This is a genomic window from Anaerococcus tetradius (assembly GCF_947087635.1).
GTDB lineage: Bacteria > Bacillota > Clostridia > Tissierellales > Peptoniphilaceae > Anaerococcus > Anaerococcus tetradius.
The window spans coordinates 1-43,498 of the sequence record NZ_CAMUDP010000016.1 but is presented as its reverse complement, the minus strand read 5'-3'; the positions used below and the strand labels follow the sequence as shown (position 1 = coordinate 43,498).

Annotated in this window: 41 protein-coding genes and 2 other annotated features; of the genes, 34 read left to right on the top strand and 7 right to left on the bottom strand. The window is 33.4% G+C overall.

The window, feature by feature from the left end; genetic code table 11:
* Positions 1–53 precede the first annotated feature (53 nt).
* From P6936_RS06380 to P6936_RS06360, 5 genes are all read right to left on the bottom strand, one after another.
* Positions 54–1,673 (bottom strand): DEAD/DEAH box helicase, encoded by a 1,620-nt coding sequence (locus P6936_RS06380; protein ID WP_276881152.1) that lies wholly within the window; start codon positions 1,671–1,673, stop codon positions 54–56.
* Between the two features lie 90 nt (positions 1,674–1,763).
* Positions 1,764–2,150 carry a dihydroxyacetone kinase phosphoryl donor subunit DhaM gene (gene dhaM, locus P6936_RS06375; protein WP_004835823.1) on the bottom strand — a complete coding sequence of 129 codons (387 nt, stop codon included), beginning with the start codon at positions 2,148–2,150 and terminating at the stop codon, positions 1,764–1,766.
* Positions 2,143–2,742, bottom strand: coding sequence for a dihydroxyacetone kinase subunit DhaL (gene dhaL, locus P6936_RS06370; RefSeq protein WP_060929465.1), 600 nt, complete (start codon positions 2,740–2,742; stop codon positions 2,143–2,145). Before dhaL ends, dhaM begins: the two co-directional genes overlap by 8 nt.
* Positions 2,742–3,719 (bottom strand): dihydroxyacetone kinase subunit DhaK, encoded by a 978-nt coding sequence (dhaK, locus tag P6936_RS06365; RefSeq protein WP_004835825.1) that lies wholly within the window; start codon positions 3,717–3,719, stop codon positions 2,742–2,744. Before dhaK ends, dhaL begins: the two co-directional genes overlap by 1 nt.
* A 100-nt stretch (positions 3,720–3,819) precedes the next feature.
* Entirely contained in the window at positions 3,820–5,358 is a 1,539-nt protein-coding gene (locus P6936_RS06360) for an NAD(P)/FAD-dependent oxidoreductase (protein WP_276881151.1), read from the bottom strand.
* Between the two features lie 101 nt (positions 5,359–5,459).
* On the opposite strand from P6936_RS06360, the gene P6936_RS06355 reads away from it, so the two are divergent.
* From P6936_RS06355 to P6936_RS06205, 31 genes are all read left to right on the top strand, one after another.
* On the top strand, positions 5,460–5,879 hold the full coding sequence (locus P6936_RS06355) for a hypothetical protein (protein ID WP_276881150.1): 420 nt from the start codon (positions 5,460–5,462) through the stop codon (positions 5,877–5,879).
* The gene (locus P6936_RS06350; RefSeq protein ID WP_276862025.1) at positions 5,879–6,292 is read left to right on the top strand and encodes an EamA family transporter; all 414 of its coding nucleotides are present in this window, start codon (positions 5,879–5,881) and stop codon (positions 6,290–6,292) included. The genes P6936_RS06355 and P6936_RS06350 overlap by 1 nt, the downstream gene beginning before the upstream one ends.
* A gap of 71 nt (positions 6,293–6,363) precedes the next feature.
* A complete protein-coding gene (locus P6936_RS06345) occupies positions 6,364–7,707 on the top strand; it encodes a GTPase family protein (RefSeq protein ID WP_276881149.1) in 1,344 nt (447 codons plus the stop codon).
* A 177-nt stretch (positions 7,708–7,884) separates the two neighbouring features.
* Positions 7,885–8,553, top strand: a complete 669-nt coding sequence (locus tag P6936_RS06340; RefSeq protein ID WP_276881148.1) for a TIGR02206 family membrane protein — start codon at positions 7,885–7,887, stop codon at positions 8,551–8,553.
* A gap of 70 nt (positions 8,554–8,623) precedes the next feature.
* On the top strand, positions 8,624–9,178 hold the full coding sequence (locus P6936_RS06335; RefSeq protein WP_276881147.1) for a TetR/AcrR family transcriptional regulator: 555 nt from the start codon (positions 8,624–8,626) through the stop codon (positions 9,176–9,178).
* Positions 9,179–9,237: 59 nt separating this feature from the next.
* A complete protein-coding gene (locus tag P6936_RS06330) occupies positions 9,238–9,918 on the top strand; it encodes a hypothetical protein (RefSeq protein ID WP_276862020.1) in 681 nt (226 codons plus the stop codon).
* On the top strand, positions 9,899–10,315 hold the full coding sequence (locus P6936_RS06325) for a DUF2871 domain-containing protein (RefSeq protein ID WP_040349179.1): 417 nt from the start codon (positions 9,899–9,901) through the stop codon (positions 10,313–10,315). Before P6936_RS06330 ends, P6936_RS06325 begins: the two co-directional genes overlap by 20 nt.
* Positions 10,316–10,486: 171 nt before the next feature.
* On the top strand, positions 10,487–11,266 hold the full coding sequence (locus P6936_RS06320; protein ID WP_276881146.1) for a gamma-glutamyl-gamma-aminobutyrate hydrolase family protein: 780 nt from the start codon (positions 10,487–10,489) through the stop codon (positions 11,264–11,266).
* A 2-nt stretch (positions 11,267–11,268) separates the two neighbouring features.
* Entirely contained in the window at positions 11,269–11,907 is a 639-nt protein-coding gene (locus P6936_RS06315; RefSeq protein ID WP_276881145.1) for a Maf family protein, read from the top strand.
* Positions 11,904–12,590, top strand: coding sequence for a YjjG family noncanonical pyrimidine nucleotidase (locus P6936_RS06310; protein ID WP_276881144.1), 687 nt, complete (start codon positions 11,904–11,906; stop codon positions 12,588–12,590). Before P6936_RS06315 ends, P6936_RS06310 begins: the two co-directional genes overlap by 4 nt.
* A complete protein-coding gene (pepT, locus tag P6936_RS06305; RefSeq protein ID WP_276881143.1) occupies positions 12,587–13,837 on the top strand; it encodes a peptidase T in 1,251 nt (416 codons plus the stop codon). Before P6936_RS06310 ends, pepT begins: the two co-directional genes overlap by 4 nt.
* A 168-nt stretch (positions 13,838–14,005) precedes the next feature.
* The gene (gene mgtE / locus P6936_RS06300) at positions 14,006–15,331 is read left to right on the top strand and encodes a magnesium transporter (RefSeq protein ID WP_004835838.1); all 1,326 of its coding nucleotides are present in this window, start codon (positions 14,006–14,008) and stop codon (positions 15,329–15,331) included.
* Between the two features lie 170 nt (positions 15,332–15,501).
* Positions 15,502–15,723 (top strand) — a binding site (T-box leader).
* 54 nt (positions 15,724–15,777) lie between these two features.
* Positions 15,778–16,944 carry an ABC transporter substrate-binding protein gene (locus P6936_RS06295; protein ID WP_276881142.1) on the top strand — a complete coding sequence of 389 codons (1,167 nt, stop codon included), beginning with the start codon at positions 15,778–15,780 and terminating at the stop codon, positions 16,942–16,944.
* 142 nt (positions 16,945–17,086) lie between these two features.
* Positions 17,087–17,331, top strand: a binding site (T-box leader).
* A gap of 54 nt (positions 17,332–17,385) precedes the next feature.
* Entirely contained in the window at positions 17,386–18,540 is a 1,155-nt protein-coding gene (locus P6936_RS06290; RefSeq protein ID WP_276862013.1) for an ABC transporter substrate-binding protein, read from the top strand.
* Positions 18,541–18,553: 13 nt separating this feature from the next.
* Entirely contained in the window at positions 18,554–19,441 is an 888-nt protein-coding gene (locus tag P6936_RS06285) for a branched-chain amino acid ABC transporter permease (RefSeq protein WP_004835842.1), read from the top strand.
* A 1-nt stretch (position 19,442) separates the two neighbouring features.
* The gene (locus P6936_RS06280; protein WP_004835844.1) at positions 19,443–20,420 is read left to right on the top strand and encodes a branched-chain amino acid ABC transporter permease; all 978 of its coding nucleotides are present in this window, start codon (positions 19,443–19,445) and stop codon (positions 20,418–20,420) included.
* Positions 20,410–21,195 (top strand): ABC transporter ATP-binding protein, encoded by a 786-nt coding sequence (locus tag P6936_RS06275; protein WP_004835845.1) that lies wholly within the window; start codon positions 20,410–20,412, stop codon positions 21,193–21,195. Before P6936_RS06280 ends, P6936_RS06275 begins: the two co-directional genes overlap by 11 nt.
* Complete coding sequence (locus P6936_RS06270) at positions 21,192–21,905, top strand: ABC transporter ATP-binding protein (protein ID WP_004835846.1); 714 nt, start codon at positions 21,192–21,194, stop codon at positions 21,903–21,905. The genes P6936_RS06275 and P6936_RS06270 overlap by 4 nt, the downstream gene beginning before the upstream one ends.
* 80 nt (positions 21,906–21,985) lie before the next feature.
* On the top strand, positions 21,986–22,693 hold the full coding sequence (locus P6936_RS06265) for an alpha/beta fold hydrolase (RefSeq protein WP_276881141.1): 708 nt from the start codon (positions 21,986–21,988) through the stop codon (positions 22,691–22,693).
* A complete protein-coding gene (locus P6936_RS06260) occupies positions 22,690–24,465 on the top strand; it encodes a phosphatidylglycerol lysyltransferase domain-containing protein (RefSeq protein WP_276881140.1) in 1,776 nt (591 codons plus the stop codon). The genes P6936_RS06265 and P6936_RS06260 overlap by 4 nt, the downstream gene beginning before the upstream one ends.
* A 75-nt stretch (positions 24,466–24,540) precedes the next feature.
* A complete protein-coding gene (locus P6936_RS06255; protein WP_004835850.1) occupies positions 24,541–25,479 on the top strand; it encodes an L-lactate dehydrogenase in 939 nt (312 codons plus the stop codon).
* 306 nt (positions 25,480–25,785) lie between these two features.
* The gene (locus P6936_RS06250) at positions 25,786–26,988 is read left to right on the top strand and encodes a dicarboxylate/amino acid:cation symporter (RefSeq protein WP_060929476.1); all 1,203 of its coding nucleotides are present in this window, start codon (positions 25,786–25,788) and stop codon (positions 26,986–26,988) included.
* Positions 26,989–27,089: 101 nt separating this feature from the next.
* Positions 27,090–30,626 carry a pyruvate:ferredoxin (flavodoxin) oxidoreductase gene (gene nifJ, locus P6936_RS06245; RefSeq protein ID WP_276881139.1) on the top strand — a complete coding sequence of 1,179 codons (3,537 nt, stop codon included), beginning with the start codon at positions 27,090–27,092 and terminating at the stop codon, positions 30,624–30,626.
* 11 nt (positions 30,627–30,637) lie between these two features.
* Entirely contained in the window at positions 30,638–31,846 is a 1,209-nt protein-coding gene (gene ilvA / locus P6936_RS06240; protein WP_004835853.1) for a threonine ammonia-lyase, read from the top strand.
* Positions 31,847–32,021: 175 nt separating this feature from the next.
* Positions 32,022–32,906 (top strand): DegV family protein, encoded by an 885-nt coding sequence (locus tag P6936_RS06235; RefSeq protein WP_276881138.1) that lies wholly within the window; start codon positions 32,022–32,024, stop codon positions 32,904–32,906.
* An 87-nt stretch (positions 32,907–32,993) separates the two neighbouring features.
* Positions 32,994–34,148 carry an iron-containing alcohol dehydrogenase gene (locus tag P6936_RS06230; protein WP_276862002.1) on the top strand — a complete coding sequence of 385 codons (1,155 nt, stop codon included), beginning with the start codon at positions 32,994–32,996 and terminating at the stop codon, positions 34,146–34,148.
* A gap of 62 nt (positions 34,149–34,210) precedes the next feature.
* The gene (locus P6936_RS06225) at positions 34,211–35,386 is read left to right on the top strand and encodes a M20 metallopeptidase family protein (RefSeq protein WP_276881137.1); all 1,176 of its coding nucleotides are present in this window, start codon (positions 34,211–34,213) and stop codon (positions 35,384–35,386) included.
* Complete coding sequence (locus P6936_RS06220) at positions 35,383–35,733, top strand: arsenate reductase family protein (RefSeq protein ID WP_004835857.1); 351 nt, start codon at positions 35,383–35,385, stop codon at positions 35,731–35,733. Before P6936_RS06225 ends, P6936_RS06220 begins: the two co-directional genes overlap by 4 nt.
* Position 35,734: 1 nt before the next feature.
* Positions 35,735–36,226, top strand: coding sequence for a GAF domain-containing protein (locus tag P6936_RS06215; protein ID WP_060929481.1), 492 nt, complete (start codon positions 35,735–35,737; stop codon positions 36,224–36,226).
* A 263-nt stretch (positions 36,227–36,489) separates the two neighbouring features.
* Positions 36,490–37,119: a tRNA (guanosine(46)-N7)-methyltransferase TrmB gene (gene trmB / locus P6936_RS06210; protein ID WP_276861827.1), complete on the top strand. Its 630-nt coding sequence runs from the start codon at positions 36,490–36,492 to the stop codon at positions 37,117–37,119.
* Positions 37,120–37,128: 9 nt separating this feature from the next.
* Positions 37,129–37,728, top strand: a complete 600-nt coding sequence (locus P6936_RS06205; RefSeq protein WP_276861828.1) for a DUF4230 domain-containing protein — start codon at positions 37,129–37,131, stop codon at positions 37,726–37,728.
* A gap of 67 nt (positions 37,729–37,795) precedes the next feature.
* Here P6936_RS06205 and P6936_RS06200 read toward each other — a convergent pair whose 3' ends face one another.
* Positions 37,796–38,506, bottom strand: coding sequence for a heparan-alpha-glucosaminide N-acetyltransferase domain-containing protein (locus tag P6936_RS06200; protein WP_276881136.1), 711 nt, complete (start codon positions 38,504–38,506; stop codon positions 37,796–37,798).
* Positions 38,507–38,607: 101 nt separating this feature from the next.
* Here P6936_RS06200 and P6936_RS06195 point away from each other — a divergent pair, with 101 nt between their 5' ends.
* Entirely contained in the window at positions 38,608–39,882 is a 1,275-nt protein-coding gene (locus P6936_RS06195) for a bifunctional folylpolyglutamate synthase/dihydrofolate synthase (protein WP_060929485.1), read from the top strand.
* 30 nt (positions 39,883–39,912) lie between these two features.
* Here P6936_RS06195 and P6936_RS06190 read toward each other — a convergent pair whose 3' ends face one another.
* Positions 39,913–41,706: an ATP-dependent helicase gene (locus tag P6936_RS06190; RefSeq protein ID WP_276881135.1), complete on the bottom strand. Its 1,794-nt coding sequence runs from the start codon at positions 41,704–41,706 to the stop codon at positions 39,913–39,915.
* 75 nt (positions 41,707–41,781) lie between these two features.
* Between P6936_RS06190 and P6936_RS06185 the strand changes: the two genes are divergently transcribed.
* Positions 41,782–42,579: a nitroreductase family protein gene (locus P6936_RS06185; protein ID WP_276881134.1), complete on the top strand. Its 798-nt coding sequence runs from the start codon at positions 41,782–41,784 to the stop codon at positions 42,577–42,579.
* Positions 42,580–42,624: 45 nt separating this feature from the next.
* The gene (map, locus tag P6936_RS06180; protein ID WP_276881133.1) at positions 42,625–43,443 is read left to right on the top strand and encodes a type I methionyl aminopeptidase; all 819 of its coding nucleotides are present in this window, start codon (positions 42,625–42,627) and stop codon (positions 43,441–43,443) included.
* The last annotated feature ends 55 nt before the right edge of the window (positions 43,444–43,498 follow it).

Below are 43,498 nucleotides of genomic sequence, written 5' to 3'. Positions count from 1 at the left end.
AGGATTTCACTTTCCTCGCCTTTTTTCTGTGTCAGGACTTTTGCAACAGCCCCTTAATTTTTTGATTCTTCTACTTTTACTTTTTTACCAGAAATTTTCTTATTATTTAAGGCCCTTATACATTCATAAACTACGCTTTTGTCTACATCTATAAAGCTATAGGATTTTTGGATTCTGATTTGGCCGATTTTATTGTTAGGGACTTTGGCAAGTCTGTTTAGGGCCTTAATTATCTTATTTTTGTCAAAGTTATCAATCTTTCCTCTATTTAGAAATAGGGTTGCCATTTTTTCATCTGATTTGTTCTTTGCTTTTTTATTATTCTTATTATCAGCTTTTGCTTTTTCCTTTTTTGTATCAACTCCAGCAATTTTTTCATGATGATTTGAATTTGAATCAGAAAACTTTTCACTCAAAAGCACTTGGGCTATCAAGAAAGGGTCGTAGCCTTTTTCCATAAGTCTAATTAGGATAGCCTTCTCTCTGTCAAGTTTTGGACTTGCTTCTAATTTCTCGCTTAAATTTTCTATCAGATTGTTTTCACTTCTCCTATCCATTTGAATGAGGCTTGGGATAGGAATTTCCTTGATATCTGCCTTAGTATATTTTTCTATGGCCCTTAGTCTATCCCTATCACGACCTGCTATTAGGGAATAGCTTACGCCACTTTTTCCAGCCCTGGCAGTCCTTCCTATCCTATGGACATAGTATTCATCCAATTGGGGAAGGTCATAGTTAATAACAAGATCTACATCATCTATATCTAGGCCACGAGCAGCTACATCCGTTGCTATTAGGATTTGGATGGTTTTATTCCTAAACTTCTTCATTACTTGGTCTCTCGCACCTTGCTTTAGGTCACCATGAAGACCATCTACAAGATAGGATTTTTTAGTTAGTTCTTCGACTAATTTATCGACTTTTCTTTTGGTGTTGCAAAAAACTATGGCAAGTTTAGGATTGTTTATTTCAAGTAGGCGAGTAAGGGTTTCTTCCTTCATTGCTTCTTTAAGCTTAATATAATACTGATCGATTTTTTCAACAGTAACTTCATCGGACTTAATTACAATTTTTTGGGGATTATTTTGATAAAGGCTAGAAAACTCAGCAATTTCCTTGCCCATAGTTGCAGAAAAAAAGCAGGTTTGCCTTTGTGGGTTTGTAGCATCTAGGATAACTTTCATATCATCCCTAAAGCCCATATCGAACATCTCATCAGCCTCATCAAGAACGACATTCTTTAGCATATCTAACTTTAGAACTCTTCTTTTCATAAGATCAATCACCCTACCTGGTGTACCTACAACAATTTCTACACCTTTTTTTAAGGCCTTTATTTGCTTTACAATTTGAGTGCCACCATAGAGGGCTAGGACCTTGATATCTTTTTTATATTTAGTAAGTTTCTCAACTTCTCTTGCAACTTGCATACAAAGCTCCCTAGTAGGGCAGAGGATTAGGGATTGAGTAATGTCGTTTGCTTCTACATTTTCGACTAGAGGAATTGCGAAAGCAGCAGTTTTTCCAGTTCCTGTTTGGGCTTGACCTATTACATCTCTTCCGTCGAGGAGGTATTGAATAGTTTCTTCTTGGATGGGGGAGGGATTTGTATAACCCATATCATCTATTGCTTGTAGGATGTCTTCTCCTATATTAAATTCATTAAATTTCATTATTTTTCCTTTTCTTATAACATTAAAAAAGGCAGCCGTCACAGGACAACTGCCAAATACTTTGTTAATATACTTCTTTAACTAAAATAATCAATCTAATTTGTTAAACTTATAAGAAGAAATCATATCCTCAATATCTTTTAGGCTAGTATTTTCATCAATAGCTATGGATATTTCCAAGCTAGACTCAACTAGGGGACTACCAGCTATTATGATATTTTTCTGTAAGTCTTCATCAAGCATAGAATAAGCTGTTTCTACATTCATCATAGATGAGCCCATATCAAAGAAGATTACAAGACCATCTTTTGCGAGTCTATTCATCTTCTCAAAAATCTCTTCAAAGTTTGAGCCAAGTTCACCATCTTCTGTTCCAGCACTATATTCTATACATATGTCAGATCTCATTTGCTTAATAATATCAGTAAGACCCTTGGCTAGGTCCTTACTATGACTTGTTATTAATACATTAATCATTAATTCCACCAAAAGCTTTCTTTATCATTAAATATGAACTACATGAACCTGGATCTATGTGGCCGATTGATCTCTCACCGACATAAGAAGCTCTACCCTTTAGGGCTTTGATATCTTTTGTATAGAGCATTCTTTCTTCTGCAAGTTTAATTACATCTTCTAATTTAGCCCCATCATTTAGGCTAGCACTAACTGGTTCTAAAACATCGACCATGGTCTTATCATTTACTTCTGCCTTGCCTCTTTTCTTTACAGCTTCAAGTCCCTTTTCAAAAGCGAGATTTAGGCTTTCTCTGTCCAAGTCAACCTTGCCAGCAAGGCTCATTGCAAAGCTCATAAAGAAGGAACCATAGAGGGGACCACTTGCTCCTCCGACCTTGGATAAGAGATCCATGGCGATTTTATTGAAGAGCTCTTTTAAGTCCTTATAATCTTTGTCCATATCTTCTTTTATAGCCTTAAAACCCTTAGCCATATTGTAGCCATGGTCAGCATCTCCAATACTTCTATCTAGGTCTGTTAGATATTCTTCGTTGGCTATAATTTCATCAGCTATTTCTTTAAATAAATCTTTAATTTGATCAACATTCATTATCTTCTACCTACACAAACTTTTCTATCAAGGTAACTTAAAATTTCATCGTCAATATTAAATAAGGTTAAAGAGAAACCTGCCATATCCATACTTGTCATGTAGTTACCCACAAAGTATTTTTTAACATTTATTCCCTTTTCTTTTAGATAATCTGAAACGAAGTTATTAATAAGGTATAATTCCATTTCTGTTGTTTGGCCCATGCCATTAACCATGAGAGCAAAATCTGTACTTGTATCGGTAATTTCTGCTAGGAGTCTGTCGACCATTTCCTTAGCCATAGCATTTGCACTTTGAAGTTTTTCTTTCTTGATACCTTCTTCGCCATGGATACCAATACCCATTTCGATTTCATCCTCGCCTAGGCTAAAGCTTTCCTTACCATCGTTAGGGTTAACACAAGGTTTGGTTGCAAGACCAATTGTTTTGATATTTTTAACAATTTCTTCTGCCTTTGCCTTAATTTCTTCTAGGCTCTTTCCATCTTCTGCCATTGCGCCGAGAACCTTGTGAACAAAAATGGTTCCGGCAACCCCACGTCTATCTTCATAATTTTCTATGGCTATATCATCTCTAACTATGATTGAGTCAACCTTTATTCCTTGCATCTCAGCCATCTCTTGGGCGATTTCGAAATTCATAACATCACCTTGGTAGTTTTTAATTACCATAAATACGCCCTTACCACTGTCGGCTTTTTCTATAGCCTTTAGGATTTGATCAGGAGTAGGAGATGTAAATATGCTACCGCAAATTGCACAGTCAAGCATACCTTCTCCAACATAGCCAGCATGAGCTGGTTCATGACCGCTACCACCGCCAGAAATTAGTCCGACTTTTGCTTTTTTAGCTTCACCTTTTCTAGCTACTACTGTACTATCTTCTAGTCTTTCTAGGATATCGTCATTTGCCTTAACTAAGCCGTCGATCATTTCATCAATAATCTTATCTACGTCATTGATAATTTTTTTCATATTTTTCTCCTATATCTGTATTAAACCTAAATGAATAGTAGGTTCTTTCCTAAAATATATACCCATATATGGATGAAATTATAAAATAAAAATTAAAAAATTAATGCTCCAAAATTTCGATAGCACATTTGAGTCCGTCAAGGGCAGAAGAGATTATTCCTCCCGAAAATCCAGCACCTTCACCTATAGGTCTAAGATTTTTGTACTTAGTTGAGTAATTTTCTCTTTCAATCCTAATTGGACTTGAAGTTCTAGTTTCAACACCAGTAAGTATGGTATCAGGGTCAGAGAAGCCAGTTAGTTTTTTGTCAAAAACTAAGAGGGCTTCCTTGATTGCGGAATTAATTTTTTCTGGATATATTTCATTAAGATTAGCGAACTTATAGCCACTTTGAATACTTGCTTTCACTTTACCAAAATTGTTGCTTATCTTATTGTCAAAAAAATCACCTAGCCTTTGGACAGGTGCCTTATTATCTGATCCACCTAGTATAAAGGCCTTTTTTTCAATTTCTCTTTGAAAATATATGCCAGAAAGATTAGAAGGACCACAAATATCACTCGATACAGTACAAACAATAGCTGAGTTTGCATTGATATTTGACCTATCATGATAGCTCATTCCATTAACACAAAGTTCTTTTTCCTCACTTGAGGCATTAACAACGAAGCCACCTGGGCACATACAGAAACTATAGACAGAAAAGCCTTTTTCTTTGTTGCTATAATTTAGTTGATAGCTTGCCTGAGGAAGCCTTTTATCTCTAATTTTATATTGGCTAAAATTGATATGGTCTTGGAGATGTTCTATCCTAAAGCCGACTGCAAAAGCTTTTTGGCTTATATCTACATATTTATCAAGCATTATAAAAGTATCTCTTGCCGAATTACCTAGGGCTAGAATATATTCATCTGCCTTATAAGAGTCCTTATCTGTAATAAGCTTATCGACTTTCCCATTCTTTATTTCTAAATCAATAAACTTTTCTTCAAAATGAAAGAGTCCACCCATAGCTTCGATACTTTTCCTAATATTTATTACGACTTTTCTTAGAAGGTCTGTACCTATGTGAGGCAAGTGTTCATACAAGATATCTTCAGGGGCACCATTTTCTACTAGAATCCTAAAGATTTCTCTAGATCTCTTATCCTTTGATCTAGATGTTAATTTCCCATCAGAAAAAGTACCTGCACCGCCTTCACCAAACTGGATGTTTGATCTTTCATTAAGCCTTCCTCCCTTTATAAAGTCTTCGATAGTCTTTATTCTTTTCTCAACCTTCTCTCCTTGCTCTATTATAGTAACTTTAACGCCAGCCTTAGCTAGGGCATAGGCAGAAAAAAGTCCTGCTGGGCCTGCTCCAACGACAAGGGCAGATTTGATTTTATTTTTATTTTCAAGGATAAGGTCTTCTTCCTTGTAGTCACTAATATTATTTTTCAGCCTTTTTATAGTTTTGGCAGAAAGGTCGGTATCAATAAGTACCTGATAGACATAATTTATACCCTGTCTCGCATCTATAGATTTTTTATATATTTGATAGCCATCAATTTTTTTGTTGATAGTCTTTTCTATTTCTTTTTTTAATTGATCCTTACAAGCATCATAAGGAATTTTTATATTTCTTAATAGTAGCATAAGCCCTCCATTCTCAAATATTGTACCAGAAAAAAATTAATAGAGGAAAATAATTAAACAAGTAGAATATAGCTAAGAAACTTTTAGGAGAGGTAGTTTATATGAAAGTCAAAAGAGAAAGTCTGTTTTTGATAGGGGGCATCGTATGGATGCTTGCAGGTTTTAATGTGGCACGTCTAGGTTTTATTTCTTATAAGTTAGTTGGCTTAAAGCTTGTTTCTATTTTATTAAGTCTTGTGATTTTTATTATATTTATGAATATTTTCTACAAACTAAATAAGAAACATGAGATAAGGATTCTAAGTTTTAAAGAAAATCGACCTTTTTGGAATTTTTTCGATAAGAAATCTTACATAATAATGATTACTATGATGGCTTTTGGAATAGGAATTAGAGTTCTTAATCTTGTAACTTTGCACTTTGTAGCTTTTTTTTATACAGGACTTGGCTGTGCTTTGTTTGTGGCGGGGCTAGTATTTATCAAATTTTTTATAGATAATATTTTAGAAAGTAGCTTATAATGTGGTTAATATTATCAATTCTTTCTGCAGTTTTTGCCGCTTTAACATCAATCTTGGCCAAAATAGGTATAGAAAATGTAAATTCTAATTTAGCAACAGCCATAAGAACCTTAGTTGTAGTTGGGATGAGTTGGTTTATAGTTTTTCTTACTAATGCTCAAACAGGTATATCTAGTATCTCCAACAAATCTTGGCTGTTTTTGATTCTTTCAGGTTTGGCTACTGGCTTATCTTGGCTTTGTTACTATGCTGCCATCAAAAGCGGACAAGTAGCCAAGGTTGTCGCTATAGATAAGTTAAGTGTCCTTATGAGCTTTATTATGGCCTTTATCTTCTTGGGAGAAGAATTTACTAAAAAATCTATTATAGGAGCAATCCTTATAGGTATGGGCAGTTTATTGATGGTTATTTAGGAATTGGAAGCTCCTTTTTAAGCGAAAGTGTATAGTAATTGGAAAGCTTTATAATATTTTTAGGAGTTATAATGACTAATAGGGATTATGATAGAAGAAACACAATCAATAGAATAGAAAAAATTTATAGAAATCTAGAAAAAATTCTTGATTCTCTACCTAGGGCCCTTCCAAGTGCTATGAAAGATCAAATTAAAGATTTGGTCTTAGGAGATGAAGAGCTAAAGAAAATTATTGAGGACTTAGAAGGCTATAGGCCACCAAAGTTTTTTCTTATAGGTAGGACAGGAGTTGGGAAAAGCTCTTTGGTTAATGCTATCAATGGTAGATATTTAGCACCAGTAAATGATGTCTATGCTCAAACTAGGGGGGTAGATATCTATGATTATAAACAAGAAGATCAAATCCTATTGCAGATACTAGATACTAGAGGTTTATCTGAATCTCTTGCTCTTGATGATAATATATCAGCAGAGGAGATGATAAAAAAAGAGCTTCGAGCTTTCTTGCCTGACCTATGCTTGTTTATGCTAAATGCTAGTCATAGAGATGATATAGGAAGGGATGTGAGATTTATCAAAAGTCTCTGTGAAGATTATAAAAAAAATAGTGGAGTGGAACTACCTGTAATTTGTATAATCAATAAGGTTGACGAATTAGCTCCTTCAAGATTTAAAGATCCGAGTCAATATCCCCTTAGCAAAACAAAAAATATAAATGAAGTAGTTAGCTATTATGGCGATATTATCAAAAAAGAAGATTTAAAGCTTGAAAGTATCATAGCAGTATCTTCTCTAATGGATTGGAAGTTGGATGATGAATTTATAGATGCGGATAGGATAAATGACTTAGCTATTGAGGATTTAGAAAGATTAGAGCTTGCCTTTGACGGTAGATATAAAATCGACGAATTAATTGATGCCCTTGAGGATGCTATAGTAGATTATAAGGCGGTAATGGGACTTAGGATTGCTTGTAGAATGGATAAGATAATGGGAGATTTAGCAGATAAGCTTACCCAGATTTTCTCAGCTTTTTCTGCAACTATTGCTCTAACTCCTATACCAGTTGCTGACCTCTATCCTCTTTTTGCCTTGCAAGTTGTCCTGGTTACTTTAATAGCTGGACTTTCTGCTAGAGATATTTCGCTTAAAAGTTCCAAAGAATTTATAATGTCTATTGGGGGAGTAGGAATTGCTGCTAATATCTTTAGATTTTCAGCCCAACAATTATCTAAATTTCTTAATATTTTTTCAATAACAGCCGGTAGTGCGGTAAGTGCATCTGTTGCAGCTTTTGGAACTAAAGCCATAGGGGAAGCTGCCAAAAACTATTATATAGAAGGCATAGATATAAAGAAAGTTAAAAAAGAACTAAGGAATAAAATTAAGAAGGAAAAGACTAAGAAGAATTGAGGATAAATTTTTTAGAGTTGAAGTTATATAGAAAAAGAACATTTTCTAGGAAATTATAAGAAAGACAAGTATAATTGTTTTTATTGATAATTGATCTTAGCATAGAATTTATATCTAGCTAGGATAAATATCTGCAATTATAAGCTTGTTTAAGCAAATTTGAGGTAAGAATAAGTTATGGAATATTTTTTTAGACACAATCCAGACCCACATTCAAATATAAATATGTTTGGAGTTTGGATTCTTCTGCTGGTATATTTATTTGTTATTTATTGGTTTAGATCAAAGAAAAAACTACTCAAGACTCAGTTATTTTTAGTAGTTTTAGTTGAGCTTGCATTAATATTTTGGTATTCTATGGATAAGTCTTTATTTTTGCTTGAAGGCCTACCACTTTATCATTGTAGAATAGCAGCCTTTATGCTACCAATATCTTATTTTACTAAGAAATATAAACTAGCAAGCTATTTTGCTTATCTTGGCGTAATAGGCCCATTAGTCGCCTACTCTATACCAGACCCATCTAAGTATATGTGGCCACACATAACAAATCTGACATATGTATGTGCCCATTCAATGTTAATAGGATCAAGTCTAATGTTTCTTTTAAGCGAGAGAGAAGAGCTTAGTGTAAATACAATAATCAAAATAACTATGATTATGAATGTGATAGTAAGCATTTTAAATACAATTATCGGCTCAAATTACGGTTATTTATCAAAGCTACCTGATAATCTAGGCTTACACATAATAAGCCCAGTGCTTCTTATTAGCATTAGTGCACTGATGATTATAACTATAAATTCCTTACAAAATTTATTTAGAAAACTTAGCCCTAATAAGTAAATTTATATTGACAAGGCGAAAATAGCACATATAATGATACCGAACAAAGTTCGATAGGGAAGGATTTATAATGCCCAAAAAATATGAATCTAAATCTATGATTTTGGAAGTTTGTAGACAACTAATAGCGAGTGAAGGCATAGGAGCTATCAATATGAGAAAGGTAGCAAGCCTTAGCAATCTTGCTATCGGATCCTTGTATTATTATTTTCCATCAAAAGATGATCTTTTGATTGCAAGCATAGAAAGCGTATGGGAAGATATATTTAAGATTGATCAGATTGATTTACAAACTACAAATATGAGCGATTATATTCGCTCAATACATTTAAATATCAAGCAAGGAATGGAAAAATATCCTAACTTTCTAAGCATACATTCTATTAGTTTTTCATCTAAGAAAGATGAGAAGGCAAGGCTTGTTATGAGACAATTCCTTGATAATCTCAAAAAAGACCTAGTAAAAATTCTTATCAACGACAAGAATATTAAGGCTTCGGTATTTGATGATAACTTCACAAAAGAGGAGTTTGCCGAATTTATACTAGCAAATATAATCACAATTTTGCTAACTCATAGGCCTGTTGAGTTTCTAATAAAAACTATAGAGAAGATATTATATTAACCGACTGGATAGTCGGTTTTTAATTAAGGCTAACCGAACATTGTTCGAAAGGAGATTTTATGCAAAAGATATTTGAAACTATATTTGATATATGTTATTTGTCCTTAGCAACATTTGTTGGTCTTAGGATGCTTTATAAAGAAAATAGGAATAGTCAGTATTTCCTTTTTGGGATAATGGCTATTACTCTTGCAGGTGGAGATAGCTTTCATTTGATTCCTAGGATGATTGCTCTAAATACGACAGGGCTTGGTAACTATAAATTTGCTTTAGGTTTTGGAAAGTTACTTACATCTATAACAATGACAGCTTTTTATGTGCTCTTGTATGAAGTATGGGCTAAAAGGTACGAGTTCAAAAGTAAGAATTTAACTTTGTTAGTTTATCTTTTAGCACTTCTAAGGATTGGTTTGTGTATATTTCCCCAAAATGATTGGTTCAATGGAAGTGGTCCTTTGTCATGGAGAATTTACAGAAATATTCCCTTCCTTATCCTAGGTCTTATAATAATATATTTATTTTATAAGATGGCAAGGCAAAGAGGGGATCATAATTTTAGATTTATGTATTTAACTATAATACTAAGTTTTGCCTTTTATATACCAGTGGTTTTGCTTGAAGATATTTATCCTCTCATTGGATTTTTGATGGTTCCAAAAACCTTGGCCTATGTATGGACGATTTTGATTGGATATTTTTCTATGAATAAGGAGAATGAAGATGCAAAAGTACTTAGATAAATCGATATATTACGCTCTTTTTGCTATGGCAAGTGGAGTATTCTATAGGGAATTTACAAAAGTAATGAAGTTTGAAGGAAGGACTTATTTATCAAAAGTCCACCCCCATGTATTTGTGTTAGGAATGTTATTCTATCTAATTATATACCTCTTGTCATTTAATCTTGATTTTGAGAAAAATCCTAAAATAGATAAGGACCTAATTTATTATAATTTTGGCTTAATATTAAGCATAATAATGATGATGACAAGGGGAATAATTCAAATTTTATATGTAAACTTAACAAATTTTCAAAATGCAACGATTTCTGGCCTTGCTGGCTTGGGTCATACGATTCTAGCTCTTTCTATAATATTAAGCTTGTTTGAATTAAGGAAAATGAAAAAAATTGATTAATAATTTCAAAAATCTCAGCTCTTAAATTGGCTGGGATTTTTGCTTATTTGATTTAAATGTTAAAATCAAACTTGAATAAATTAAAGAACAAATTTAATAAAGTTGAAAGAAAAGCCTATTTTATTTTTCTTCATGATATGTTAAAATAAAAAAAGGATTAAGGAGGAGAGGATGATTAGCAAATTTTTTAAATTTATTAAAATATCTCTATTTTTAATATTAGTAGTCCTCGCTTTTATTATGATTAGAGATAATTTCTTTCCACATAAAATTATAGGCATTGTCCACAATAATCAAAATATTAGTGACATCAAGATAGCCATTGAAGATAATAGGGCAATTGTAAATGACATTGATACAAGTAGGATGGACCTTGATATGTGTAAAAGAAAAATCGATTCTTGCGATGGGGTTATTTTTGCTGGTGGTAATGATTTTGATCCTGATTTATATGGAGGAGATAGGTCCCTTGTTGAAACATATAGTAGGGAAGATGATGATAAGAGTCTTTCTATTTTGGATTATTGTATAGGTCTACAAAAACCTATTCTTGGAATATGTAGGGGGATGCAGTTAATAAATATTTATTATGGCGGTAGCCTTTATGATGACATTGCTAAACAATTTTCTGATAAGATATGTCATAGAAATAAGGACAATACCTTAGCCTACCATGATATAAGCATAAGTCCCGATACTAGATTAATGAAAATTGCAAGAAGCGATAGGCTGGAAGTTAATTCCTACCATCATGAGGGTATAAAAGATTTAGGAGATGGCTTAACAGTTAGTGCTAGAAGTGACGATGGTTTGATAGAAGCTATTGAAAATCCTTATTATCCATATATGATAGGGGTTCAATGGCATCCAGAGATTAATTACGAAGAAAATGATTTGTCGAAAAGATTGTTAAAGGACTTTATTAAAAATTCAGATGCAGGAAAAAATTAACGATGAAATATATCTATGATTATGAAAAAGTAGGGAAGATAGAAAAATTTGATAAGGTTATTCTAATGAGCAAGTCTCCGAGAAGAAGGGACTTGCTTAATTTTCTAAAGCCAGATGTTTGCTCTATAGAAATTAATGAAAGAGAAATACAACAGAAATTTATGGACTTATACGCTGATGATTCTTTTTTGCTTAGGGCAGGCAAGACCTGCTGTGAAATAGCCAAGGCTAAATCTCATGTATTTCTAAAAGAGAAAAACTTATATATTTCATCAGACACTATGGTTCTTATGGGAGATAAGATTTATGGAAAACCAGCTAACCTTAAAGAAGCTAGATTAATGTTTATGTCTTATTTTGGCAAAAGTCATTATGTAATAAGTGCGGTATGCCTAAGGGAAAAATCTTATCTCGATGTATTTTTCAGTCTAGCTGAAGTGAGATTTTGTGATTATTATAAGGAACTTGACCCTTTAATCGAAGATTATCTAATTGAGGAAAATGTAGGCGATAAGGCAGGTAGCTATGGGATACAGGACTTAGATCCAAGATTTATTTCTTATATCAATGGCGATATCAATACTATAATTGGTCTACCTGTAAGTGAGTTAAGTAGAAGAATTTCTGGAGGATATAAGTGATAAAGTATGTTTTGTGGGATATAGATGGAACTCTTCTAAATTTCCATCTAGCAGAAGAAAATGCAATTAAGGCCTGTTTTTTAGAATATGGACTTGGTAATATTACTTCCGAGATGCTAAAAGACTATAGGGCAATTAACAACAAATATTGGAAGGCACTCGAAAGGGGAGAAGTAAGTAGGATAGACGTTCTGGAAGGAAGATTTAAAGATTTTTTTAATAAGTATAATATTGACACAAAACTTGCTAAAGACTTTAATATCTCCTACCAAAAAAATCTAGGTAAAACTTATGTTTTTAATGATAATGCCTATGAAACAGTTATTAGCCTTAATTGTAAATATGACCAATATGCTGCTAGTAATGGTTCTCTTATAGCTCAAAGGGGAAAACTTGAAGGAGCGGGACTAGATAAGATTTTCAAGGGTGTATTTATATCTGAGCAAATAGGATTCGAGAAACCAAGTACAGAGTTTTTTGATTATGTCTTTGAAAAGATAGGGTCTAATAATAAGAGCGAGTATGTGATTATAGGAGATTCCTTGACATCTGATATCCTAGGTGGTAATCTTTCTGGAATAAAAACCATCTGGTTTAATCCTGACTGTTTAGAAGCTAACAAAGACATCCACTTTGATTATGAGATAAAAAACCTTAAGGAGGTCTTAGAAATATTGCCATGAATATTGATGAAAAAATTATAAAGGAAAAATTATTAGAAAACTTCCTAAATTATCTTAGCATAAGTAGTCAATCTAATGAAGATAAGCTTGAAATTCCTTCAAGTCCAGGGCAAGTCCTTTTGGCTAAGAAACTTGCTAAGGAGCTTGGGGATTTGGGTCTTAAAGATATAAATATTAATGAGTTTTCTGTTCTACAAGCAAGGCTTGAGCCTAGGGGTATTGATGGGGATAAGGCAAAAAAAATAGCTTGGGTATGTCATCTAGATACTGTCGATGTCGGTTTAAGTGATAAAATAAATCCACGTCTTATAAGAAATTATGAGGGTGGAGATATTATTTTAAATAGCACAGAAGATATTAGAATAAAAGTAGAAGATGAAAAAGATTTGGTTAATTATATCAATGATGATATTATCGTAACTGACGGAAATTCTGTTCTTGGAGCTGATAACAAGGCTGCAATTGCTAATGTCATGACAGCCCTATGGTATCTTAAAGAAAATCCTAGTATCAGTCATGGAGAAATTTTTATTGCCTTTGTTCCTGATGAAGAGATAGGACTTAGGGGAGTTAGAAAAATTGACTTTGATAAATTCGATGTTGACTTTGCTTATACTATCGATTGCTGTAAATTAGGAGAGCTTGTCTATGAAACTTTTAATGCAGCAAGCGGAAGGCTCAAAATTAAAGGCGTAAGTGCCCATCCTATGGCTAGTAAGGGAAATTTAGTAAATCCAATCATGATTGCCCATGATTTTATTTCAATGCTTGATAGGGCTAAGACGCCAGAACATACAGAAAAAAGAGAAGGCTATATTTGGATTACAGATATAAACTCTGATGTTGTTAATTGTGAAATAAAGTTGAATATAAGAAACCACGATAAGGAAAAATTCGAAGCAAGCAAGGATTATTTAAGACATATATGTGAAATCCTTAAAACACGCTATAAAAAAGCTAAAATTGAATTAGAAATTGAAGATGTCTATAGAAATATAATAGATTCAGTAAATGATAAGAACCATGTAGCTATAGATAAGCTTAAAGAAACTTTCGAAAAATTAAAAATTAAGGCAGAAATTATTCCTATGAGGGGAGGAACAGATGGGTCATATCTTTCAACTAGAAATATACTAACCCCTAATTACTTTACTGGAGCTCATAATTTTCATTCAAACAAAGAATTTTTGCCGATGAATTCTTTTTATAAGTCATTTCTTGTAACCCTTAATTTAATGAGAATATGAAAAACATAGAAATTTATTTGCAAAAAGGGTATATTAAGAAAGTAACTCAAAATGTTTTTAGGAGGAAATATGGATAAAAGTGGGCCCAAACTGAGGCTTAAAATCAAAATAGCTAATTGGGGATACTTTGTCTGTAGCCTCGATTAGCAAAAGCTAATGGAGGTATAAATGAGCGAAAAAAATTATAACGTAGAAAGACTCGCGAAGATTAAAGAGACAATCAACAAGATGGATCCTGTTGATATTGCAGATAAACTTGAAATTCTTCCAGAAAAAGATGTGGCGATTTGGATAAAGCTACTAAATAAAGACTTATTAGCAGATACTTTTACAGAATTAAGGCCTGAAAATAAGGCTAGAATAGTAAATATTCTTTCTGAATCTAGCATTAAGGATTTGGTAAGAGACTTAGACGAAGACGAATTAGTAGATACCTTACAAGAGCTACCTGCTAATATCACAAAAAAATTAATGGACTTTCACATTGATAAGGACAGAAGGAAAGTTGTAAATGAACTTTTGGGCTACCCTAAAGAATCTGTCGGTTCGATAATGACTGTAAACTTCCTATCAGTGAAAGAAAATTTAACCCCTAAACAAGCCCTTGATAAAATCATGGCATCACAGCTCGATGCAGAAAAGCTTGAACAAATATGGATAACCAACCAATCCTTAGTCCTTTTGGGCTTTGTTTATATAGCCGATATAATAAGATACCAAGACAAAAGTCTAAATGAGCTATTGACAAGTATAAGTGCAACAGTAAGTCCCTATGAGGACCAAGAGGTCGTTGCAAAACTATCTTACAAATATGACCTAGGAGAAGTCCCAGTCGTTGATTCAGAAAATAGGCTAATAGGAATAGTACCAGCAGAAGATGTAATTGATGTAGCTCATGATGAGTTCCAAGAAGATATTTCTAACATAACAGGTATTTCAGATCAATCAGAATCATACTTAAACGAATCTAGCTTCAAAATTGCTAAGGCTAGGACAACTTGGTTGATAATATGTCTACTAACAGCAACTATGACAGGCTTCATAATTCATAGATATGAAAATCTTTTGGCAAGTGCCGTTGTCCTAACAGCATACATACCTATGCTGATGGATTCAGGTGGTAATGCAGGAAGTCAAGCTTCTACAACAGTAATCACTTCACTTTACAGTGGAGAGATTGGCATCAAAGATTTCTTTAAAGTTATAATCAAGGAGGCAAGCATAGGAATCATAACTGGATTAATCTTAGTTATTGTAAATTTCCTAAGGCTGATGATAATGGATAGGGCAGCCATAGCTGTAAATCTTACCGTATCTCTTACCCTTCTATTGACAATAATATTTTCTAAAGTTATGGGAGGAATCCTACCAATTATAGCTGAAAAATGTAAAATAGACCCAACCGTAATGGCTGGACCACTTATAACAACAATTGTAGATACTCTTGTATTGTTAATCTATTTTGAAGTAGCTTCATTGATGTTAGGTTTGTAATTATAGACCACGAATTTCGTGGTCTTTTCTTATAATTATAAATATAAAAACTTTTATAAATTATAAAAGCTCATAAAATCAATGCTTAAATAAAAGTAGATAAATAATTATAAAAATAAATGAAAAATAATTTGACATCAAAAAAATAGGTGCTATAATACAACTAACAAGAAAAAGCAATGAAGTGGAAGAGTAATTTAGACTTTTTTTTAAGAGAGGTATCGCTTGCTGTAAGATACTAGAAAGTCGTAATGAAAATCACCATTAAGCTGACATTCGATATGTAGATTGATCCGGTAGCTCCCGTTATAGGGCTATTCATTTATTTGATATGAGAGCATCGAACGATGAAGAAGAGTGGTACCGCGAAGTTGTTTTCCTTCGTCTCTTTGGCTATTTGCTAGAGCAGGCGAAGGTTTTTTCTTAATAAAATAGGAGGAATTAATATGTTAAAGAAAAAATTTGGATTAATGGCACTTATAGCCTTGTTTGCATTTTCATCTTGCGGAAATAAAGATAAGGCTTCTGATGGTAAAGCAAGTGAAGATAGTAAGGTTATTAAATTAGGAAATTCTGGACCTCTTACTGGACCTTTATCAGTCTATGGTAAGACTTGCCAAAATGGTATCCAACTTGCTATAGATGAAATAAATAAAAATGGAGGAATAGACGGCAAACAAGTTGAATGGACAGGTCTTGATGATAAGGGCGAGATTACAGAAGCTGTTACAAATTATAACAAACTAATGGAAGATAAAGTAAATGCTATTTTAGGCGGAATTCCATCTAAACCAACTCTTGCTATGGCAGAATCTGCAGCCAAAGATGAGATTGTTTACATAACACCAACTGGAACTCAGGCTAATATTACTGAAGGAAAAGATAATGTCTTTAGAGTTTGTTTTACAGATCCTTTCCAGGGTGAAGTGCTTGCTAATTTTGCAGCTGATAAATTAAAGGCTAAAAAGCTAGCTATTCTAAGAAATCAATCGTCAGATTATTCTATGGGTGTAGCTGATGTCTTCAAAGAAACAGCTAAAAAGGCAGGCATGGAAGTTGTTGCAGATGAATCTTATGGCGACAATGACACAGACTTCAAGGCTCAACTTACAAAGATAAAATCTGAAAATGTAGATGTATTATTAATCCCTGACTACTATGAAAAAGTAGCCCTAATATCTTCTCAAGTAAGAGATTCAGGTATCAAGGCAACCCTATTGGGAGCTGACGGTTGGGATGGTGTTTTATCAGTAATGGATCAATCATCATTTAAGGATGTAGAAGGTTCTTATTTCTCAAACCAATTCAGTCTTGATGATCCATCAGAAAAATGTCAAAAATTCATAAAAGACTACAAGGAAAAATATAAAGAAGATCCAACTACCTTCGCAGCTGAAGGCTATGACACAGTTTATTTATATAAACAAGCTGTAGAAGAAGCAAAGACTACTAAGTGGGATGAAGTCGTAAAGGCATTAAAGAATATCAAATTTGATGGTATAACAGGTTCTTTCAAATTTGATGAAAATAATAACCCAAGAAAAACTGCTAAAATCATCAAAATAGATGGTGGAAAGTATAAATTTGATTCAGAAGTTGAAGCTAAAGAATAAAAAAAGATTGAATAAGTAGTTCGATAAATATTGGAAAATGAAGATTACGAAGTAATTTAAAAAGAAAAATAAAAATTATACAAATTTTGGTATTATTATATGAAAATCCTATTGACAAATCGAAATTAGGGGACTATAATCATAAAAAGCAATGAAGTGGAGCAGTATAATAAACTTATTTTACAGAGAGGTATCGTTAGCTGGAAGATACTAAATGATTTATTAGAAACTAGCCACCAAGCCGAATGCTGAAATAATAGTAGGCATATCCGGGAACTCCCGTTATAGAGTTATTCATTAATTTGAGCAGAGTGCATCGAACGATGAAGAAGAGTGGTACCGCGGAGATGGTTTTAAATACATATAATAATACCCTTCGTCTCTTCTACCTATGGTAGAAAGAGACGGGGGTTTTTTTCTACCGAAATTTGGAGGAAAAAAATGAAAAACAAAATCAAAAATGTAGGAATTGTTGCAATGATGGTAGCTGTATTTACAGCTTGTGGAGCTAAGGCTAATGAGGGTGGCCAAAAGGATTCAGAAATTAAGCTTGGTTCAACTTTCCCACTTACTGGTCAATATTCTAACTATGGTATCTCAACTGTTAATGGTATAAAGATGGCTATAGATGAGATTAATGAAAATGGTGGAATAAAAGGAAAGAAGATAGTTCTAGATTCTATGGATGATAAGGGAGAGCTTACTGATTCGGTAACAAGCTATAATAAGTTGGTTGAATCCGGTGTAAGTGCTGTAATTGGAACTAATACTTCAGCCCCATCTAACGCAATTGCAGAAGCTAGTCAAAAGGACGGTATTCCTGTTATTACACCAACTGGTACAGAAGAAAGCATTACTGCTTCTAAAGATAATGTCTTTAGAACATGCTTTACCAATCCTTACCAAGGAAATCTATTGGCGATTTTTGCTAAGGATAAGCTAAAAGCTAAGACTGCTGCCATTATGACTAACTCATCTTCTGATTATTCTACAGGAATTGCAGATGCCTTCGAAAAAAAGGCCAAGGAACTTGGTATAGAGATAGTCGCTAAGGAGTCATATGGAGAAAACGACACTGACTTTAAAGCACAACTTACAAGTATTTCAAAAAAACAGCCAGATGTATTATTGCTTCCAGAATATTATGAAAAATTAGCTTTGATTACACCACAGGCAAGAGATGCTGGAATTAAGGCAAGCTTTATTGGTGGCGATGGTTGGGATGGAATTATAAAAACCATGGATAAGTCAAGTATGGGAGTAATCGAAAATTCTTACTTTACCAATCACTTTTCTATAGAAGATACTAGTCCTAAGGTCAGTGACTTTGTAAAGAAATACAAAGAAAAATACAAAGAAGATCCAACTGCTTTCTCAGCACTTGGTTTTGATACAGTTTATATGATAAAAGAAGCTTTTGAAAAAGCTAAATCTGATAGCAATGAGGATAGGATTAAGGCTATAAAAGATCTTGATTTTGATGGAATCACAGGAAAGTTTAAGTTTGATGAAAACAACAATCCTCAAAAAGCTGCTTCTATTATGAAAATAGAAAAAGGAGAATATAGATTCGATTCTATAATTAATCCAAGATAGATTAGGAGTTAATATGAATTTTATAACACAGATATTTAATGGTCTCCAACTAGGAAGTATCTACGCTCTAGTAGCTTTAGGCTATACCATGGTTTATGGTATAGCCAAGCTAGTAAATTTTGCCCATGGTGATGTAATAATGGTTGGCGCTTATACTATAGCCCTTGCTATTCAAACGGCAGCCTTTAATGCAGGTCTACCTCTATGGTTAACTTTTATACCAGCAGTAGTAGTTTGTACGGTATTAGGAATAACTGTAGAGCGAGTTGCTTATAGACCACTAAGAAACTCTTCACCAGTTTCACTATTAATAACAACTATTGGAGTAAGTTTATTTTTACAGAACTTATTTGTAAAATTATTTACATCATCAGCTAAACCAATACCAGCAATTTTTCCACAATTTTCAATCCAATTTGCTGGTATTCACTTATCACTTGCTACAATAGTTACCATAGTTTCTACTATAATATTAACTTATATTTTGCACTTGTTTATTAATAAGACTAAAAATGGTAAATCAATGCTTGCAGTTAGCGAAGATTATGGTGCAAGTGAATTAGTAGGAATTAATGTTAATCAAGTAATGACAATGACTTTTGCAATAGGCTCAGCCCTAGCAGGTATTGCTTCTGTCCTATATGTATCTAGCTATCCACAGATTCAACCATTTATGGGTTCTATTTTAGGTATTAAGGCTTTTACAGCAGCAGTCCTAGGAGGTATAGGATCTATACCAGGAGCTGTTATAGGCGGAATGATTTTAGGTATGATTGAGGTTTTGACAAGAGCCTACCTATCAAGTGCTTACGCCGATGCAATAGTGTTTATGGTTTTAATTTTGGTATTATTAGTTCATCCAACAGGTTTGTTTGGTAAATTAGAAAAGGAGAAAGTGTGATATGTCAAAGGAAAAAAAACTTTCATATATTATAACAACCCTCTTAGTTCTAGCTTTGTTTATTATCCTAGAAGTATTGATGAATTCGGGCTTAATCTCTAGGTATTGGGAAAGCATCCTAATACTTATTTGTATAAATATTATTATGGCTACCAGCCTAAATCTAACAGTAGGAGTTTTAGGGCAAGTTAACCTAGGTCATGCAGGTTTTATGGCAATTGGTGCTTATACTGCAGGAATATTTCTTAAAACTGGTCTTGCAAGTGGGCCTTTAGGATTTGTAATTAGCCTTGTGCTTGCAGCCCTTGTTTCAGGTTTCTTCGGAATCCTTATAGGTCTTCCTATTTTAAGACTAAGGGGAGATTATTTAGCTATAGTAACCTTAGCTTTTGGAGAGATTATTAGGGTAATTATAGAAAATATGAATATAACAGGCGGGGCTCAAGGTATGGCAGGTATTCCTACTATAAAAAGCTTCGCTATATTCTTCTTTGTGGCAGTATTGATTATCGCCTTGATATTTACCTACGCTGATTCAAGACATGGAAGAGCTGTATTGTCCATCAGAGATAATGAGCTTGCAGCAGAAGCTTGTGGTATAAATATTACAAAATATAAGACCTTTGCCTTTACCTTATCAGCTGTTTTTGCTGGAATTGCTGGAGCCTTATACGCTCAAAGTTTTGGAGTAATTGCAGCAAATATTTTTAATTACAACAAGAGCTTTGACTATCTTGTTATGGTAGTTCTTGGGGGAATTGGTTCAATTACTGGTGCGATAATTTCATCAGTTGGCTTGACCATCCTACCAGAAATATTACGTCCACTAGCTGAGTGGAGAATGGTAATCTATGCAGTAATTTTGATTCTAGTTATGATTTTTAGACCACAAGGTTTACTAGGAAGAAAAGAATTTTCTATTAGGAAATTCCTAAAGATGGATAAATATAAGAAAGGAGATGTAGAAGATGACAAATAATAATGATTTACTTACTATTAATAACTTAGGCATTTCCTTTGGGGGACTTAAGGCAGTAAATAATGTTAATTTCACTATGAAGCATGGGGAATTGCTAGGACTTATAGGTCCCAATGGAGCTGGAAAGACTACCCTTTTTAATATGCTTTCTGGGGTTTATACTCCATCAGAAGGAGAAATCTTACTTGAAGATAAAAAAATAAATGGTCTTAGACCTGATAAGCTATCAAAGGAAGGTATAGCAAGAACTTTCCAAAATATTAGACTTTTTGATAATCTTACAGTATTGGATAATGTTAAGCTTGCTATGAATCAATATATGACCTATTCTGTATTAACTGGTATGTTTAGGTTTCCAAATTACTGGCGAGAAGAAAAAGAAGCGAGTAAAGAAGCTAGGGAGATTTTAAAAATCTTCGATTTGGATAAATACTTCAGAGCCTTTGCAGGATCGCTTCCATATGGAGCTCAAAGAAAACTAGAGATAGCAAGAGCTATGGCTACAAAGCCAAAATTATTACTCCTAGATGAGCCTGCTGCTGGTATGAATGATACTGAAACGCAAGATTTGATGGAATCAATAAAAATGATAAGAGATAAAACAAATATTGGAGTTTTGCTAATAGAGCATGATATGAATTTGGTCTTGGGTATATGCGAAAAACTCGTAGTTCTAAATCATGGCGAAATTCTAGCAAAGGGTAAACCAACAGAGGTTATAAACAACGAAGAAGTAATCGAAGCATACTTAGGAAGTGGAAGGAGTACTCAATGAGTTTTTTGAAAGTAGATAATTTGAATGTATATTACGGAAATATCCACGCCCTCAAAGGTATATCCCTAGAAGTTGGTCAAGGTGAGCTAGTATCATTGATAGGAGCAAATGGAGCTGGAAAGACTACAACCCTTCAAGCAATTTCAGGCTTATTGCCTGTTAAGGATGGAGATATTTCTTTTAAGAATAATTCCATCTTAAAATTAAAGGCCTACAAGAGGACTAGGATGGGAATAGCACAAGTTCCTGAAGGTAGAAGGGTTTTTGCAGGAATAAGTGTAGAAGATAATCTAATGCTTGGTGGAGTATCAGTTAATGCAACAACTGAAGATGATAAGAAAGAGCTTGATATAATCTATGATTTATTCCCTGTATTAAAAGAAAGAAGGAAACAAAAAGCCGGAACCCTCTCTGGAGGCGAACAACAAATGCTTGCCATGGGCAGGGCCTTGATGACAAGACCAAAAGTATTGCTTTTGGATGAACCTTCTATGGGTCTTTCACCCTTGTTTGTAGAAAAAATATTTGAAACAATAAAGATATTAAAAGAAGAAGGTAGGACCATCCTTCTTGTAGAACAAAATGCAAAACTTGCCCTAGACATAGCTGATAGAGGATATGTAATTGAGACTGGCAAGATAGTAAAAGAGGGAAATGCAAAAGAGCTCAAAAACGACCCAGACGTAAAAGCTGCCTACCTTGGAATATGATATCCTTACTAATAAGTGCCCTTGTGGCACTTTTTAAATTAAATAATTTTATTAAGGTATAATTATATAAAGAGGTTATTATGGAAAAAGGAATAATAGAACTCGAAGATAAGACTAATATATTTTATGAGCAAATGGGTCAGGGTGAAAATCTCTTCCTTCTTCACGGAAACGGAGGAGATAGTTCTTTTTTTGAATATAATGTAGGAGAATTGTCCAAACATTTCCACCTCTATTTAATTGACTTTAGGGATCATGGTAGGAGTGATAATGCTAAGGATAAGCTAAGTTTTGAACTTATGGCAAGAGACCTTAGAGAAATATTTGCTAAGTTAAATATAAAAAAGGCTAGTATATTAGGATTTTCAGATGGGGCAAATCTTGCCTTAGTCTTTAGCCTAAATTATCCACAACTCGTTGACAAACTTATTTTAAATGCTCCAAATACTAGATTTGATGGAACTACTCTAATAAGTAAAATTATAAGCATTAGCGAGAATATTTTCTGGAATATTTTACCTTTTTTTAAGAGAAATAAGAGAGTGGCAGCTCTACTGTTAAAAGATCTTAAAGTTACGAAAAATGACCTACATACAATAGATAAGAAGCTACTAATAATTGTAGGCTCAAGGGATTTGATTAGAGTTGATCATGTAAAAAATATTGCAAAAAATATAGATCATTCTAAACTTATAGTAGTAAAAAAATCTGGACACAAACTCTGTAGAGAAAATCCAGCCTTGTTTAATAAGCTTATAATAGATTTTATGGAGGAAGATAAGAAATGAAATTGCTAAATAGAAAAAAACTTAGAATTCTCCTATCCTTGATATTTTTAGGACTTCTTCTTTTTATTATAGGAGAAGCGACAAGAGATAGGCATGCAAATATTTTTGTGTTGATCATGGGACTTTTATTATCAGCTGGAATTTTTTACCTATCTAGGGACTTTTTGTTAGATATAAAAGATAAGTATGGTGAGTATGCACTAAAAACAAGCAAAGAATTTATCCAAAAGATTAATAGCTTACTCATGCTCATATATGGTTTATATATAATAGCATCTGTTTTTGCCTTCGATTATTTTGAAGACTGTTTTACTTACAAAAAGACGGTGCTTGCAGTAACCATGCTTTTGTTAGCTTGTTATTTGCTAATTGGATATAGCTTTATAATTTTATCAAAACTATCTTTAGATAAACAAGAAAAATCTTTAAAATTACAGCTTGTAATAACCATATTTTCTTTTATATACCTAGTTTTTATAGGAGAAAATTTAATGTCGGTTCTTCCTATACTTTTGTTTATTTGTGTTAGTTACTATACTAAAGACCTCCTATTTAAGAAGAGATTTATATATAGTTGGGAAGAAAAAAGCTTAGATATATTTGTATCATCACTAGTTTATTTCTTCTATGCTATCAATATAAATAAGAGAAGAAGCTTTCCGGCTTATACTATTGGACTTAGACTAATTTTTCTAATATCTGCAGTAGTTTTATTGATATTGGCATCAAAATTGATATTTTCATATATGAAAAATGCTGAGGGTTTAGAGAGTTTTTCTAATCTTTCTGACTTAGATGATTTATTAGTAAAATATGGATCTAAACAGTCTAATGCAGCAGCCCTGGCTTATCTTAGAGATAAGTACATTTACTATTATAAGAATAAAGATGGGGAAAAAACAGTGGCTTTCCAATATGGACTAATTAATAACAAGGCTATAGTAATGGGTGAGCCCTTTGGGAAGGAAGAGGACATCGCAGATGCCCTATATAGTTTTAATAATAATTGCTTAAAATCAGGTCTTAGGCCAATATTCTATGAAGTAGGGGAGAAATTTACACTAAATCTCCATGACTATGGCTATGACTTTATGAAATTCGGAGAAAATGCTTTAGTTGACTTAGAGAAGTTTTCTTTAGCTGGACGCAAAAAATCCACAGAAAGGAACATACTAAATAGGTTTAAAAAAGACGGCTATGAATTTAAAATAGTAAGACCTCCCTACCTAGATGATTTTTTGGATAAATTAGAAGAAATTTCTAACTCTTGGCTAGATGGAAGGGAAGAGAAGGGGTTTTCTTTGGGATTTTTTGATAGGGATTATCTAAAAAAATCTGAAATCGCAATAGTTGTCGATAGCAAGGGAGAGATTACTGCCTTTACCAATATTATGCCTGACAAAAATAGCGAGGTATTAAGCATTGATTTGATGCGTTATGATATGGATAAAAATGTTAATTCTATGATGGATTTCTTATTCTTGAATTTATTTATTCATGGTCAAGAAAATGCCTACAAATATTTTAATCTTGGTATGGCTCCTCTATCAAATGTTGGTATAATAAAATCTGCATACCTAACTGAAAGAATGGCTTATTTAGTATATAAACATGGCAATAAATTTTATTCATTTAAGGGTTTAAGGAATTACAAGCAAAAATATGCTTCTGATTGGATTCCTAAATACATGGCCTACGCTAAGGGGAATTGGCTCCTATATTCTCTAATTGCCCTAAGTTTAATTGATAGAAAAAATTCAAAAAATAGGTAATCCTCTTTCAAACAAGGTATAGAATAGGTATAGTAAATATATCCTATTAAAACAATCGGATATAAAGGAGTTTTTATGAAAGATAGCAAAATTATTTTAGTTGGAGATGGAGCTGTAGGTTCCTCCTTTGCTTATGCAAGCACAATACTTGGCATAGGTAGAGAGATCGGAATAATTGATATAAATGAAGATAAGGCTTATGGAGATGCCATGGACTTATCAGATGTATTAAGTTTTACTAAGCCAAAAACTATTTATAAGGCTGATTATAGTGATTGCCGTGATGCTGAAGTAGTGGTTATTACAGCAGGCATACCACAAAAAGACGGGGAAAGTAGACTCGACTTGGTAGATAAAAATCTAAAGATTTTCAAAGACATGATTAAAAAAATTGTCGATTCAGGCTTCGATGGAATTTTCCTAGTAGCAAGCAATCCTGTAGATATATTGACCTATGCTACATGGAAATATTCATCATTTCCTGCTAACAAGGTTATAGGAACTGGAACAACCCTTGACTCTTCAAGATTTAAAAAGGAAATAGCTTCCCTTATAGGAATTGATCCTAGAAGTGTTGATGCCTATATTTTAGGTGAACATGGTGATAGCGAGTTTGCTGTTTGGTCTCACACAAATATTGGTGGACTTCCTATCTATGAATGGGTTAAGTCTCATAGCAAGGTTGATGAACTAGCCTTACTAGAAACATTTGAAAAGACAAAAAATGCAGCCTATGAAATAATTAAAAGAAAGGGAGCTACCTTCTATGGTATAGGTATGGCCCTTGCAAGAATAGTAGAATCAATTATAAATGATGAAAATAGAGTATTTTCAACATCTTCTTACCTTGATGGCGAATATGGCTTAAAGGATATCTTTATTGGTGTACCAACTGTCATAGGTAAGGATGGTGTTAAGTGGGTAATTGAAATTCCACTAACTGATACAGAAAAGGAAAGAATGGATTCCTCTTACAAGACTCTAAAAGAAATCATAGATAGATCCTTCAAATAAATATTAACTGGGACTATTGCACAATAAGCATATTTTATTTATAGAAAGCTAATTTTCACTAAATAGATTAGCTAGTTTTATTGATAAAATATGCTTTAGGGCAGTAGTCCTTTTTTTGGATATCTCATTAAAGGTAAAACGTTATCACGAATAAGGCTAACAAGCTTAGATTAGCTATGATAACGAGTATCAAAACAGTTGCAATAGAAGTTCATGCATTAATATATAAAAAATTTAGTTGACATGAAAACGTATATTTGATATTATTAAATTGATCATAGAATCAAATTTATTTAGGAGGATAAAATGAAAAAAATAGGTTTATTGCCAAGGCTAATTATAGCCATCGTTTTAGGTATTATTCTTGGTCTTTTTGGACCAGCTGTTATTGTTAGAATTCTTATAACCTTTAACGGTTTATTTGGTAACTTCCTAAACTTCGTTATTCCATTAATAATCATGGGCTTTGTAATCCCAGGAATAGCTGATTTGGGAAGTGAAGCAGGAAAGACACTAGCTATTACAGCAGGTATTGCTTATTTGTCAACAATAACTTTTGGTACTGCTACATATTTCACAGGAAGTTTTGTACTACCAAACTTTATTAAACAAGGTGCAATCAACTTCAACCCTGAACAAAACACAGGTAAAGTTCTAGAACCATTCTTTACATCTCCAATGGATCCTATATTTAGTGTAACAACAGCACTTATTATGTCATTCATCCTAGGTGTAGGTATAGCTGCAGTTAAGGGAGATGTCCTTAAAAAAGCAGTTCATGAGTTCTCAGACATTATTACCAAGCTTATTTCAAACATAGTAATTCCTTTGTTGCCAATTCACATAGCTGGTATTTTTGCTAATATGGCTTATCAAGGAACAGTTGCTGAAGTATTAAAAGTATTCTCAAAAGTATTCTTAATGGTTATAATACTTCATTGGTTGACAATATTAATTCAATATTCTATTGCAAGCTCTGCTGGTGGCGGAAGTCCATTTAAGAAAATTAAAACAATTTTCCCAGCTTATATGACAGCTATAGGTACTCAATCATCTGCAGCTACCATCCCTGTAACTCTAAGACAAACCTACAAGATGGGTGTAAACAAGGGTATAGCAGACTTCGTTATTCCACTTTGCGCTACAATCCACCTATCTGGATCAACTATTACACTAACTTCTTGCTCTATGGCTATACTAATGCTTCAAGGAGCAGATGTTACCCTACATCATATGTTCCCATTCATCTTAATGCTTGGTGTAACAATGGTAGCAGCTCCTGGCGTTCCAGGTGGTGCAGTTATGGCAGCTTTAGGTATCTTGCAATCAATGCTTGGCTTTACTGAGCCTATGACAGCTTTAATTATTGCCCTATATGTTGCTCAAGATTCTTTCGGAACAGCTTGCAATATCTCTGGTGATGCTGCAATAGCTTGTTTAGTAAACAAGATTAATGGATTTAAATTAGATCCAGCTGCCAACGAAGAATATATAAAAGATTTAGCATAATAACAAGTTAAAATAGAACTCTTTTTGAGTTCTATTTTTCCGCTCATATTATATTTTTTCACACATATTTAAAATAATTATTACATATATAAGGAGAGTTTATGACTATTAAAAGAAAAAAGAAGACAATGGATGGTAATACAGCAGCTGCTCATGTATCTTATGCATTTTCTGATGTTGCAGCTATTTATCCTATTACACCTTCTTCACCTATGCCAGAATTTATTGACAAATGGGCTGCTCAAGGCAGGAAAAACTTGTTTGGCAATGAAGTTTCAGTAACTGAAATGCAACATGAAGCTGGAGCAGCTGGTGCAGTCCATGGTTCTCTAGCAGCAGGCGCACTTACATCCACATATACAGCTAGCCAAGGCTTCTTGTTGATGATTCCTGATATGTTCAAAATAGCTGGAGAACGTTTACCAGCGGTATTTCACGTTGCTGCTCGTTCTATTTCTACTTGTTCTATCAATATGTATGGAGATCACCAAGACGTAATGGCTGGAAGACAAACAGGTTTTGCAATGCTTGCTTCTGGTTCAGTTCAAGAAATCATGGATATTTCTCCAGTAGCTCATCTTGCAGCAATCAAAGCTAGAATTCCTTTCGTTAACTTCTTTGATGGTTTTAGAACTAGCCATGAAATTCAAAAAATCGAGGTTTGGGATTATGATCAATTCGAAAATTTAGTAGATTATGAAGCTATAGATGCCTTCAAAAACGATTCTTTATCACCACATAGACCTACAATGAGGGGTGTTTTTGAAAAGGGAGGATATTTCCAAAGAACAGAAGCTCAAAATAAAGCCTATAATAGTTTACCAGGAATCGTTGAAGAATACATGAATAAAATTAATGAGAAACTTGGCACAAATTATTCTCTATTTAACTATGTTGGAGACCCAGAGGCAACAGATATAATCATTGCCATGGGATCAGGCACAGATACTATTAATCAAACTGTGGATAAATTAAACCAAGAGGGAAGAAAGCTAGGACTCGTTAAGGTTCATCTTTATAGACCATTCTCTGCTGAACACCTACTAAAGACAATTCCAGAAAGTGTAGAAAGAATAGCAGTTCTCGATAGAACAAAGGAAAAAGGAGCAGTCGGAGAACCTTTATATCTTGATGTTGTAGAAGTTTTTGCTAATTCAAATAGAAATCCAAAAATCATAGGTGGACGTTATGGTCTAGGACAAAAGGATACAAACCCTGCTCACTTCAAGGCTGTATTTGACAATCTAGCAAGCAAAAATCCTAAAAACCATTTTACAGTTGGAATTGATGACGATGTAACTCATACTTCCCTAGAAGTTGACAAATCTTTTGTAATCAACGATGGCAAAACTAACAGATGCATCTTCTGGGGTAATGGTGGAGATGGTACTGTTGGAGCAAACAAGAATGCTATTAAGATTATAGGTGATAATACTGATATGTTTGCTCAAGGATATTTCGACTATGACGCCAAAAAAAGTAATGGTCTAACCCTATCTCACTTGCGTTTCTCACCAAACCCAATACATGCGGCATACCTAATAGATGAGGCAGATTTTGTGTCATGTTCACCACAAGCATATGTTAAGCAATACGACTTGACAAAAAATCTTAAAGACGGTGGAATTTTCTTATTGAATACTATTTGGAATATGGACGAATTAGAAGAGCATATGCCAAACAAAATGAAAAGGGATATAGCTAGTAGAAATATTCAATTCTATACAGTAAATGCTTCAAAAATTGCCATAGAAGTTGGTCTGGGTCATAGAACTAACATGGTTATCCAAACTGCATTTTTCATACTTTCTAAGGTATTACCAATTGATGATGCTATTAAATATCTAAAAGATTCTATTCAAGCCTCTTATGGTATGAAGGGTCAAGATATAGTAGATATGAACAACAAGGCAGTTGATAGAACTAGAGAAGAGTTGGCTAAGGTAGAAATACCTGCTAGCTGGAAGAATCTAGAAGATGAAGTGCTAGAAGATAATTCAGATGAACCTCTATTCATAAGAAATATGGTTAGGCCAATAATCAATCTTCACGAAGATGACCTTCCAGTATCTAGTTACCTAGCCTATGATGATGGTCAATATATGGCGGCAACTAGCCAATACGAAAAGAGAGGCATAGCTTTATTCGTTCCAGAATGGAAAATCGACAATTGTATTCAATGTAATCAATGTTCATTCGTTTGTCCACATGCTACAATAAGACCATTCCTCTTAGATGAAAAAGCTAAGGCTAATGCACCTACTGGCTTTGAAACGAAAAAAGCTATAGGCAGGGGTCTGGAGGGATATGAATTTAGAATCCAAGTATCTCCTTATGATTGTATGGGATGTGGCAACTGCGTTGATGTATGTCCTGCTCCTAAAAAAGCCCTTGAGATGAAAGCGATTGACGAGCAAATAGAAAAACAAGCTGATAATTGGCTCTATGCCCATGAAAAAGTTGGCTATAAGGATGATGAATTTGCTGCAAATAATGTTAAGAATTCACAATTCATGCAACCACTATTAGAATTCTCAGGTGCATGTGCTGGTTGTGGTGAAACACCTTATGCAAAACTAATCACTCAACTATTTGGAGATCATCAAATGATTTCTAATGCAACAGGTTGTTCATCTATTTGGGGTTCATCAGTTCCATCAATGCCATATTGTACCAACAAGAAGGGAGAAGGTCCTGCATGGGCATCATCTCTATTTGAAGATGCAGCTGAGTATGGATATGGAATGCTTTTAGCTAATAAGGCTAATAGAGTTAGTCTAGAAAATCTAATGAAAAAATTCTTAGGTCTTCATCTAACAAGTCCATTAAATGATGCCTTTAATGAATGGTTAGAAAATAACCATGAATTTGAAGCTAGCAAAAAAGCTGCTATAAAAATAGAAGCTTTATTGGCAAATGAAATTGACAATGAAGAAGCTAAGAAAATTTTAGAGAGAATTAAGGCTCTCAAAGATTATCTAGTTAAGAAGAGTCAATGGATATTTGGTGGTGACGGTTGGGCCTATGATATCGGCTTCTCAGGAGTAGATCATGTATTAGCTAGCGGAGAAGATATCAATGTAATAGTATTTGATACAGAAGTATATTCTAATACTGGCGGTCAAAGTTCAAAGGCTACACCACTTGCAGCAGTAGCAAAATTTGCGGCATCTGGTAAGAAGGTTCGTAAGAAAGATTTAGGTCTAATGATGACAACATATGGTTATGTATATGTTGCCCAAGTTGCAATGGGAGCTAATCAAGCACAAACCCTAAAGGCAATAAAAGAAGCTGAAGCTTATCCAGGCCCATCAATTATAATAGCTTATGCTCCATGTATTAACCATGGTATAAAGGCAGGAATGGGTAAGACTCAAAGAAGAGAAAAAGAAGCGGTAGCATCTGGTTATTGGCATCTATGGAGATTCAATCCACTTCTAGCAAGAGATGGCAAGAATCCATTTGTTCTAGATTCAAAAGATCCTGAAGAATCATTCCAAGAATTCCTCCAAGGAGAGGTACGTTACGCATCATTGAAGAAGGCTTTCCCAGAAAGTGCGGATCAACTTTATGCGGAAGCAGAACAAGCAGCAAAAGAAAGATTAGATTCTTATAAAAGAATGGCAAAAATTAAGTAAAAGAGGTAGTTATGACAGCAAATTTAGAAATGGTAAAAGAAGCAAGAAAAATTCTTGAAGGTAATATTGAAAAAACTCCAATTTATACAGCATCTAGAATGGGTGAAAACCTATATATAAAGATGGAAAATCTACAAAAGACAGGTTCTTTTAAACTTAGAGGGGCCTTCAATAAAATAGCACATCTAACTGATGAACAAAAGAAAAAGGGTGTAATATCTTGCTCAGCAGGTAACCATGCTCAAGGTGTAGCCCTATCTGCAACAAGACAAGGTATCAAATCTTATATCTGCATTCCATCCATAGCTCCATTGTCAAAAATAGAAGCTACAAGAGGCTACGGTGGAGAAGTTATAATAGTCGATGGAACATTTGATGATGCACAAGCCAAGGCATATGAGTTACAAAAAGAAATGGATTTAACCTATGTAGCTCCTTTTGATGATGAATATGTCCTATGTGGTCAAGGAACAATCGGTCTTGAAATTCTTGAACAACTACCAGATGTTAAATATATAGTAGTTCCAATCGGTGGCGGTGGACTTATTTCAGGTATAGCCTTAGCTGTAAAATCTCTAAAACCAGATGTAAAAATTATAGGAGTTGAGCCTGAAAATGCTGCATCAATGCTTGCTTCTAGAAAAGCAGGTAAAATAGTTACCCTTGACTCAGCGAATACTATGGCTGATGGTATAGCTGTTAAAAAACCAGGCGTTTTGACCTTTGATTTATGCGAAAAATATGTTGATGAAATAGTAACTGTATCAGAAGATGAAATTACAAATGCCATCCTAAGACTACTTGAAGAAAGTAAAGTAAGTGCCGAAGGTGCAGGAGCTTCTTCTGTAGCTGCAGTCTTATCTAAAAAATTTGATTTCTCAGATGGTAAAGTATGTGCTGTTCTTAGCGGTGGTAACATCAATGTCAACACAATCTCTCAAATCATTAACCAAGGTCTATTTAAGACAGGAAGACTTGCAGAAATTACAACAACTATTTCTGATAAACCAGGCGAGCTAATTAGATTACTAACAATAATCAAAGACAAGGGAGCTAATATCAAAAACATCGACCAATTTAAGTCTGCAGAAACAGTTGGCTTTGACCATGCAGTTGTAAGAATTATAGCTGAAACTTATAACAAAGACCACAGACGTGAATTATATCAAGCACTTGCTGACGCGGGCTATGAAGAAAGCCATGTTAGCAGAAATAAATAAAGCTAAAGTTTAATGCTAAAAATATAAAAAAATAAAAGAGTTATATATCAGGGTTATCTTATCGAACCCTGATATATTTTTGTCTTCTTTAATCTATAGTCACGAACATATATTTTAAGTCTTTTGATTTATATGGTAGAATATAATTAATTATTAGATTTCAGAAGGAGGATTTATGTCGGATTTTATTATAAGTTCTGAATCTATAATGGATTTAACAAACGAGTATGTAAAAGAACTTGGAGTTAGCTTTATTAAATCAAATTATGAACTTAATGGTAAAATATATTTGGATGATTTTGGTAAAAGCTTAGATATGGATAGCTTTTATAAGGATATGGAAAATGGCTCAAGTCCAAGCACTTCAGCTATCAATACTCAAGAATATATTAACTATTTTAAGCAAATGCTAGAAGAAGGAAAAGACATCTTACACGTTTGCCTTTCTTCGGGTTTATCAATTCAGTATTCATGTTTATTACAAGCAATAGACATTCTAAAAGAAGATTATCCTGAAAGAAAAATATATCCTATAGATTCAAAAATGGCATCTAGTGGTGTTGGTTTGTTAATTAAAAAACTTGTTGCCTACAAAAACGAGGGTCTAAGTATAGAAGAGCTTTATCAATGGGCTAAGGACAATTGTCTGCATGTAATTTGTTACACAAGCAATGAGAATCTTGAATACTTAGCTAGGGGTGGTAGGCTATCAAAAACAGCTGCTGGCATAGGAAAACATCTTCATATATGTCCTTTAATTCAGTTTGATGACACAGGTCATATGTTCGTTGGCCAGAAAATTAGGACTAAGAAAAAATTGATAAATACTATGATAAAAAAGATGCAAGATAATGCCTATGATGGCCTTGACTATGCTGATGATGTATTCGTAAACCACGCTAAAAATGAGGATTTAGCAATAGAAGTTAAAGATATTCTTTTGGATAATTTTAAAAATCTAAAAGAGGTCAAAATTTTTAATATAGGTCCAACTATAGGTAGCCATATTGGACCAGGAGCTATAAGTATTTTCTTTTGGGGTAAGTCCAGGAAAGAATAAATTTAAGCTAGGCAAAGCTTGTCATATATAAAAGTTCTTGTATAATCATAATACATTGATAAATAATAAATTAACAAGGGGTAAATTATGACTTACACAAGATTTTCAGTTCCTAACACAATTATTCATGGCGATGATGCCCTAGAGTATCTTTCAACTATTAAGGGAAAAAGAGCAGTTCTAGTTACTGGCGGATCATCAATGAAAAAATTTGGATTTTTGGATGAAGCCAAAGCCCAACTAGAAAAAGCTGGTATCAAAGTGGAAATAATTGATGGAGTTGAACCAGATCCTTCTGTTAAAACTTGCCTAGCAGGTGGAAAGAAAATGGAAGAGTTTAATCCTGACTGGATAATAGCTATAGGTGGTGGATCTGCTATGGATGCGGCTAAGGCTATGTGGGTATTTTATGAATATCCAGGCTATGATTTTACAAAGCTTGCTCAATTCGACAACCCACCATTAAAGAATAAGGCAAGATTAATCTGTATTCCATCAACATCTGGTACAGCATCTGAGATAACTGCATTTTCTGTTATTACAGATACTGAAAACGAAATTAAGTACCCACTAGTTCATCCTGATTTTGTTCCAGAAGTAGCTATTTTGGATACAAGAATACCAGCAAAGATGCCAAGTCGTATTACAGCAGCAACAGGTATGGATGTAATGACCCACGCTGTTGAAGCTTTTGTATCTACTAGTGCTGATGATTTCACAGATCCATATGCTATAAGAGCAATTGAACTAGTATTTGCTTATCTAAAAAGAGCCTATGATAAGGCTGACGATATGCTAGCACGTGAAAAAATGCACACAGCCTCAACTATAGCTGGTATGGCCTTTACCAATGCTTCACTTGGTATAGTTCACTCAATGGCCCACAAAATTGGCGGTATCTTCCATCTTACTCATGGAGAAGCAAATGCAATAATGCTTCCTTACATTATCGATTATAATAGAAAAGAAACTGATAAGTACGACAAAATTGAGGAGATTTTAGGAATTGATGACCTTGCAGAAGAGATTAGAAAACTCAACAAAGAAGTTGGAATTTCAGCTAATATTAAGGATGGTAAGAATACAATAATTAGTGAGGATGCCTTCCTAGCCCACTTAGACTTAATGAGCGAGAACGCCTTTAAGGATGCTTGTACCTTAACCAATCCTAGAAAAACTTCAGCTGATGACATTAAAAAACTTTATAAGGCAAGCTACTACGGAGAAAAAGTAGATTTCTAGAATTACATGACCCTGGCGAGGCCGGGGTTTTTTATTTGAAAATATTGTATAAGGAGGATTTCATGAATTTTTTTGAGAAGTCTAAAGAGATAAAGGATTACATGATTGATATTAGAAGGAGAATCCACGAGTATCCAGAGCTAGGATTTGATTTAGAAAATACTACAAGTATTGTTAAAGAAGAATTGGATAAGCTTGGTGTATCCTTCACTTCACCAATTGAAAATTCTGTCCTCGCAAGCCTTGGTAAGGGTGATAAGACAATATTGCTTAGGGCAGATATGGATGCTCTTGCAATAGTGGAGGAAAATAATTTAGCTTTTAAATCTAAAAACACTTGTGGTCATATGTGTGGTCATGATTTTCACACTGCCATGCTTTTAGGCACTATTAAGTTATTAAAAGATATGGAAGAAAACCTGGGTGGGGTTGTTAAATTTATCTTCCAGCCTGCCGAGGAAATTCTAAAAGGGTCAGAAAAGATGATTGATGCTGGAATCTTAGAAAATCCAAAAGTAGATAAGGCAATGATGGTTCATATGGATACAACAAGAAAAGTGGGTATCTATATTAAGGAAGGAGCCATGGCTACTTCTAATAATAATTTTAGAATAGAGGTTAAGGGTTATTCTTGCCATGGGGCTATGCCTGAAAAAGGAATTGATGAAAGTTTTATTGCTTGCCAAATCGTCAATGCCTTACAAGTTCTTGTATCAAGGGAGCTTTCTTTTACTAAGGGAGCAGTTCTTACAACTGGTCATATACAAGGAGGTAATGCTCCTAATATAATTCCTGATAAGGCCATCATTGAGGGAACTACAAGGACTTACTATGAGGAAAGCAAAAAGCATATCCAAGAAAGAATTCCAGAAATAGCTAAATATATAGCAAAAGCCTACAGGGCAGATGCGGATTTTGAGATTTTATCTGATGTCCCTGCTATCATTAATGACAAGGATTTCTATGATGAAGCTATAAAAGTTTTAAGAAGAATGGAAATAGATAATAAAGATTTTTCTTTGTTTGATAAGTGCGAAGCTGTTACTGCCAGTGATGATTTTGCAAATATAGCAAAGAAAGTCCCTTCCTTAATGCTTATGGTAGGATGTATGCCTGATAAGGGTGAGGCTTACCCACTCCATAATGGCAAGGCTATTTTTAACGAGGATGCAATTGTTTATGGGCCAAGTGCAATGGCAAGTATCGCCTATGATTATTTGAAAGGAGAAAAGAAATGAAATTAATTTGTTATAAAAGATGTTCCACCTGCAAGGGTGTTGAGAAAATTCTAGATGAGAAAAATATTTCTTATGAACTAAGGGATATCAAAGATGAAAATCCAACAAGAGAAGAGCTCAAGGCATGGCATGAAAAGTCAGGATACGATATCAAGAGGTTCTTCAATACTTCAGGAAAAATCTACAGGGAAGAAAATCTTAAAGATAAGCTAAAGGATATGAGCCTTGAAGAAAAATATGACTTGTTGGCTACAGACGGAATGATTGTTAAAAGACCAATCCTATTTACTGATGATGACAAGATTCTAGTCGGTCCAGATGTAAAGAAATACCTTGAGAGTCTCTAAGATGTCTTTTGAACTAAGGGGTATTGACAAGCTTAATGATAAAGAAAGAATGGATGAGCTAATCAATTATGTAAAGATTCAAGTCGATGATGAAGAAAATCCCATAGCCCTTATGGCTAATGTTTCTGCCTTTATTATGGCTATAATCAAGGACTTAAATTGGGCAGGCTTTTATATTGTTGGAGATGGAAATCTTATCCTAGGTCCATTTCAAGGTCTTCCTGCTTGCACAAGACTTTCTTTTGATAAGGGGGTATGTGCTAAGGCTTATAGGGAAGGAAAAATTATTAAGGTTGATGATGTAAGCCAGTTTATAGATCATGTAGTTTGTGATAACAATTCTAATTCCGAATTGGTTGTTCCGATTTTTAATGAAGGCGATTTAAAATGCTTATTGGACTTAGATTCGCCAAAACTTGCTAGATTTAGCCAAGTAGAAGTGGAAGGATTTAAAGAAATAGGTAAAATTTTGGAAAATAGAATATATTTATAGGCTAATAAGGAATTCTTGATAAACTAAATTCTTAACTAAGCATAATTGAGTTCTTAGTTGGGGATAATCAAGAATTCTTTTTATATAAAAGGAAATCTAGCACATAAACTCTCAATCTTTATTTAATTAATCTTAAATGTATTTTATATTTTATAAATTACTAGAATTTATTTTGTAAATATTATATTTATTGTTATAATACTAAAAGTAGTATAGTTAATAATTGCAAATTTAAGACTATAGTTTAAATCAAAGGAGTTTAGATGAGACTTAGACATAAACCTAATGCAATTCCAGAAATGCAGGAAAATAAGTATATATATTTTAATCCGACCTCAAATATGGGAAGATGGAAGGAAATTTTTGGAAATAACAATCCCATACATTTAGAAATCGGAGCTGGCATGGGAGATTTTATTATCAAAAAAGCCCTAGCCAATAAGGATATTAATTACCTAGCCCTTGAGATGAACACCAATGCTTTTGTTGTTGCTAGTAGAAAAATAATTGATGAAGGCATAGAAAATGTTAGAGGCATTATAGGGAATGCAGAGAACCTAGAAGATATGTTTGACAAAGGAGAAATTGATAAGATTTACCTAAATTTCTCAACCCCTTGGCCAAAGAAACGTCATCACAAGAGAAGGCTATCCCATAAGAGATTTCTCGATAGATACCTAAATATCGTAAGTGAAGGGGCTGAAATTGAACTAAAAACAGATAATACAGACTTCTTTGATTCTAGTTTAGAATATCTTGATGAATTTGGCATAGACATTATTGAAGTAGACAGAAATCTCGACCTCGAAAAATCCGTAGTCACAGAGTATGAAAATAAATTTAGAATGAAAGATATGCCTATATACTTTGTTAGGGCAAAGTTTAATAATTAAGGAGAAAAGATGAGAAAAGTAAAAAAAATACTTATTGCTCTTTTTGTTATAGTAATCCTCTCATTTTCTTCCTACTTTTTTGGTATGAAAGCTGGGGGACTTAATAATAAAGATAAGATATCGAGTGATATAGTTAAGGATCAATTGTTAAGTGTTAAGGAATTGACAACTCTAAAGTATAGATACACGAATGTTGGTTCTTTTGAAAATCAGAGCGAGTTTTATGGTATGAAGATACCTTTTACTACAAAGAAGTTTATAATTTCTTATGATGGGGTAGTCAGTGCTGGAGTAGATTTAGACGAGACTAAGGTAGATATTGATGATAAAAATAAAATCATCAACATAAGATTAGCTAAGGCTAAAATCATATCTCACGAGATTGATGAGGATTCCCTAACCATATTCGATGAAAAAAATTCGATTTTTAATCAATTAAAGCTTGAGGATTTCTCTGATTTTAGGAAAAATGAAATGAAAAAAGTAGAAGAAAATCTTACTAAAAAGGGATTTTTGGAGGAAGCCAACAAAAAAAGCAAAGATGCTATAGTTGAAATTCTTAACATAAATCCGATTATTAAAGCTGACTATACTATAAAGCTTAACTGATAAAAAATATTTTATAACAGATAAAGACCCAATCATTAATGTAATTAAAGATTGGGTTTTTATGTGTTTAGAAGTATTCAAAAAACAAAGTTACTAGGGGATATAGAATGATTTGATGGCTTAGATAAATGGGCATAGCTAATCTTCCGATTCTAGCTAGGAAATTATCTTTACCATATGCCTTATAAAAGTTTTTCTCTTTAAGGAAATTACCAGCTGTAAATCCAGCTAAATACATAAATAGCCAAGGAATCATAGGGAAATAATCGCTTGATGAGAATTCATTAGAGGGAAAACCCAAGAGAAATATATTTTTCATGTATAAATTGTTAAAAAAACTAATTTCAGCTAGAGACCTGCTAGGGACAGAATAAGTTAAAGCAAAAAAAATTACAAATATTATGCAAAAATAGGAAGAAATCTTTATCCTTTCTTGTAAAAGACCTGTAATAATCATTGAAAGACCCAAGGCATTCAAGACTCCCCATACAATTAGCTGCTCTCTTGCAAACAAATAAGTAATAAGGCTTATAAGAAAGCCGAGAGCAGAAGTTTTAAGACCTCTATTAATGTTTTTCTTTGGTGAAATTAGAGATGAAGTAATTCCCGATATAAGAAAAAATGAAATAGCAATAGAAAGTTGCCAAATTTTATTTAGAATACTTCCGTCATACCGACTTATACTTTTGTAATAGTTAATATTATAGCATAGGTGGAAGATTATCATGGAAATAATCGTAAGACCCCTATAAGTGTCAAGATAATAATTTCTTTTCATATTTTCTCCTTCTCTTAACTATACCTCAAAGCTAAAAGCAATATAATTTTCTCCTTGCTCAAAGGACATTTCTTAACTATAATTAAGAGATGGAGGTGGAGATGAAAAATTTTAATGATTATTACGAATATATTATAAATAGGGGCAACACTAATGGTGGCCATAGCTTAGAGAAAATCAGAAGACTTTTGGCTTTATTTGATAATCCTCAGGATAAAATAGATGTAATCCATGTAGCAGGAACTAATGGCAAGGGATCGACAGCTCACATGCTTGAAGAAACTTTAGCATTAAAAAATAAAGTAGGCCTATTTACTTCACCATATATGACTAAAATTAATGAGTCAATTTCTATTTCAGGTGAAGATATTAGCGACGAAGACTTTATGGAAATTATTGATAGGCTAAAGGAACCATTAAAAAGACTTGATGAAGAAGGTTATCATAACTCTTATTTTGAAGTTCTCACAGCTATAATGTATATATATTTTTACGAAAAGAAAGTAGACCTTGCAGTTGTTGAAGTTGGTCTTGGAGGTAGTCTTGATTCGACAAATATTATTAAAAAGCCTAAGGCTTGTGTTATCACTACTATATCCAAAGATCATGTTCAAATTCTTGGTGATAGCCTAGAAGAGATTGCGGGAAATAAGGCGGGAATAATTAAAGAAGATAGCCGAGTTTTCTTATATCCAAAAGAGGGAACTGTTAAAAAAGTTTTTACAGATAAGTGTGAACAAAGCCATAGCAAGCTTTATACTTATGATAAAAACGAGATTGAAATCTTAAAGCTAGGATCTACTTACAACGAATTTAACTTTAGGGACTATAAAAACATAAAAACATCTTTAACTGGTATCCACCAAGTTTATAATGCTGCAACAGCCTTATTATGCCTCGATCACATAAAAGATGAGTATAATCTTACAAAAGATGATATTTATAAGGGGCTTTTTAGGGCAGACAATCCTGGTAGGCTTCAAATGATATCAAAAAAACCAAGGATTCTTCTAGATGGATCGCACAATAAGGAAGCCATTGACGCTTTAATCAAGTCCCTAGAAAATTATACTTATGACAGATTGATTGTCGGTTTTTCCATACTAAAAGATAAGGATTACCCTTATATTATTGAAAAATTATCGAAAGTTGCTGGTAAGATTATCCTTACACAAATAGAAGATAATCCAAGGGCCTTTGACCTAGATGATTTATATGAAATTGTTAAGGAAAAATTTGATGATGTAGAAAAAATAAAAGACCCAATCGAAGCCTATAACTTTTCTAAAAAGATTGCTTCTGATGAGGATCTAGTAATATGGTGTGGTTCCTTGTATTTGGTAGGTAACTTACTTAAATATGAAAAAGAAAGTTAAACTATTAATCAAATTTGCTCAAGAATTAAACTAGAGCAAATCTGATATTTCTTTGAAGAAAATTGAGGCTTCAAGCGTGTTTGAGTCTCTTTTTTTGATGGTTAAAATATTTAGATTCGATTTTGCCCTAGTCATAGCTACATACATTAGGCGTCTTTCCTCTTCTAATTTGTTGGCATAGTCCTCATTATCTACAATCATCGGAAATTCATTTTTGACAAGATTTATGATATAAACATTGTCATACTCAAGCCCCTTGGACCTATGGATTGTAGAAAGGATAAGATTTGATGATTGAGATTTGCAATATTTATCAAGATAGGCGATTTTTTGGTCAAATTCTTTCTTGTTAGATAAACCCTTGGTGAAATTTACAATTGATTCTATATAGAGGTCTTTATTTACGATTTCCTCCCTATATCTTTTAGAAAAATTATTGATGTAAGTTTTATAATCCATGTACTTGTAGATGAATGATATCTTCTTATCTAGGCTAAGTTTTCTAATATGTTTGAGTTGCTTTTCCTTTGTTATCAAAGCTTCAAGCTTGTAATCTTCTAAGTCCATCCCATATAGATGTTGAAAAACGTCCTGACCTAGGGATTTAAAAGCTAACTTTTCGACATCCTCCTTAGTTAGAAAGCTAGATATTTTATAATAAATTTCGCCAAACAAATCCGTCCTATAGAAGTCTTCTGAAAATTCTATAATATTAAATATATCTTCTATGATTTTAGATTTAAAGAAATTTAGATCAGAAAATTGCACAGAAAAGTCAATACCATCTTCCATTAAGAAAGAAATTAAATTTATGGCTTGGATGTTATTTCTAAATAAAATAGCATTTTTCTTATTCCAATCCAGACTTTCTTTTATAAATTTATATTCTTCTTTTACATTTTTTACGACTTTTAGCTTAACATTTGAGGCGAAGCTATTATTTGTAAATAAATTTTTCTTGTATCTAAACTTATTAATCTCTATGAAATTCTTAGATAAGTTGACAATATTTGCACCCGACCTATGGTTTTCGTCCATGACAATAATCTTAGCATCGTGATAGGTCTTTTTGAAATTTAATAAGTAGGCTACATCGCTTGCCCTAAAGGAATAAATGGATTGATCATCATCAGCTACAATCATTAAATTATTTGAGGGGGCTGCTATTTTTTCTATAATTTTAAATTGAATTAGAGAAGTATCCTGACCTTCGTCAAGCTGAATATATTTATACTTATTTCTTATAGATTTTAGGAGCCTTTCATCATTGCTAATTAACTTTAGGGCTATAATTTGCATATCATCGAAGTCTATATAAAAATTTTTTATCTTAAAATTCTCATAAGCCCTGTATATCTTGATACAATTTTTAATCTTTGAATTTTCTAGATAGGACTCGTCTAGCATGGCATTTTTCATGTAGGACATATCTCTAAAAAATTCGTTTAGATCTTCGTTGCTAATTTTTTTATTATTAAATTTAAAAAATAGATAGCTAATTATATTGTACTTGTTGTAACTTGTGTCAGATTCTAAGAGTCTGAGACTTCTGTTATTTTTCTTTAAATAGTTTCTTATAATTAGATAGCAAAAAGCATGGATGGTCATAAAGTTAGTCTTTTTTGAGTCATATCTTTCTTCCATATCAGTAGCTTGATTCTTGGAGAAGGTGATTGTCAAAATATGGCTGGGATTGATTCTTTCTGACAGGTATTTAATTCTTTCTAAAAGCATGGTAGTTTTACCTGCCCCAGGGCCTGCTAAAACTAAAACAGGGCCATCTATATGCCTACTTGCTATAATTTGTTTGTCTGTTAACTTCATATCTTTATTTTATCATATTAATTTATTTAAAAATATGTTAAAATAGAAGAAGAATAAAAAAAGATGGGGGAAATAATGCTTACACAAAATTTTTTGAAATCAAGAACATCAACTAGAGACTTTAAAGAAGAAAAGCTATCAAACGATTTGATAGAAAAATTAAATAAGGAAATGAGTGATTCTGCCCTAAAACATGGTGAAGAAGACATTAACTTTGCCCTCCTTACAAATTGTGAGGAAGTCTATCAAAAGCTTCAAGGCTTTGCTGGTTATAAGGGTATTATGATAAAAGCACCAGCCTATATCGCCCTTAATACACTTAATAATAAGCCAGAAACCTACGTTAAGGCTGCCTATGCAATGGAAGAATTAATCACTAAACTTAATGAGCTAAGTCTTGGTAATTGTTGGATAACTCTAAGCGAAGTAAGTGAGGAGATTAAAAAATCTGCTCTCAAATATGAAAATGGAGATGTTTCAATACTTCTTGCTATTGGACACCCAATGGATGAAAGCTTAAAGGAGCATAAATATTACGATAGACTTGCTAATTCTGACCTAGTTTACCTTGATAATTTTAACCAAGCTGCAAGTGATGAAGATTTAGAGCAAAGAGGACTAAGCAGTATCTTTGACTATGCAAAATACGCTCCATCTGCTTACAACAGTCAACCTTGGAGATTTTTAATCGAAGGTGATAAGTTATCTATCTACATTAAAGACTATGCTGGAACTGTAAATTTAATAGATGCAGGTATAATAATGTATTATATAGATGAACTAGGAAAAACAATAGCATCCAACAGCAAATGGGATATCAATCCAGTATTGGATGCTAAGGAATACACCTTTATAGCAAGCAAAAATTTATAGAATAACGGACGCTTTAGCGTCCTTATTTTAATGGAGGAGATATAATTGATAAGAATATATACAGAAAAAGATTTTGAAAAAATGAGAAAGGCAGCAGAAATTCTCTGCCAAACCCACTTGGCTATAAGAAAAATCATTAGACCTGGTATAAGGACAATTGATTTAGACAAATTTGCTAATGAATTTATTATAAAGCATAAAAAGGCGATTCCAGCCCAACTAGGTTATGGAGGTTTTCCTTATACCCTTTGTATTTCAGTTAATGATGAAATTTGCCATGGCTATCCATCCGACTATGTAATAAAAGAAGGAGACATTGTATCAATAGACAATGTAGTTAACCTTGATGGGGGCCTAGCAGACTCATGCTGGACTTATACTATTGGAAAGATGAAAGAAGAAGATCAAAATCTTGTTGACTGCGACCTTGAAGCCCTAATGAGGGGGATAGAAGCTGCGAAAGTTGGAAATAGGATAGGTGATATTGGTCATGCTATCCAAGAATATGTTGAAGAAGAAAATGGATTTTCGGTTATAAGAGATTTTATAGGTCATGGTATAGGAAAGGAAATGCACGAAGACCCACAAGTTCCTCATTATGGTAAAGCAGGTAGGGGAGCTAGGATTCAAAAGGGCATGGTCTTTACTATTGAACCAATGATAGCTGCAGGCGACTGGAAAATGAAGGTAGATGATAATGGTTGGACAGCAAGAACTAGGGATCACTCTAACTGTTCTCAATTTGAACACCAACTAATCATCCATGAAGACGGTCCAGAAATAATCACAGATCAAAGTAAGTATGAGCTTACTGCTAGTGATCTAGAATTTATTGAAGCTTACAAGAAAAGAAATAATTTATAGAAGGGGCTGTTGCAAAAGTCCTGACACAGAAAAAAGGCGAGGAAAGTGAAATCCT

Bases quoted from the DNA above. Each gene is read 5' to 3' on its own strand.
- P6936_RS06380 (WP_276881152.1), bottom strand. From the start codon at position 1,673: ATGAAATTTAATGAATTTAATATAGGAGAAGACATCCTACAAGCAATA.
- dhaM (WP_004835823.1), bottom strand. From the start codon at position 2,150: ATGATTAATGTATTAATAACAAGTCATAGTAAGGACCTAGCCAAGGGT.
- dhaL (WP_060929465.1), bottom strand. From the start codon at position 2,742: ATGAATGTTGATCAAATTAAAGATTTATTTAAAGAAATAGCTGATGAA.
- dhaK (WP_004835825.1), bottom strand. From the start codon at position 3,719: ATGAAAAAAATTATCAATGACGTAGATAAGATTATTGATGAAATGATC.
- P6936_RS06360 (WP_276881151.1), bottom strand. From the start codon at position 5,358: ATGCTACTATTAAGAAATATAAAAATTCCTTATGATGCTTGTAAGGAT.
- P6936_RS06355 (WP_276881150.1), top strand. From the start codon at position 5,460: ATGAAAGTCAAAAGAGAAAGTCTGTTTTTGATAGGGGGCATCGTATGG.
- P6936_RS06350 (WP_276862025.1), top strand. From the start codon at position 5,879: ATGTGGTTAATATTATCAATTCTTTCTGCAGTTTTTGCCGCTTTAACA.
- P6936_RS06345 (WP_276881149.1), top strand. From the start codon at position 6,364: ATGACTAATAGGGATTATGATAGAAGAAACACAATCAATAGAATAGAA.
- P6936_RS06340 (WP_276881148.1), top strand. From the start codon at position 7,885: ATGGAATATTTTTTTAGACACAATCCAGACCCACATTCAAATATAAAT.
- P6936_RS06335 (WP_276881147.1), top strand. From the start codon at position 8,624: ATGCCCAAAAAATATGAATCTAAATCTATGATTTTGGAAGTTTGTAGA.
- P6936_RS06330 (WP_276862020.1), top strand. From the start codon at position 9,238: ATGCAAAAGATATTTGAAACTATATTTGATATATGTTATTTGTCCTTA.
- P6936_RS06325 (WP_040349179.1), top strand. From the start codon at position 9,899: ATGCAAAAGTACTTAGATAAATCGATATATTACGCTCTTTTTGCTATG.
- P6936_RS06320 (WP_276881146.1), top strand. From the start codon at position 10,487: ATGATTAGCAAATTTTTTAAATTTATTAAAATATCTCTATTTTTAATA.
- P6936_RS06315 (WP_276881145.1), top strand. From the start codon at position 11,269: ATGAAATATATCTATGATTATGAAAAAGTAGGGAAGATAGAAAAATTT.
- pepT (WP_276881143.1), top strand. From the start codon at position 12,587: ATGAATATTGATGAAAAAATTATAAAGGAAAAATTATTAGAAAACTTC.
- mgtE (WP_004835838.1), top strand. From the start codon at position 14,006: ATGAGCGAAAAAAATTATAACGTAGAAAGACTCGCGAAGATTAAAGAG.
- P6936_RS06295 (WP_276881142.1), top strand. From the start codon at position 15,778: ATGTTAAAGAAAAAATTTGGATTAATGGCACTTATAGCCTTGTTTGCA.
- P6936_RS06290 (WP_276862013.1), top strand. From the start codon at position 17,386: ATGAAAAACAAAATCAAAAATGTAGGAATTGTTGCAATGATGGTAGCT.
- P6936_RS06285 (WP_004835842.1), top strand. From the start codon at position 18,554: ATGAATTTTATAACACAGATATTTAATGGTCTCCAACTAGGAAGTATC.
- P6936_RS06280 (WP_004835844.1), top strand. From the start codon at position 19,443: ATGTCAAAGGAAAAAAAACTTTCATATATTATAACAACCCTCTTAGTT.
- P6936_RS06275 (WP_004835845.1), top strand. From the start codon at position 20,410: ATGACAAATAATAATGATTTACTTACTATTAATAACTTAGGCATTTCC.
- P6936_RS06270 (WP_004835846.1), top strand. From the start codon at position 21,192: ATGAGTTTTTTGAAAGTAGATAATTTGAATGTATATTACGGAAATATC.
- P6936_RS06265 (WP_276881141.1), top strand. From the start codon at position 21,986: ATGGAAAAAGGAATAATAGAACTCGAAGATAAGACTAATATATTTTAT.
- P6936_RS06260 (WP_276881140.1), top strand. From the start codon at position 22,690: ATGAAATTGCTAAATAGAAAAAAACTTAGAATTCTCCTATCCTTGATA.
- P6936_RS06255 (WP_004835850.1), top strand. From the start codon at position 24,541: ATGAAAGATAGCAAAATTATTTTAGTTGGAGATGGAGCTGTAGGTTCC.
- P6936_RS06250 (WP_060929476.1), top strand. From the start codon at position 25,786: ATGAAAAAAATAGGTTTATTGCCAAGGCTAATTATAGCCATCGTTTTA.
- nifJ (WP_276881139.1), top strand. From the start codon at position 27,090: ATGACTATTAAAAGAAAAAAGAAGACAATGGATGGTAATACAGCAGCT.
- ilvA (WP_004835853.1), top strand. From the start codon at position 30,638: ATGACAGCAAATTTAGAAATGGTAAAAGAAGCAAGAAAAATTCTTGAA.
- P6936_RS06235 (WP_276881138.1), top strand. From the start codon at position 32,022: ATGTCGGATTTTATTATAAGTTCTGAATCTATAATGGATTTAACAAAC.
- P6936_RS06230 (WP_276862002.1), top strand. From the start codon at position 32,994: ATGACTTACACAAGATTTTCAGTTCCTAACACAATTATTCATGGCGAT.
- P6936_RS06225 (WP_276881137.1), top strand. From the start codon at position 34,211: ATGAATTTTTTTGAGAAGTCTAAAGAGATAAAGGATTACATGATTGAT.
- P6936_RS06220 (WP_004835857.1), top strand. From the start codon at position 35,383: ATGAAATTAATTTGTTATAAAAGATGTTCCACCTGCAAGGGTGTTGAG.
- P6936_RS06215 (WP_060929481.1), top strand. From the start codon at position 35,735: ATGTCTTTTGAACTAAGGGGTATTGACAAGCTTAATGATAAAGAAAGA.
- trmB (WP_276861827.1), top strand. From the start codon at position 36,490: ATGAGACTTAGACATAAACCTAATGCAATTCCAGAAATGCAGGAAAAT.
- P6936_RS06205 (WP_276861828.1), top strand. From the start codon at position 37,129: ATGAGAAAAGTAAAAAAAATACTTATTGCTCTTTTTGTTATAGTAATC.
- P6936_RS06200 (WP_276881136.1), bottom strand. From the start codon at position 38,506: ATGAAAAGAAATTATTATCTTGACACTTATAGGGGTCTTACGATTATT.
- P6936_RS06195 (WP_060929485.1), top strand. From the start codon at position 38,608: ATGAAAAATTTTAATGATTATTACGAATATATTATAAATAGGGGCAAC.
- P6936_RS06190 (WP_276881135.1), bottom strand. From the start codon at position 41,706: ATGAAGTTAACAGACAAACAAATTATAGCAAGTAGGCATATAGATGGC.
- P6936_RS06185 (WP_276881134.1), top strand. From the start codon at position 41,782: ATGCTTACACAAAATTTTTTGAAATCAAGAACATCAACTAGAGACTTT.